Here is a 56343-nt window from a genome sequence, read left to right as displayed (position 1 = left end):
ACCCCCAAATCGCTGCAGACCGCCGTCTACGACAAACTCAACGGCAGCAGCTTCAGCGGCAACAGCTACACCGACCACGGCCGCGCCCGCGAACCGGAGATCGCCGCCTGGGTGCAGAACCGCTACGGCATCGAACCCAGCACCGCCCTGTTCCACGCCGCGGACCACCGACGGCACCTGGCCACCCCCGACGGTGTGGGCCTCGGCACGGGCTCGAGCACCGGCGGCCTCGAGCTGGCCGAGATCAAGACCACGAGCAAGGCGTGGCGCAGCATCCCGCGCTCGTACCTGCGGCAGGTGTGGTGGCAGCAGTACGTGCTCGGAGCCGAACGCACCCTGCTCGTCTGGGAACAGCACCGGGATTTCGTGCCCGTGAACGCCGAGCCCGAGTGCCGGTGGATCGAACGTGACGAAGACCAGATCGCGATCCTGGTGGGCTACGCGAACAACCTGATCGCCCTCCTCAACCAGCAGACCACGTCGGGGCCGCCGGTCGGTCACGGCTGACCACTGCCGGAGCGAGGGCAACCGCCTGGGTGGCCGCATGCCGGGTAGTGCATGCGGCCATCCATCGACGTTGCACCCTGGCGCCGGGGCGAGTTCGTGCCGCTTCGGGTGCGGTACGACTCATTCGTGACAGACCCGGGCCGGGCTCAGCGAACGGTCTCGGTGCACATGACACCGAGTCCTGGGGAGACCGGGTGGCCGGCAACCAGGGGTCTCGTGCCGTCCATCGGGGTCGGTCCCCCTTTGAGAGGACAGACTATGCGCCGGAGGCCCCTCCCGGCCAGCCTGAATATGGTGCCGCCGCCCCGATCGCCACCCCCAAATCGAGGGGGCACGCGCCCGAAGCCCCCACCGCGGCAGGGGAGAATAGGCAGATGGGAAACGTCACGAATCTGCCACCGACCATGCGAGCCCTCGTCATCGACCGCCCCGGAACCCCCGACGAACTGCACCTGGCCGAGGTCACCGCGCCGACGGTGGTGTTCGACGAACTCCTCGTGCGCGTCGTCGCCGCAGGCGTCAACCCGATCGACGCGAAGACGCGGGCGGGCGGCGGCGTCTCGGCGGGCATCCCGGCCTACCCGGCCGTGCTCGGCCTGGACTTCAGCGGTGTTGTGGTCAGCACGCCGTATGCGGCGTTCCCCCTGCAGCCCGGCGACGAGGTCTTCGGCGTGGCCCGGGTGCCCCGCACCCCCGGCAGCTACGCCGAGCTGGTGACCGTGTCGAGCCTGAACGTGGCACGCAAACCGGCACGCCTCAGCCACGTCGAAGCGGCGGCCGTGCCGGTCGCCGCTCTCACCGCCTGGGGCATGGTCGTAGACGTGGCCGAGGCGGCGCCCGGAATACGGATGCTCATCCACGCCGGCAGCGGCGGCGTCGGCCACTTCGCCGTGCAGTTCGCCAAGGCCTTCGGCGCCCACGTCACCGCCACCGGGTCCACCCGCAACATCGACTTCCTGCGCGAACTCGGCGCGGACGAGGTCATCGACTACACCGAGGTCCGGTTCGAGGACGTGCTCTCCGGTCTGGACGCGGTCATCGACCTCGTCGGCAACGTGCACGACAACACCGGCACGCGGTCCCTCGCGGTGCTGCGGCCCGGCGGCATCCTGGTGAACGCGCCCACCGGAAGCTGGCCGACCATGGCGGAGGAAGCGGCGGCCCGGGGTATCCGTGCGACCGGCTTCAAGGTGGCCGCCGATGCCGGCGTGCTCGACTACATCACGGAGTTGATCGACGACGGGAGCGTGCGCGTGCACGTGGACCGGGTGTTCGATCTGGCCGACGGCGCTGCCGCGCACCGCCTGATCGAGGAGGGTCACACGCGCGGGAAGATCGTGCTGCGGGTGACGGCTGACCCGGGCGCCTCGGGCGTCGGTGACGCTGCTGCTGCTGCTGCTGTTGACGCTGCTGCTGGAGCCGCGGGGGCACTTTCATGAGCGGCGACGGTCCCTCGCTGGTCTGGTTCCGCGACGACCTGCGCCTCGCGGACAACCCGGCCCTCACGGCCGCGCTCGACCGAGGCAAGCCGATCGTGGCCGTGTACGTGCTGGACGAGGAGTCCCCGGCGGTCCGGCCGCTCGGCGGCGCGGCCCGGTGGTGGCTTCACGGGAGCCTGACCTCGCTGGCCGAGTCGCTGGAACGCCGCGGCGGCCGTTTGACGCTCCGCCGGGGCCCGGCGGACGGCGTGATCCGGGAGCTCGCGGCATCCGTGGGCGCGGACGCCGTGTTCTGGAACCGCCGCTACGGCCAGGCCGAGCGTGAGGTGGACACCCGGATCAAGTCGGCGCTGACCGCGAGTGGCACCGAGACCCGCAGCTTCGCCGCGTCGCTCCTGTTCGAGCCGTGGACGATCCAGACCGGTCAGGGTGGCACCTACTCGGTGTTCACCCCCTTCTGGCGGGCCTGCACGGCCGGCCCGCCACCGCGCGCGCCCTTCGACCCGCCCGCGTCGATCCCCGGCTTCACCGGCGCGATCGCCTCCGACCTGCTCGACGACTGGGCGCTGCTGCCGACCCGGCCGGACTGGGCCGCGGGCCTGCGGGAGGCGTGGCAGCCCGGCGAGGCATCCGCTCACCGACTGCTCGACCTGTTCCTGCACGAATCGCTCGCCCGCTACGCCGACGAGCGGGACGAGCCGGCCCAGGCCGTCACCTCGCGGCTGTCACCGCACCTGCGCTGGGGCGAGATCAGTCCATTCCAGATCTGGCAGGCGACCGAGCAGGCCCGGATCGGCCTCACCGGCACCGCGCAGGCCAGTGCGACCCGGTTCCTCACCGAAATCGGCTGGCGGGAGTTCAGCTACCACGTGCTGTTCAACAACCCGACCCTCGCGACCGTCAACCTGCGGCCGGAGTTCGACGCGTTCCCCTGGCCGAAACTCGACCAGCAGGTGCTCGAGGCCTGGCAGCAGGGCCGCACCGGAATCTCCCTCGTCGACGCCGGCATGCGCGAACTCTGGCGCACCGGCAGCATGCACAACCGGGTGCGCATGGTGACGGCGTCGTTCCTGATCAAGAACCTCCTGATCGACTGGCGGCTCGGCGAGCAGTGGTTCTGGGACACCCTCGTCGACGCCGACGCGGCCAGCAACCCGTTCGGCTGGCAGTGGGTGGCCGGTTCCGGCGCCGACGCCGCGCCCTACTTCCGGGTCTTCAACCCGGAGCTGCAGGCGAAGAAGTTCGATCCGCACTCGGAGTACATCCGTCAGAACGTGCCCGAATACGGCACGGATGCCTACCCGGCCCCGATCGTCGACCTCGGCGAGACGAGACGCGCGGCCCTCGCCGCCTACGAGCAGATCAAGGGCATGAAAGAGCACGCGATCGCGGCCCGCGCGGCCGGGGACACGGCGTACGGCACCGTTTAGAGCGCCCGCTCCATCACGAAGTCGTCCTCGTACCGTTCACCGACGAGGAAGCGCTTCTCGCCGACCGTGACGAACCCGTTCTTCTCGTAGAAACGGATGGCGCGCACGTTCTCCTGGTTCACGCCGAGCCAGCTGCCGGCCGCCCCGCGCGCCCGGGCGGCATCGAGCGTCGCGGTCATCAGCGCCGCGGCCACCCCGCGGCCGTGGGTCTCGGCGCGCAGATAGCACTTGCTCAGCTCCACGGTAGGGCGGATCGTGGCCGCCGCCCGCGCATCGGCGTCGGCAGGCTCGGCGAAGACGAGCATCGTGTAGCCGAGAATGACCCCGGCGCCCTCGGCGTCCCCGGCGCCCTCGGCGTCCCCGGCGTCCTCGGCGTCCCCGGCGTCCTCGGCGTCCTCGGCGTCCTCGGCCACGAGGATCAGCCGGTCAGGGTCGGCCAGGTAGGCGTCGAAGTTGCGCTCAGCGAGCACGTCGCGCAGGAACGACGCAATGGCCTCGGCCGAGGTGTGCGGCGGGCAGGCGAGCGCGAAGGTGGCGGCGGCCAGCTCGGCCAGCGCCGCGGCATCCGTCGCCCCCGCCCTGCGAATCTCGATCATCGCCCCAGCCTATCGACGCCCCCCACCACCCCCACCCCACGCGAGAGCGCACAATATGCCCCCTCAGCAGCGCCGAAAGGGCATATTGTGCGCTCTCGCGGCCCGGTCGGAGCGCCGCGGGCCGCAGCAGAGTGGTCGGAGCAGCTACAGGTAGCGGGCGTAGGCGCCGACCGTGAGGAACGTCGGGAACTCGGGTTCGAGCGCGGATGCCCGGAACACCTCGAGCGCGTCGTCGAACCGGTCTCCGGGCGTGCGTTCGAGGGCCTCGTAGACCTCGATGAGCTGCTCCTCGACCCAGGTCTCATCGATCCGGATGCCCTCGGCCGTGACCGAGCCCAGGTGGATCCACTGCCAGAGCTGTGAGCGGGAGATCTCCGCGGTCGCGGCGTCCTCCATCAGGTTGTCGATCGCGGCGGCGCCGACCCCGCGCAGCCAGGACTCCATGTAGCGCAGCCCGATGTTGATGTTGTCGTGCACGCCGGCCGCGGTGATCTGCCCGCCGATGGACTCCACATCGAGCAACTCCGCGGCCGTGACGCTCACCTCGGAGCGGGTGCGGTGCAGCTGGTTCGGCTTGTCGCCGAGCACCGCGTCGAATTCGGCCTGCGCCGTCGCGATCAGGTCCGGGTGCGCCACCCAGGTGCCGTCGAAGCCATCCGTTGCCTCGCGTTTCTTGTCGGCGGCGACTGCCTCGAGGGCCCGCCGGGTGATCTCCGGGTCGCGCCGGTTCGGGATGAACGCGCTCATGCCGCCGATGGCATATGCGCCGCGCCGGTGGCAGGTCGACACCAGCAGCTCGGTGTACGCGCGCATGAAGGGAACGGTCATCGTGATCTGCTTGCGGTCAGGGAAGACGAACCGGCTGCCGCGGGCGCGGAAGGTCTTGATGATGCTGAAAATGTAGTCCCAGCGGCCGGCGTTCAGCCCGGCGCAGTGGTCGCGCAGCTCGTAGAGGATCTCCTCCATCTCGAACGCAGCCTGGATGGTCTCGATCAGCACGGTGGCGCGGATGGTGCCGTACTCGATGCCGAGGCAGTCCTCCGAGTGGCTGAAGATGTCATCCCAGAGGCGGGCCTCGAGGTGGCTCTCGAGCTTCGGCAGGTAGAAGTAGGGACCCACGCCGCTGTCGATCAGGCGCTGGGCGTTGTGGAAGAAGTACAGCCCGAAGTCGACCAGGCTGCCGGACGCGTTGGTTCGGCGGTTCGCCCGGTCGACGAAGGTCAGGTTCTTCTCCACCAGCTGCCAGCCGCGCGGGCGCATCACGATGGTGGGGGTGGCGCCGGTGGCGTCGCCGGTGACGGCGTACTCCTTGCCCTCCGGGCTGGTGAAGCTGAGCTGTCCGCGCACCTGATCGAACAGGGTGAGCTGTCCCTCGATGACGTTCGCCCAGGTCGGGCTGGTCGCGTCTTCCTGGTCGGCGAGCCACACCTTCGCCCCCGAGTTCAGCGCGTTGATGGCCATTTTGCGGTCGGTCGGCCCGGTGATCTCCACCCGGCGGTCGACCAGCCCGGGGCCGGCCCCCGCGACACTCCAGGTGAGGTCACGACGGATGTGCGCGGTCTCGGTGAGGAATCCCGGGTCGCGCCCGTTGGCGGCATCCACCCGCTTCCGCAGCCTCGTCGCCAGCAGGTCCTGCCGCGTTCCGGCGAACCGGTCGTGCAGCTCGGCCAGGAAGACCAGCGCCTCGGGGGTGAGGATTTCCTCGTAGCGCGGTCCGAGATCGCCGGTGATCTCGAGGTGCGGCTGGATGGTGGCGAAGCTGCCGGTGTTCGTGGTGGTCGTGACGGACTGGACCTGGTCGGATGTCGCCACGGGCGGGGTGTTCATGGGCTGATCTCCTTCGAAACGTTTGTGGGAGTGCTGCTGGCCTGGCGCCGCCTGGGAGAGCGTCTGTGCTTGCCTGCGTCCAACTCTGGACCGGACGACCATCCCGCACCGCTCCCCCGACAACAGAAGAACAACATTTCTTCTGCCTGTGAGAAGTTTTCGCCGGGGTGTGTGAGCATGGGGGCATGGTCATCGTCGATCCCACCCTTCGCCCGTCCCTGTCCGCGGATCCCGCCGAGGAGGCCGGACTCGATGCGCTCACCCTGGGGCGGCGCATCCGGGAACTGCGCACGAAGAAGCGCATGACGTTGGACGCCCTGGCCGCGGCCATCGACCGGGCGCCGTCGCAGGTCTCGATGATCGAGAACGGCAAACGCGAGCCACGACTGTCGATGTTGCTCACCATCGCGGCAGCGCTCGGCACCACCGTCGACGACCTGCTGAAAACGGATGCCCCGTCCGAGCGGGCAGCGCTGGAAATCGCCGTGGAGCGGGCCCAGCGGGGCCCCGTGTTCACGGCGCTCGGACTGGCGCACTTCCGCGTGGGCCGCGGAACCAGCGACGAAACCCTGCAGACCATGCTCAGCCTGCACAACGAAATCCTGCGCCTGCACCGGGAGCGGGCGGCCACCCCGGAGGAGGCCCGGCGCGCGAACGTGGAGCTCCGGGCCACCATGCGCGCCCGGGACAACTACTTTCCGGAACTCGAGGCCGAGGCGCAGCGGCTGCTCGCCGCGGTCGGGCACACCGGCGGGCCGGTCTCCCACCAGGTGGTCGCCGACATGGCCACCCACCTCGGCTACTCGCTGCACTATGTGGGCGACCTGCCGAACTCGACCCGGTCAGTGACCGACAAACGCAACCGACGGATCTACCTGCCCACGGAGCAGTCGGCCTCCCGCGACTCCCGCTCGCCCATCCTGCAGGCGTTCGCCACCCTGCTCTGCGAGCACGAGGAACCCGGAAACTATGCGGAATTTCTGTCGCAGCGGGTGGAGACCAACTACCTGACCGCGGCCATCCTGTTGCCCGAAAAAGACACCGTGAAACTGCTCACCGAGGCGAAGGCCCTGCGCCGCATCTCGATGGAGGACCTGCGCGACGCGTTCGCGGTGTCCTACGAGACCGCCGCACACCGGTTCACGAACCTGGCCACCGCCCGGCTCGACATCCCGGTTCACTTCATGAAGGTGCACGAGTCGGGCACCATGATCAAGGCCTACGAGAACGATTCGGTGCGCTTCCCGAGCGATGCCCTCGGCGCGGTGGAGGGCTCGACGGTCTGCCGCAACTGGACCGCGCGCACGGTTTTCAACGTGGCCGACCGGTTCAGCCCCTGGTACCAGTACACCGACACCCCCAGCGGAACCTTCTGGTGCACCTCCCGGATCGAGAAGGCGAAGGAGGGCGACTACTCCGTCAGCGTGGGCGTGCCGTTCACCCACGTGAAGTGGTTCCGCGGGCGCGAGACCACCAACCGGGCCGTGTCCACCTGCCCCGACGAGTCCTGCTGCCGCCGCGCACCCGACGAGCTGTCGGAGCGCTGGTCCGGGCAATCCTGGCCGGCCGCGCGCACGCCCACCAGCCTGCTCGCCGCCCTGCCCACGGGGACCTTCCCCGGTGTCGACCAGACCGAGGTGTTCCAGTTCCTGGAGGCGCACGCGCCGGCGAGCTGATGGCGGCGGCGCTGGCAGGCGCGGACTCCGGCCGTCGCGGCGCACCCTGTGGAAGCAGGCGCAGGGTAGAACGTGCGCCCGCTTCCACAGGGTGCGCCCCGGGTGCGCTCGCGAGACCTACGGGCCTGGCCACCGACCGGCTCCGGCTGTCATGATGAACGGGTAGCAGCGCCGCGACGAACAAAGGACGATCCGTGGGCACGACCATTTTCGAGCGGGCACGACCTGCCGCATCCGTCGTCGCCGGCGCTCTCGCCGGTACGCGTTCGGCCCCCTTCTGGCTGGACGACGTGGCGCCGCAGACCGGTTACCCGGCGCTCACGGCCGACGTCGACTGCGACCTCGCCATCGTCGGCGGTGGCTACCTCGGCCTCTGGACCGCCGTGATCGCCAAGCAGCGAGACCCGGGCGCCCGCGTGGTGCTGCTCGAGGCGCGCACCATCGGCTGGGCCGCGTCGGGCCGCAACGGCGGCTTCTGCGAGGCCAGCCTGACCCATGGCGAGGAGAACGGCCGTCGCCGCTGGCCGAAGGAGATCGACCGGCTCACCGAGCTGGGCCTGGCGAACCTCGACGAGATCGAGCGGGCTGTGGCCGAGCTGGGGCTGGACTGTGACTTCGAGCGCACGGGCGCCATCGACCTGGCCGTCGAGGAGCACCAGGTCGACTGGCTCCGTGAGGAACCGACCGGCGAGAACAGCGTGTTCCTGGATGCCGCGGCCCTCCGCGCGGAGGTCGACTCGCCTACCTACCTGGCCGGCGTCTGGCACAAGCGCACGAACGCGCTCGTGCACCCCGGCAAGCTCGCGACCGAACTCGCCCGCGTCGCCACCGAGCTCGGTGTCGAGATCTTCGAGCACACCTCGGTCAAGAACCTGGACACGCAGGGGCTCTCCCCGGCGCAGGGCACGCGGCTGCGCACCGCCTCCGGCGTCGTGCGCGCGCAGAAGACGGCGCTGGCGACCAACGTCTTCCCCTCCCTGCTCGCCCGCAACCGGCTGTCCACGGTGCCCGTCTACGACTACGTGCTGATGACCGAACCACTGTCACCCGACCAGCTCACCGCGATCAATTGGCAGAACCGGCAGGGGCTGAGCGACCTGGCCAACCAGTTCCACTACTACCGGCTGAGCGCCGACAACCGCATCCTCTTCGGCGGCTACGACGCGATCTACCACTACGGCGCCCGGGTGCGGAGCGGCTACGAGAACCGGCCGGAGAGCTTCCAACGTCTGGCCAGTCACTTCTTCACCACGTTCCCGCAGCTGGAGGGGCTGCGCTTCAGCCACCAGTGGGCCGGCGCGATCGACACATCGACGCAGTTCTGTGCCTTCTTCGGCACCGCCCGCGGCGGGCGGATCAGCTACGCCGCCGGGTTCACCGGACTCGGCGTGGCCGCCACGCACTTCGCTGCGGAGGTCGTGCTCGACCAGCTGGCCGGTCTGCAGACCGAGCGCACCCAGCTGGAGATGGTGCGCGGCCGGCCGCTCCCGTTCCCGCCCGAGCCTCTCGCCTCACTGGGCATCCAGACCACGCGCTGGTCCCTCGACCGTGCCGACCACAACCGGGGCCGGCGCAATATCATCCTGAAGTCGCTCGACGCTCTGGGCCTGGGCTTCGACTCGTAGGGACCGGCGCCCGGCATCCGTGAGCTCCGTGTAGATGCCCGTCCCGGCGCAGGTTGTGGAAGCGGGCGCACGATAGAACGTGCGCCCGCTTCCACAGGGTGCGCCGCGGCATCCGTGGGTGCGAGACAACGGATGCCGCCGCGCGACTCAGGCCTCCCGGGTGATCTCCACCGTGACGAAGAGTTCCGACCCGCTCGTGCCCGCGAACACGCCGCGCAGTGGGGGCACGTCGTTGTAGTCGCGGCCGCGGCCGACCGACACGTGCCGGTCGCCGATGTCGATCGAGTTGGTCGGGTCGAAGCCGCGCCAGTCGCCGCAGAACCACTCCACCCAGGCGTGGGATTCGCCCCGGATCGTCTCCCCGATCCCGGCGTCGGGGCGCGGGTGCAGGTAGCCGGACACGTACCGGGCAGGGATGCCCACCGACCGCAGCGCGCCGAGGGCGATGTGGGTGATGTCCTGGCAGACGCCGCGTCCGTCGCCCCACGCCTCCCGGGCGGTGGAGTGCACCCCGGTGACGCCCTGCACGTACTGCATCCGGTCGCCGATGGCCGCGCAGATCTCGAGCGCCGCCTCGCACGGGCTCTGGTGGCGGGCCACGATCTCGGCCGCCAGCGCCGCCACGTCCTCGGGCGGCTCGGTGAGCCGGGTCTGCCGCATGTGCTCCACCGTGGCGGTGCTGCGCACGGTGACGCCGGCCAGTTCGGGCCAGCCCATCGGATGCGCCAGGTGGGTGCGCGGCCGCACCTCCACGAGGCTGGTGGCGGTGAGCGTGAGCTCGGTGTGCGGGGTCAGCACCTCGAAGCTCGATACCTGCGTGCCCCAGTAGTCGACGTACGCGTGATTGCTTGAGACCGGCGAGATATCGAGGCTCGAGTACAGCACGAACTGGTCGGCCGAGCTGACCGGCAACATCCGTGCCTCGTTGTAGGACGCTTCGACCTCGCCCTGGTAGCGGTAGCCGGTCACGTGGCGGATCCTGAGCCGGTTCACGAGGCCTCCCCCGTCCAGGTGGGCACGGCGCTGGTCGGGAAGTACCGGTCCCCGATGGCCTCGGAGGCCGTGCTGACGGCCTCCTGGACAATGTCCATCTGAGTCGACAGATCGTTCAGGATGTCCATGATCGGCCGGTATTCCAGCTGGCTGCGGATCTGGCCCAGCACCCGTTGCGCCTGGTCGGTCACGCCGACCCGGTCGGTGCGCGGTTCCATCTCACGCAGGCACTGCTCCGCCCGGGAGATGGAGAAGACCACCGATCGCGGGAACAGCCGGTCCAGCAGCAGGAATTCGGCCGCGTTCCGGGCGGACGGCACACCGCGGTAGGTGCGCAGGTAGGACTCGTAGGCGCCGCAGGAGCGCAGGATCGTGGTCCAGGAGGGCCCGCTGGCCACGGTCAGCGACCGGGTGGCCAACAGCCGGGCGGTCATGTCCGCCTGCTCCAGGCTGCGCCCCAGGTTGAAGAAGTGCCAGGCGTCGTCGCGGCTGACACCGGACTCGACGATGCCCACCGCGAGCGCGGAGCGTTCCCGAACCCAGCCGAAGAAGTCGTGCGTCTTCTCCGACGCGACCTTCCGCGGCATCCGCGCGCTCGTCGTGTTGAGGCACTCCCACAGCTCGGTGGGCACGATCTCCCGCGCCCGGCGCGCGTTCTCCCGCGCGGCCTTGACCGAATAGGCGATCGAGGCCGGATGCTGCCGGTCCACGGCCAGCGTGGCGAGCACATCCTTGCGGGTCAGCAGCCGATCGGCGGGAGCATCGCTGCCCATCAGGTGCAGCAGCGACTGGCAGGCGAGGCTCTCCTCGATCCAGGGGTCTTCCAGCAGCAGCTGGAGGTGCACGTCGAGAATGCGGGCGGTGCCGTCGCTGCGCTCGATGTACCGTCCGATCCAGAACAGGCTTTCTGCAATGCGGCTCAACATTCTCCGGCCTTTCTCTGCGGTGCGGGCGCTGCCGACGCCTGCTGTTGCTGTTGCTGCTGCTGTTCCGTGTTGTCGCCCAACGGTTTGTCCTGCGGCGAGTGGTCCACGGCGTGGGTGCCGGCCGAGCGGGTGTTGGCTGCCTGGTCGGCGACCAGACCCTGGATGTTGCGGGCCGACGATTCGGAGAAGAAGTCGGGCTCCGTGCCGATCACCCAGGTGTCCTTCGACCCGCCGCCCTGGCTGGAGTTGACGACGAGCTCCCCCTCGGGCAGCGCCACGCGGGTGAGTCCGCCCGGCAGCACCCAGACGTCAGTGCCGTCGTTCACCGCGAACGGCCGCAGGTCGGCGTGCCGGGGGCGCATGCCCTCGTCGACGAGAGTGGGGATGGTGGAGAGCTGCACGACCGGCTGGGCGATCCAGCCCCGGGGATCCTTCAGCAGCTGCGTGCGCAGCGTCGCCAGCTCGGCGGCCGAGGCGGCCGGCCCCACCACGAGGCCCTTCCCCCCGGACCCGTCGACGGGTTTGACCACGAGCTCGTCGAGCCGGTCGAGCACCTCCTCGAGGGCGAGCGGGTCTTCCAGGCGCCAGGTGTCGACGTTGGGGATGATCGCGTCCTCGCCGAGGTAGTACCGGATCAGGTCGGGCAGGTAGGTGTAGACGAGCTTGTCGTCGGCGACGCCGTTGCCGACGGCGTTGGCGATGGTGACGTTGCCGAGGCGCGCGGCCATCAGGATGCCGGGCGAGCCGAGCTGCGAGTCGGCGCGGAACTGCAGCGGGTCGAGGAACTCGTCGTCGACGCGGCGGTAGATGACGTCCACCCGGGTGGGTCCGGCGGTCGTGCGCATCCAGACCCGCCCGCCGGAGCAGAACAGGTCACGTCCCTCGACGAGTTCGACACCCATCAGCCGGGCCAGCAGGGTGTGCTCGAAGTAGGCGGAGTTGAAGACCCCCGGGGTGAGCACCACGACGTTCGGGTCGTCGACGCTGGCCGGGGCGGAGGCGCGCAGGGCCTGCAGCAGCTTGTTCGGATAGTCGCCGACCGGGCGCACCCGCATCGACACGAACAGTTCGGGCAGGGTCTGCGCCATCACGCGGCGATTGGAGATCACGTAGCTGACCCCGCTGGGCACCCGCACGTTGTCCTCGAGCACCCGCCATGCGCCCACCTCGTCGCGGATCAGGTCGATCCCGGAAACCTGGATGCGCACATTGTTCGCCGAGACGATGCCGGCCGCCTGGCGGTGGAAGTGGTTCGACGAGCTGATCAGTCCGGCCGGGATCACGCCGTCGTGCACGGCCGCCTGGGGGCCGTAGATGTCGGCGAGGAACGCTTCGAGCGCCCGCACCCGCTGCTTGATCCCGGATTCGACCGTGATCCATTCCTCCTGCTCGATCACCCGCGGAACGGCGTCGAGCGGGAAGGGCCGCTCCTCGCCGGCGAAGTCGAACGTGACGCCCTGGGCGAGATACGAACTCGCCAGCGCAGCCGTTCGGCCCCGGAGTTCCTCCTGGGTCATTTTCGCCAGGGCGGCGAAGACATCCTTGTAGGCCGCCCTCGCTTCCACCGGCGTGAGGGAGGTGAGATCGGGGAACATTTCATCCCAGGCGCTGGGCGCGCCCCGTTCGGCCCGCAGTGCTGCGTTCGCGCCATAGCCCGTGAAGAGGTCAACCATGGTGGGAGCGTAGCGGCACGATATTGCAGGAATGTTACGACCACGAGTCGCCTAAGTTGTATGCAAATCTGCCCCCAGTACAGGTGCCAATCGCCAAATTAGAGCATTCTGACCAGGTAAATCTGTCCAGATTGCATACAGTAAAACTCACCAGGCAACATGCAGGAGGGAAGAGGACCCATGGACGAGTTCCTTCCGCCGTGGGAACTCTCGACAGCACCGGCGGCGGCCGGAGACGAACCGATTCCCTCCGACCGCTTCCGCGCCTCGGCACTGCTCGACGTGCGGGGTCTGCAGATATCCGCCGGCAACCATCCGGATGCCCCGTCCCTGGTCCCAGGCATCTCCCTCTCCGTCTCGCGGGGCGAGGTTCTCGGGCTGGTCGGTGTCGCCGGTTCCGGAGCGACCGAGATCGCCCTGGCCATCGCGGGCCGGTTGCCTGTCCCGGCGTTGATCACGGCAGGCTCGATCCTTCTCGACGGACGGGAACTCGTCGGGGTCTCGCCGCGCGCACTCGGCCGGTTGCGCGGCCGCGCCCCGTCTTTCGTACCCGCGGACGCAAACACGGGCCTGGTGCCCGACCGGCCGATCGGCCGCCAGCTCGCCCGCCCACTGCGCACGGAGCGAGGCCTGTCCCGCACGGCCGCCGCCCGGCGCGTGCTGGAACTGCTCGACCGGGTGGGCCTCCCCGATCCGCGCCGGACGTCACTCGAGCTGCCGACCCAGCTCGCACCGGTCGCGCTGCGGCGGGTGCTGATCGCCGCCGCGGTCTCCTGCCACCCCGACCTTCTGATTCTCGACGAACCCACCGGCCCACGCCCGGCCGAGGCCGATTCCGCCGTCTTCGAGCTCTACCGGGGATTACGCCAGGAGTTCGGCTTCTCGATCATCATGGCTTCCCGGGATCTCGGCGTCGTGGCAGCGGAATGCGGCCGCGTGGCCGTGCTGGAGGCAGGCCGGATCGTCGAGCAGGCGTCGGCGGCCGAGATCGTCAGCACGCCGCAGCATCCGCACACCCGACAGCTGCTCGAGGCCGCGCGGAACGCCGGCTTCCACTAGAGCGGCGGCGCGTCCGCCGCGTCATGAGGCCCTGAACCCACAATCGCGCCCGCGCCCTGAACCGCGACCGCATTGCGCGCAGCGAGGATGTGGCAGCGCATGGCCACCTCGGCCCAGAGCGCGTCGCCCGATCGGAGCGCGGTCAGGATGTCGCGATGCTGGTGGTTGCTGCCCGCCCGGAACGCGGCCGCATCCCGGCGAAAGAGCCGGGCCATCATCGGCGCCCGGCCGACCGACCCGGTCAGGATCAACAGCTGGCTGCTGCCTGAGGCAGCCACGATGATGCGGTGGAATTCGGCGTTGAGCACCGCCAGCCGGTCGATGCCGGCGTCGTCGGTGGCGCACACGAATTCCTCCATGGCCTCGATCAGCACGGCGAGCCGGTCGAGGTCGGCAGGCTCGATCCGAGCCGCCGCGAGGCCCGCCGCGCGGCTCTCCAGGGCCGCGCGCAGAAAATAGGTCTCCCGGATCTGCTCGGAAGTCCACTCCACGACGGTGGCGCCCCGATTGGGCACGAACTCCACCAGGCCGGCCTCATCAAGCCGGCGCAGGGCCTCCCGCACGGGGGTGCGACTGACGCCGAGCTCCTGGGCGAGAGCCGTTTCCCGCAGCGTGGCTCTGGCGGGCAACTCCCCCGAAAGGATGCGCGCGCGCAGGTTCGCGAATACGGTCTGGCCGCCTGTCACCGGCATTGTGCCCTCCCCCGGTTGATTCTCCCCCGCCGATCGGCCTGCCGGGCCCATCGATGTGCTTGCACACTCTCTCACAAATCGGCTCAGCCGAACGCGTTCAGGTCGGTCAGGGCGCGGCCCAGCACAAGCTGGTGGATCTCGTCGGTGCCCTCATAGGTGCGCACCGATTCCAGGTTCGCCATGTGCCGCATCACCGGGAACTCACTGGTGATGCCATCGCCGCCGAGGATCGCGCGGGCCTCGCGGGCGATCTGGATCGCCTCACGCACACTGTTGAGCTTGCCCACGCTGATCTGGGCCGGGGTGAGTGTTCCCCTCTCCTTGAGCCGGCCGAGGTGCAGGGCGAGCAGAACACCCTTCTCGTACTCCACGAGCATGTCGGCGAGCTTGGCCTGGATCAGCTGGGTCGCCCCGATCGGCTTGCCGAACACCTCCCGGGTCTTGGAGCGGCCGATGGCGGCGTCGAGGCAGCTGCGGGCGGCGCCCATGGCCCCCCAGACGATGCCGAAACGCGCCTCGTTGAGGCAGCCGAACGGCCCGGACAGCCCCGCGGCACCGGGCAGGATCGCGTCGAACGGCACCCGCACGCTGTCCAGGAGCACGTCGCACTGGATCGACGCGCGCATCGACAGCTTGCCGTCGATGGGGGTGGCGGTGAAGCCCGCGGTGTCGGTGGGCACCAGGAATCCGCGCACACCGGCATCCGTCTGCGCCCACACGACGGCGACGTCGGCGATGCTGGCCAACCCGATCCAGCGCTTGGTGCCCTCGATCACCCAGCCATCGGCATCGCGGCGGGCGGTGGTCGCCATGGCGGCCGGGTCGCTGCCGCCGGTCGGTTCGGTCAGCGCGAAGCAGCCCACGAGCTCTCCGGCGGCCATCCCCGGCAGCCAGCGCTGCTTCTGCTCCTCGGAGCCGTACTTGTGGATCGCCGACATCGCCAGGGAACCCTGCACCGAGACGAAGGTGCGCCAGCCGCTGTCCGCGGCCTCCAGCTCGAGGCAGACCAGCCCGTAGCTGACCGCGCCGGCACCGGCACAGCCGTACCCGGTGAGGTGCATGCCGAGAAATCCGGCCCGGCCGAGCTCGGGGATCAGTTCGGCCCGGAAGTGCTTCGCCTCGAAATCTGCCTCGACAGTGGGCAAGATGCGATTGGTCGCGAACGCACGCGCCGCACGAGACCAGATGATCTCCTCCGGTTCGAGCAGGGCGTCGAGGTCGAACACGGCGTCGACGAGGGGGGCGTGCACAAGCGGGGTGGGGCGGGCTGCGGCGGTCACGAGAGTCCTTCGGGGGTCGGCGGAACACGAGCGGGATCGAGCCAGTCGGCACCGGCGTGCTCGCCCAGCCGCGGAGGGCACAGGCGGTACGCGGGCGGTCGGCCGGCGAGGTGGATGGGGTTGGCAACCTGCCGGCTGCTACGGCCGGCCTGATCGAGTTCGACCACCGGGTCCAGCCCCAGCGCGGAGGCGAAGGCGAAGGCCTCGTCGAGGGAGTTGACCAGGCCGGCCGGCACGCCGGCATCCGTCAGAATGCCCACCCAGTGCGCGGCAGGCTCGGGCCGGAGCAGGTCTTCGAGCACGGTCTTGAGCAGCGCCCGGTGCCGCACCCGGTCGCCGTTGCCGCGAAACCGGTCGTCGTCGGCGAGTCCGGGCGCCCCGAGCAGGCGCACCAGGGTGCGGAACTGGCGGTCGTTGCCCACCGCGATCACCAGCGGCCGGTCGGCGGCGTCGAAGAGTTCGTAGGGGGCGATGCTCGGGTGGGCGTTGCCCAACCGGACCGGCGACTGCCCGGTCGCGAGCGTGCCGGCGGCCTGGTTGGTCAGCGCGGAGAGCAGGGTGGTCAGCAGGTCCACCTCCACCCGGTGGCCGGCGGCGGTGACGACGTCGGCGTCGGCCGCGTCGCGCGCACGCAGCGCGAGCAGGATGCCGCTCAGCGCGTTGAGCCCGGTGAGCACGTCCACGAGGGCCACCCCCACTTTGCTCGGCTCCTCGTCCGGGCGCCCGGTGACGCTCATCAGCCCGCCGACCGCCTGCACCAGCAGGTCGTATCCGGGCAGGCGCGCGCCGGTGCCCGCGCCGAAACCGGTGATCGAGCAGTACACGACCCGCGGGTTGGCGGCCGCCACCTGCTCGAAGCCCAGCCCGAAGCGGTCCATCACTCCCGGCCGGAAGTTCTCCACCACGACGTCGGCGGTCTCCGCGAGGTGCCGGGCCTCGGCCAGACCGGCGTCGGTGCCGAGGTCGCAGACGACGCTCCGCTTGTTGCGGTTCACCGATCCGAAGTAGGTCGAGTCTCCCTGCGCGGTGACCGGGGGCCGCCACTGGCGGGTGTCGTCGCCGGTTGGACTCTCGATCTTGATCACGTCGGCGCCGAAGTCGGCCAGCATCATGGTGGCGTAGGGCCCGGCCAGCACCCGCGAGAAATCGGCGACGCGCAGGCCCGCCAGCGGCTGCGCGGTTCTGTCCTGCGGCACGACCCACCCCTGTCCCCGTCGACTCGACCACGGGCTCCGCCAGTGGTCGCTGTGAATTGATCCTATAGCGAATGATTGGCTCCGTCACCTCGACGCCGTTCCGCTAGATTGGGCCCATGGAGCCTCAGCTGCGACCCGGAGCCCGGGAGGCGATCTTCGCGCAGCTGGACGAAGCCGGGCGCGCCGAACAGGTCGCGCGGCGCCTCACCGACGCCATCATTCTCGGTGTGCTCACCCCGGGCGAGCGTCTGCCGAGCGAGCAGGAACTGGCGCGGCGCTTCGGAGTGGCCCTGATCACCGTGCGCGACGCCCTCGTCATGCTGCGTGACGCAGCCCTGGTCGAGACCCGTCGCGGCCGCGAGGGCGGCAGCTTCGTGATTCAGACGGATGCCCCGCACGGCACGCTGCTGCAGTCCCGGCTCCGCGGCCTGGCCCAGGTGGAGCTGTCCGACCTGTTCGTGTATTTCTCCACGATCCTCGAGGGCTGCGCAGAACGCGCTGCCCTGCGCGCCTCCCCCGCCGACGCCGACCGGCTCCGCGGGTGGCTGCACACCGCGCCGGGAAGCGGGGCCGCCGGAGCCCGCGCCACCGCGGGCGGGTTCCTCCTCGAGCTCGCGGTCCTCAGCCAGTCGCCGCGGCTGGTGCGCGAGCACATCCGTTTGCAGGCGGAATTCGGTCCGCTGCTGCTGCTCGCCCTCGGCGATCCGCAGGCTCGCGACCGGGTGGCGGCGGGCAACAGGGAGATCGCCGCCGCCATCGCCCGCGGCGAGCCGCTGGCGGCGCGCACCCTGGTCGCCGACCAGGCGCGGGAGCTGAGCGAGTGGCTGCTCGCGGCGAAGACGAGAACCGAACGGGGCGGGCCGCTCTATGCAGCCGTCGCTACCGCCTGAGTCCACGGATGCCCCGGTCACCCTGGCCTCCTGCGTCGCCGAGGTCAGCGACATCTTCGCCCGCGCCTTTCACATCCTCGGCGGTTGGCGCGACCTGATCGTCAGCGCGGGACCGGTACAGGCGGCGGAGTTGGATGCCCTGGTGGAACGGCTCGTCGTGCCCGCCCTGCGAGGCACGCCCCGGGCGATGACGCCCGACCCGGCGTCACTGATGACCGGCGCGGGCTTCATCGCTGCGCCGCAGTTCGTGACCGGGCGCGAGTTCCATTTCGCCTGGTGGCTGGGCCCGCTCGCCGGCACCCCGTTGCTCGGCACCACGACGGCGCCGAGCCGGCTGGACCTCGCTGCGCGGGTGAACACCGAATTCCTGCGCGATTTCCGGGAGCTGGAGTGGTACCAGGTCCCCGAAGCGACCGCCCGGACCCATGTCACCGGCCCCTACGTCGACCACCTGTGCACGTTCGACTACGTGATCACGCTGACCATGCCTGTGCGGGTCGGGGAGGAAATGGTCGGCGTCGTCGGAGCGGATGTCTCCGTGAAGAGCCTCGAACAGGTGTTGCTGCCCCATTTCCTCGCCCTGGCGAGCCCGGTTGCGCTGGTCAACGCGTCCGGTCGCGTCGTCACGTCGACCGAGCCCTCGCTACCTCCCGGTGACGTGCTGCCGAACGGGCGGCATCCGCTGGCCGATTACGTGCAGGTGCCGTGCCCGGGCACCCCGTTCCTGCTCGCCATGCGGGTGCGGGCCGCCCCGCACTGACCATCGCGGCCCGTGACAGGAAAGCCGTCGCACCCTCAGGCCCCCGTCAGATAGCACCTTTCCGGTCGAGAGTGCCCGTTCCGCGGGTCACTCTCGACCGGAACGGGAACTGTCGCCGGAAAATCAATCATCCGGTTCTATACCTTTGATGGCGGGCATCCACTATGTTGAGCACACCCACGAGATGCCCGCGGCCACGTCTGGGTGGCCGCGTCCCTCCGGCTCGATCGGAAAGGTCATGATGTCAGCGAACTCATCTCCACAGAAGAAGGGGCTCGGCGACGCCGAGCACCTCAAAGCCCTCGGCTACGAGGACTCGTTCCATCGCTCCATGTCACTCTGGGGCAACTTCGCCCTGGGATTCACCTACCTCTCCCCACTCGTGGGCGTGTACTCGCTCTTCGCCCTCGCCCTGAGCACGGGCGGGCCACCCTCGATCTTCTGGCTCGTCATCGTGGGCACCGGGCAGCTGCTCGTGGCCCTCGTCTTCGGGGAGGTCGTGTCCCAGTATCCGATCGCGGGCGGCATCTACCCGTGGACCCGGCGCCTCTGGGGCAAGCGCTACGCCTGGATGGCCGCCTGGGTCTACGTCTGGGCGATGCTCGTCACGATCACCGCCGTCGCGGAATTCGGCAGCGGCTTCCTCGGCAGCCTGATCAACGCCCCCGTGACCAAGGAGGTGACCCTCGGCCTCTCGGTGCTGTTCCTCGTGGTTGCCTTCCTGTTCAACTTCTCCGGCACGAAGATGCTTGCGCGGGTCGCCCGCATCGGTCTCGCCGCCGAACTGGTCGGCGTGATCGGCCTCGGCCTCTACCTGCTCGTCTTCCAGCGCAAGCAGGAGTTCGGCGTCTTCTTCGACACCATGGGGGTGCAGGGCGACGGCACCTACGCCGCCGCGTTCCTGGGTGCCGCCCTCGCCGGCCTGTTCTTGTTCTACGGATTCGAGGCCTGCGGCGATGTCGCCGAGGAAGTGCCCGACCCGGCCAGGGGCATCCCGCGAGCCATGATCCTCACCATTCTGGTGGGCGGGGTCTCCGCCCTCTTCTCCTTCGGCGGCTACGTGCTGGCCGCACCCGATCTGCAGGCCGTGGTCGACGGCACCGATGTGGACCCGATCCCCGCGATCCTCGACGCCACCCTCGGCACGGTCGGCGCCAACCTGTTCCTGGTCGTCGCGATCACGGCGTTCCTGTCCTGCGTGCTCAGCCTGCAGGCCGCGGCGAGCCGGCTCCTGTTCTCGTTCGCCCGGGACGGCATGATCCCCGGCAGCACCTGGCTGGGCCGCGTGTCCCCCCGCACGGCCGTCCCCGTCAACGCGCTGATCGTGGCCTGCACGATCCCGCTGCTGTTCTGCATCCTGATCTATGTTGGTGGCAGCACGATTCTGACCCAGATCACGGCTTTCGCGGTGCTGGGCATCTACGTCGCGTTCCAAGCCGTGGTGCTGGCTGCGCTCCGCCAGCGCGTCAAGGGCTGGCGGCCGGCCGGGCCGTTCAACCTCGGACCGCTCGGATTCATCGTGAACGTGATCGCCCTGGCGTACGGCATCTTCGCCATGGTCCTGCTGGCCCGGCCCGGCACGTCCGGGGTGTTCCTCGACGACTGGATCGTGCTGATCGGGCTGGGCGTGGTGATGGGAAGCGGGCTGCTCTACCTCTTCATCGCCCAGCCGCACAGCGCGTCGCACCAGCCGGAGGGAGACGCGATCGCCGTCGCGGCCATGCTCCGCGCACATCCGCAGAACACTGAGCGCACGGATGCCCGCCCAACGGCCGCCCACGACTGAGCACCTGCCCGGGCCTCGCGTCCGCCGGCGTTAACGAAGGAAGGGCCCGTCTCGCGACGGGCCCTTCCTGGTGCGGCAGAACCGCAGTGAAACTGACTAGATGCTGTTCACATCGAGCTGGATGCCGGGGCCGAACGTGGTCGAAACGGCACCCTTCATGATGTAGCGGCCCTTGGACGAGCTGGGCTTGAGGCGGACGATCTCCTCGAGAGCGGCGCTGATGTTCTCGTTCAGCTGCTCAGCGGTGAAGGACGCCTTGCCGACGACGAACTGCACGTTGGCGTGCTTGTCGACGCGGAACGCGATCTTTCCACCCTTGATGTCGGACACGGCGCGCGCGACGTCGGGCGTCACGGTTCCGGTCTTCGGGTTCGGCATGAGGCCGCGCGGGCCGAGGACCTTACCCAGACGACCGACTTTGCCCATGAGCTCCGGGGTGGAGACGGCGGAGTCGAACGAGGTGTAGCCGGCGGCAACCTTCTCGATGAGCTCGTCGCCACCGACCTCGTCGGCGCCGGCAGCGATGGCTGCCTCGGCCGCGGGGCCCGTTGCGAAGACGATGACGCGGGCGGTGCGGCCGGTGCCGTGAGGAAGAATCACGGTACCGCGAACCATCTGGTCAGCCTTGCGGGGGTCCACGCCGAGCTTGAGGGCAACCTCAACGGTCGAGTTGAAGTTAGCGGAACCGGTCTCCCGGGCCAGGGTGACGGCCTCGGTCGGGGTGTAGAACTTGTCGGCGTCGATCTTCTCGGCCGCGGCCCGGTAGGCCTTTGACTTCTGTGCCATGTTGAATCTCCTGTAAAACGAAATTGAGAGTGTGGTGCGAGCCTGGCGGGCTCTTCCACGTCGTGCTGGTGGCGGATGCCGGGTGGAGGTGGTTACGCCTCGACCGTGATGCCCATGGAGCGGGCGGTGCCGGCGATGATCTTCGACGCTGCGTCGAGGTCGTTGGCGTTGAGGTCAACCATCTTGGCCTCGGCGATTTCGCGGACCTGAGCCTTGGTGAGCTTGGCAACCTTGACGGTGTGCGGGGTGCCGCTGCCCTTGGCGACGCCGGCCGCCTTCTTGATGAGCTCCGCCGCCGGCGGGGTCTTCAGGATGAACGTGAATGAACGGTCGTCGTAGACGGTGATTTCCACCGGGATGACGTTGCCGCGCTGGGATTCCGTCTGAGCGTTGTACGCCTTGCAGAATTCCATGATGTTGACGCCGTGCTGACCCAGTGCCGGCCCGATGGGCGGTGCGGGGTTGGCGGCGCCGGCCTTGATCTGAAGCTTGATCAGACCAGTTACCTTCTTCTTCGGTGCCATTGTTCTTCCTTACTTTGTAATGACGAGCAGCCAGGGCCGCTCTCCCGGTGGCCCGGACGGGCCCCGGTGAACTTAAATCTGTGGGGTGCGGGCGCGAACCCGTGTGGTGCTGGGCGGTCTAGAGCTTGGTGACCTGGTCGAAGCTGAGCTCCACCGGGGTCTCGCGCTCGAAGAGGGAAACCAGCACGATGAGCTTGCCGCTCTCCGCCTTGATCTCGCTGATCGATCCGGGCAGGCCAGCGAACGAGCCTTCCTTGATCGTGATCGTCTCGCCGATCTCGTAGTCGATCTCGGCCGGGAGGGCGCGGGTCGGAACCTTGCCGCCGTGGCCGCCGGTCTTGGCGGTGGGGACGTCCTGAATCTCGACGAGGCTCTTCAGCATGCCGAAAGCTTCCTCGAAGCGCAGCGGCGTGGGGTTGTGCGCGTTGCCCACGAAGCCGGTGACGCCGGGCGTGTGACGCACCACGGACCAGCTGTCTTCGTTGAGGTCCATGCGCACCAGCACGTAGCCGGGGATGCGCACGCGGGTGACCATCTTGCGCTGGCCATTCTTGATCTCGACGACGTCTTCCATCGGAACCTCGACCTGGTAGATGAAATCTTCCATGGCCATGGACTGCTTGCGGTTCTCGATGTTCGACTTCACACGGCGCTCGAAGCCGGCGTAGGAGTGGATGACGAACCACTTGCCGGGCTGGAAGCGCAGTTCCTTGCGGAATTCTTCGTAGGGGTCTTCGGGGGTCTCGTCTTCGGCGGGCTCGGCCGCGGCATCCGTTGCCTCGGCGGCATCGGCTGCCTCTTCGCCTTCAACGGCTTCGACGGCGGCCTCGGCCTCGTCGGCGGAGTCGATGTCGAGGGCGTCGTCGACGAGTGCGTCAGCGGCCGGGTCAGCGGTCTCGGCCAGCGCGTCGAGCGCGGCGTCGAGGTTGACTTCCACGCCCACGCTCGGATCGAACACGTGCACGGCGACCTGCTCGGCGGCCTCTACGGAGTCTTCGTCGGCGGCGAGGGTGTTGCCCTCCTGCGCCTCGTCCTCGGTGGAGGACTGCTCGGCGGCGGTGGCCCAGTCGACGTCGTCGCGATTCGTGTCAGTCACTAAATTTCAATCCTTTTCTATTGCATGGGCACGAATTCGTGGCCCAGACAGCGTTTGCCATGAATTTTGCAGTGACTCTTCTTCACTGGTGCGTGGCCATGATCGCTCGATGCGACCCGGCTACGGCAGCTGAGTTATCCGCCCGGCGTTCCGAACACATAGGTGACGGCGAGTGCGAACACCCAGTCGAAGGCGGAAACGATGACCATCATGATGATGACGAAAACCAGCACGACTCCCGTGTAGCTCAGGAGCTCCTTGCGGGTGGGAGTGACGACCTTGCGGAGTTCCGCCATGACCTGCTGGATGAACAGGGACATCCGAGCGAAAGGACCGCGCTTGGAATCGCGCGCAATTTTCGCGTTCGCGACGATTTCCTCACTGGGTTCGTCGACAACTTTTCGGGCCACCTGATTACACCTTTCATGTGCCGACGGAATGCCACCGACTTGCAGGGCGGACAGGACTCGAACCTGCAACCTGCGGTTTTGGAGACCGCTGCTCTACCAATTGAGCCACCACCCTATGGAACGAATTCAGACTACCTCGTCGTGCACACTCCCCGAAAATGAACCACAAAGCGGGCGCAAAAAAGCATGGCAGAATTCAATTACCTCATCGAGTCTAGGTCACGGGACGGCCACTGTAAAGCTGGGGCAGCCCCACCAAAGTGAGGATGCCCCGTATGCTCGAAGCGTGGCCCACGAACTGAAGCGAATCTCTACCCGTATCGGCTCCATTGCGGAGTCGGCAACCCTCAAGGTGGACGGCAAGGCCAAGTCCCTGCAGGCCGCTGGCCGGCCGGTCATCAGTTTCGCCGCGGGCGAGCCTGACTTCCCCACCCCTGAGCACATCGTCGAGGCGGCCCTCGTCGCCGTGCGCGACCCGAAGAACCACCGGTACACACCGGCGGCCGGGCTCCCCGACCTGCGCGAGGCCATCGCGGCCAAGACCCTCCGCGACAGCGGCCTCCAGATCTCCCCCAGCCAGGTCGTCGTCACCAACGGAGGCAAGCAGGCCGTCTACCAGGCCTTCGCCACGCTGCTCGACCCAGGCGACGAGGTCCTCGTTCCCACCCCGTACTGGACCACCTACCCGGAGTCCATCCGCCTGGCCGGCGGCGTGCAGGTCGACGTCTTCGCCGGCAGCGACCAGAACTACCTCGTCACCGTCGAGCAGCTCGAGGCTGCTCTCACGCCCCGCACCAAGGTGCTGCTGTTCGTGTCCCCGTCCAACCCCACCGGTTCCGTGTACTCACCCGAGCAGACCAAGGCCATCGGCGACTGGGCCGAGGAGCACGGCCTCTGGATCATCAGCGACGAGATCTACCAGAACCTGACGTATGACGGCGTGCGCGCCACCTCGATCGTGGAGGCCGTGCCCGCACTGGCGGACCGCACCATCCTGGTCAACGGCGTCGCCAAGACCTACGCCATGACCGGCTGGCGCCTGGGCTGGATGGTCGGCCCGCAGGACGCGATGAAGGCCGCCGCCAACCTGCAGTCGCACCTGTCCTCGAATGTGTCGAACATCTCCCAGCGCGCGGGCATCGCCGCCCTGAACGGGCCTCAGGATGCCGCGATCGCCATGCGTGACGCCTTCGACCGTCGCCGCCAGGTCATCGTCGCCGAGCTGAACAAGATCCCCGGCATCGTCGCCCCGACGCCGCAGGGCGCGTTCTACGTCTACCCCGACGTCACCGGCCTGCTCGGACGCACCTGGGGCGGCGTCACCCCGACCACTTCCCTGGAGCTGGCCGACCTCATCCTGGACCAGGCCGAGGTTGCCGTCGTACCCGGCGAGGCGTTCGGCCCCAGCGGCTACCTGCGCTTCTCCTACGCGCTCGGCGACGCCGCCCTGCTCGAGGGTGTGCAGCGCCTGCAGCGCCTCTTCGCCTAGCGGCGCGCGCCGGTGAACCGACAGCTTTGAGGGGTCAGAAGCTCTCTCAACCCCCCACTCTTGGCGGTTCGGCGGTGCCTGTGCACAATCTCCGGCGCCGTCGGCACCGATAGGGCAACCTCGAGGCGTGACCGCGCGCTCGCCTCTACCTCCGCCGCTCGATGCCGGCGCCTTCCGCGTGGGCGACGGCCTGCGCGGGGGCCTCTCGCGGGATCGAATGCGGGCCACGGACCTGGCTCGGCCGTTCTGGGGAATCCGCGTCGTCGCATCCGGTGCCCTGACCACGCTCGAGCGGTGCAACGCAATTCTGCGACGGATGCCTCCCGGCGCCTTCTTCAGCCATCACACAGCCGCGCTGATCATCGGCATCCCCGTGCCGCTCCCGCTGTCGGAGCGGGACGAGGTGCACATCGGCGTCGCCGCTCCAGACCGTTCCCTGCGCAGCAACGGCATCGTCGGGCACTCCCTCCGACTTGACCGCACCGATCTGCGGCTCTGGCACGGCCTGCCGGTCACCAGCCCGGCGCGCACCTGGTGCGATCTGGCGACGGTCCTCACCCTGCGCCAGCTCGTGGCAGCCGGTGACTACCTGATCCACAGGCGGATGCCGCTCGTCACCCTGCAGGAGCTCGCCGGGGCCGTCGAGTGGCACGCCGGTCGACGGGGGCACGCTCTGCTGCGCCAGGCGCTGCCGCTGCTCAGCGACCGGGCCGAATCGCCGCCGGAGTCGGAGGTGCGGGTCATCACCGTCACGCACGGGCTGCCGAAGCCTCTGGTCAACCATCCCATCCATGACCGGCATGGCCGCCTGATCGCACGCGCAGACCTGTATTTCCGGGACTACGGCGAACTGGTCGAGTATGAGGGCGACCATCACCGAACCGACTTGGCCCATTGGCGCCGCGACCTCACCCGAACGGCCGATGTCGAGGCGGAGGGCCTCCACGTCACCCGGGTCAACGCCGACGATCTGCACCACGAGGCCGCCCTGGCCGGGCGCATTGCCGCCAACCTGCGCCGTCGGGGCTGGACCGGTCAGCTCCGGCCGCCGAAACGACGACTTTGAGGGGTGCAGGCGGGCCTGCACCCCTCAAAGTCGTCGTTTCGCGCGCGACGCTTCCTCCGGGGAGCTGGGCATGCGACCCTTCTCTCATGGAACATTCCTCCCCGGTCGTGCGTGTGCGCGACCTGCGCAAGTCCTACGGAAACTTCGAGGCGGTTCGCGGCATCAGCTTCGACATCGAGGCCGGTGAGACCTTCGCCCTGCTCGGCCCGAATGGGGCAGGCAAGAGCACCGCGATCGAGATCCTCGAGGGATACCGCGACCGCAGCTCCGGCGAGGTCAGCGTGCTCGGGGTCGATCCGCAACGCGGCGGCCTGGCCTGGAAGTCGCGCCTCGGCATCGTGCTGCAGTCCACCGGGGAGAGCGGCAACGTCACCGTCACCGAGCAGCTCACCCACTTCGCCGGCCTGTACCCCCGGCCGCGCCGCGTGGCCGAGGTGATCGAGGCCGTAGGGCTGGAGGCGAAGGCGAAGACCCGCATCAGCAAACTCTCCGGCGGGCAGCGCCGCCGCGTCGACGTGGCGCTGGGCATCATCGGCCGCCCGGAACTCCTGTTCCTGGACGAGCCCACCACGGGCTTCGACCCCGAGGCGCGGCACCAGTTCTGGGACCTCGTGCGCCGCCTCAAGGCCGAGGGCACGACCATCCTTCTCACCACGCATTACCTCGACGAGGCCGCCCAGCTCGGTGACCGGGCGGGCGTGATCAACGACGGCCTCCTGATCGACATCGGCGCCATCGGCGAGATCGGCGGCACGGATGCCCGGGTGCCGCTCGTGCGCTGGCGCGACGCCTCCGGCCGGCTCCAGGAAAAGCGCACGCAGGAACCGGCGCGACTCGTGGCGGAGCTCGGGGCGGCATCCGGCGGTGAACCCGCCGATCTCGAGGTGATCCGGCCCAGCCTGGAGGACATCTACCTCGGCCTGGTGCGTGGCAGCCGGCCGTCGAACGACGCGGCAGACTCCCTCGAGGACGACACGGAGGTGCTCGCATGAGCAACGGCATTCCCGGAACAGACTCCCGCACCGCGGCGAGCGCCAGAGCAACCGCCGCGGCGAGCACCGCGGCCAGCGCCGAGAGCCCGCGTCCCCGCACCGGGGGGCTCAGCGTGCTGCGAATCGGCCTCTCCCGGGTCGGCTACGAGACCCGGATGTACTTCCGAACCACGGACAGCGTGTTCTTCACCTTCCTGTTCCCGTTCATCATGCTGGCCATCTTCACGGCCGCGTTCGGCGCCTCCGGCAACATCGGCACCGCACCGGACGGCTCCGGCGGCATCAGTGTGGGTGCCTACTACCTGCCCGGCATGCTCGCCGCGGGGATGCTGCTCTCGGGGGTGCAGAACCTCGCCGTGGACATCGCCGGGGAGAAGGGCGACGGCACACTCAAGCGACTCGGCGGCACCCCGCTCTCACCGCTGAGCTACTTCATGGGCAAGATCGGTCAGGTTCTGGTCACCGGAATCTTCCAGGCAGCCCTGCTGATCCTGGTGGCCCGCGTGCTGCTCGGCATCGACCTGCCGACCGAGCCGGAGAAGTGGCTGACCTTCGCCTGGGTGTTCCTGCTGGGCGTCATCACGAGTGCGTTCCTCGGCATCGCCCTTTCCGCTCTGCCTCGCTCGGGCAAGAGCGCGACCGCCGTGATCATCCCCATCGTGCTGATCCTGCAGTTCATCTCAGGCGTCTACCTGCAGTTCTACGTGCTGCCTGAATGGATGCAGAATCTCGCCAGCGTGTTCCCGCTGAAGTGGATGGCGCAGGGCATGCGCGGCGTGTTCCTGCCCGACAGCTTCGCCAGCCTGGAGCAGACCGGCGCCTGGGAATTTCCGCTGATCGCGCTGAATCTGGCCATCTGGCTGGTGGTGGGACTCGTGCTCAGCCGGGTCACATTCCGCTGGATCCGCAAGGACACCTAGGCGCCCGGCCCGGGGCATCCGTGGCCGGCTCGACCGGGCCCGGCGTCGCCCGGGATTGTCGGTGCGGTGCACCGCGGGCACACTGTCAGGATGACCGACCCTCCCGACAGTCAGACGACGACGCCGCGGTCGGGCCCGGCAGGCCCTGGGCCCGGCCGCGGCAACGACTTCTTCGCGGCCATGCGCACCACGGGGATCGTGCGCGGCACTGACCGCTGGCTGGCCGGGGTCTGCGGCGGCGTGGCGCTGCGGGCCGGGCTGAACCCCACTCTCGTGCGCGTGGTGACGATCGTGCTGGGCGTGCTCGGCGGCCCGGTCCTCTTCGCCTATGCGGTCGGCTGGGCGCTGCTGCCCGACGCGACCGGGCGTATCCATGCCGAGCAGGCCGTGCGCGGCGTCTTCGAGCCCGCCATGATCGGGATCGTCGCGCTGGCGGCCCTCAGCTTCGCCTCGTATACGCGCAACCTGTGGTGGCAGGCCCCGCCGGCAGGGTTGCCCGACTGGCTGGCAACCACCCTCGCGGTCGGCTGGAGCGTGGCTGTGACCATCGGGATCATCTGGCTCGTCGTCTTCCTGGCGCGACGCACGGCGACTCCGGCCGGCGCCGTCCTCAGTGCCGCCGCATCCGGCGCCGGGCGCCCCGTGACCGGCCCGGCCGCCCGCGCCTTCGACCCCACCGGGAGTACGGTCGGCACCGGCGGCTTCGTCGGCTCTCCGGGCCTCGCCGGGACAGCCGGTGCCGCACCCACGGGCCCTCCTCCCGGGCGCGGGTCGTGGCGCGACCGCCGGCCCGGTGCCGGCTTCAGCGCGATCGTGCTCGGCCTGGCACTGCTGTGCGGAGCCGTCGCCGCCGCTCTGTGGTCCGGCGGCGACTGGTCGGATGCCGCGCTGCTGGTGGGCCTGTCCGTCACGCTGGGCGTGCTCGCCCTCGGCGTCATCGTGTCGGGCATCCGCGGCAAACAGAGCGGTGCCGTGGGCGGGTTCGCCTTTCTCACGGCCGTCGCGCTCGTCTTCCTGGGCCTGTTTCCCAGCGGCACCGCGTTCTTCCCGATTGGCGCGCCGGTCTGGACCGTCAGCGCCGACGCCGCCTCCACGCCCCCCGGTTACGCCGTTCTGGCCGGCCGGGCAACCCTCGATCTCACCGCCCTGGATGCCGCCGGCGCCGCAGAACGCACCATTGACGTGTGGATGGGCGTCGGCGTCACCGAGCTGATCCTGCCGAGCGACCGGCCGGTGCAGGTGGAGACGACCGCGCTGATCGGCGGGATCGACTACGTCGGCGACGCCGCCGCTGCCGAGCGGGGCGGCATCTTCTTCCGCGATGTGCACACCTTCAACGACGACGACGCCCGAACCGTGACCCGCATCCGGGTCTGGACGGCCCTCGGCCAGGTCACCGTCATCGCCCCGGCCCGTCTGGAATCCTCATGACCGCGGCCCCCGACCCGACCGAGCAACCGGCTCCGGAACCGGAGTCGGAACCGGAGCAGCCTCCGACCCGGAAACCGATCCTGGAACCGCAGCTTCCGGACGGTGTACCCAACCCCCCGGTCGACGACCGGTTCGCGGACGCCATCACCTCCGTCATCGCCGTGACGGCGGCACCCGGCCCAGCACCCTCAGAAGGCGAGGGGCCGGGCGCTGCAGGTCCCGAGATCGAGGTGGAGACCGCCGACTCCGCCGCGGACCACACGGTCGCCTATCCGAGCCCCATCCCGGAGTATTCCATGGAGGCCACCGGCGGCTCGGACGACCCCGACGACACCGACCCGACGCACGGCGGGCCCGGCGGGCCCACGGTGTCCCACCATGCCGACACCGAGTCGATGGGCTCCCTCACCCCTGAATCGCCGCTGCTCGCGCCCGAACCCCCGGCGTATTTTCCCCCCGAACCGCCGTACCTGGCCCCGGTGACGCCGCCGCCGCTCGCCCCCGCACCGCCGACGTACCTCGCCCCGGAGCCGGCGCTGCCCGCGGCATCCGTCAGACCCCGCAGCCGGCCTCTCTTCGGCACCATCGTCTGGGGTGTCATTCTGCTCTCGCTGGCAGGCTACGTGCTCCTCGGTGTGCTGGTGCCCACGCCCGCCGACCCCACGCTCTGGCTGCTCGGGGGCGTGATCCTGATCGGGCTGCTTCTGATCGTCGTCGGCATCATCGCCGCCCTCCGCCGAGCCCCCTGAAGCCCCGAGGGCTTCCAAGCTCGCGAGAGCGCAAAATGTGCCCTTTCGTCGGCGCCGAAGGGGCACATTTTGCGCTCTCGCGGCCGTGGCTGAGCGGAGGAGGAGGAGGAGGGGTTAGGCGTCTAGGCCGACGAGGATGGGCTCGGGCTGCAGGATGACGCCGAACTCGGACTGAACGCGGGCCTCCACCAGGCGGGCGAGCTGAGCGATCTCGTCGGCGGTGGCACCGCCCGTGTTCGTCAACGCGAGGGAGTGCTTGCTGGAGATCGCGGCGCGGGACCCCGGCAGGCGGAAGCCCCGACCGATCCCGGAGTGCTCGATCAGCCAGGCCGCGCTCAGCTTCACCAGCGGCACGGGCCGCTCCCCGGGGATGGGCCCGACGCCGGCATACTCGTCCAGCGGGATCACCCGGTCGGGCAGGTTCTGCTCCGACAGCGGCCAGCGCGGCACGGCGTCCGGGAGCGTGCGCGAGAACGCCAGCGACACGATCGGGTTCGTGAAGAACGAACCGGCACTGCGGGTATCGGCGTCGTCCGGGTCGAGCACCATGCCCTTGGCGGCGCGCAGGGCCAGCACGGCGGCCCGCAGTTGCGCGAGCGGCACCCGGTCACCCAGTTGCACCCCCAGCGCCGTCGCGAGCTGCGGAAAGGCCACCGGCCGGCTGAGCGCGCTGCCGAGAACGGATGCCTCACTCCGCGTGTCGTGCAGGTTCAGCTCGACCGCGATCACCAGGCCGCGAAGCCCCTGTTTCAGGGCCGAGGTGCGGTAGCCCAGGGCCAGCGCGCCGGCCTCCAGACGTCGCCGTTCGCCGGACTCGTAGTCGAGGAAGTCGATGGCCGACAGGGTGGTGCCGAGCTCCTGACCGTAGGCGCCGATGTTCTGCACCGGGGCCGCCCCGGTGGATCCGGGGATGCCCGAGAGAGCCTCGATGCCGGCCCAGCCCTGCGCCACCGTGTACGCCACCAGCTCGTCCCAGGGCTCGCCGGCCTGCACGCGCAGCACCAGCCGGTTCGGTTCGTCGGGTTCGTCGGACGAAGCAGACGGCGCAGACGACGGCAGCGGCGACGCCCCGGAAGTGGGCGAGACGACGCTCACCCCGCGGGTCAGCACCCGGATCACGGTGCCGTCGAAGCCCTCGTCCGCCACGATCGTGTTGGAGCCGCCGCCGAGCACGAGCCACTCGTCGCCCGACGCCCACACGTCCAGGGCCTGATCGACCAGGTCCTGCTCGGTCGTGGGCGACACCATGCGGGCGGGCGGGCCGCCGACGCCCATCGTGGTCAGCTCGGCGAAGGTCGGCATCGGGGAGGCAGAAGCAGCGGGGCTTGTCATCGGGGTGCCGTTCAGGCCAGCCGCACGCGTGCCTGCGCTTTGCCCAGCACCGTCACCTCGCCCGACGAAACGGTGAGGTCGATGCGGGCCACGCCGGCATCCGCGTCGAGGGCACCGACCTTGGCGACCACGGTCACGACCGCGACATCGTCGGCCGGGACCAGCACCGGGCGGGTGAAGCGCACCTGGTAGTCCACGATGCGGCCGGGGTCGCCGGCCCAGTCGACGACCGGCTGCACGGCGAAGCCCATGGTGAGCATGCCGTGCGCGAGCACGCCGGGCAGCCCCACGGACACGGCCACGTCGTCGCGGTAGTGGATGGGGTTGAAATCTCCGGATGCCCCGGCGTAGTGCACGAGGGAGTCGCGGGTGAGCGGGAAAGTTCCCTCGGCGACGATCTCCCCGACGGTCAGGTCGGCGAGGCGGGGCGTGGCGGGCGTGGCGATGTCGGTCATTCGTCTCCCCTGACGACGAGGGTGGAGGTGGCGGTCACGACGTGCTCGCCGGCGGCGTCGACGATGGTCGACACGGCCGTCACCATGGAGTGGCCGCCGAGGTTCTTCACGCTGGCCACGGTCAGCGTGGCGGTGAGCTCGTCGCCGGCCACGATCGGGCGGCTGAAGCTGAACCGCTGGTCGCCGTGCACGACACGGGTGAAGTCGATGCCGGCATCCGGTTCGGCCAGAAGCTGCGCCAGGGTGGCCTCCTGCACGACCACGGCGAACGTGGGCGGGGCGACGACGTCGGCGTAGCCCGCGGCGCGCGCGGCCTCCGGGTCGAGGTTGATCGGGCTCGTGGCGAAGACCGCGCGGGAGAACTCGCGCACCTTCTCCCGGCCGACGAGATAGGGGGCGACGGGCGGGAAGACCCGGCCCTGCAGTTCGGGGTTGACAGACACAGGGCGAGTTTACCGGCCTCCGCCGGGGGCGGCGCCATCGGGCAGACTGACTGGTGTGAAGATCAAGCGCGTGCGTCTGGGTGACCCTGAGGTGGCCCCGCTCCTGGCCGACCTGGCGCGGGAGTACGACGAGCGCTACGGCGACGGCGACTCCGTGCACGACGTGTCGGCGGTGGCTTTCGACCCGCCGGGCGGCGTCTTCCTCGTGCTGCTCGACGGGGGCGTGACCGTGGCGGGCGGGGGCATCCGTCGCCTGAGCGAGACCACGGGCGAGGTGAAACGGATGTGGACCAACCCGGCGCACCGTCGGCAGGGCCATGCCATGGCCCTGCTTGCCGCCCTCGAGGAGGTGGCGCAGGAACTCGGCTACCGGCACCTGCGCCTGGAGACCGGGCACGCGCAGCCGGAGGCACTCGCCCTCTACCGGCGTCTCGGCTACCGGGAGATCGGCAACTACGGGATCTACGAGAACGCCACCGGCTTCGAGCGCACATTTGCCGCCGGCGAGCGCCTCCCCTGAGCTCAAGCATTGGCCTGCGACACGCCCGCTTGCTACCGTAGACATGCCATGCCTAACAAATTAGAGCCACACCCCGACCTTCCCATCGACCTGCCCACGGCCGAACGCATCCATGCGGCCGTAGCGCACTATGGCGAACAGGCCGTCATCGACAATTCCGTCGCGCTGCTGCGCGGCAAGAACGCCGGCAAGGACTTTCTGCTCTACGCCGGCGGACGCCACGCCCTGGGCATCCTCGAAGGTGCCCCGGCCCTCTACTGGCCCGAGCTGTGGGGCGCCCGCGCGCTGCTCTACGTGTGGGGCGAAACGGCCGCGCCGTACATCGTCGTCGGCATGAACAACCAGGCCTGGCGGGTGCGCGAGATGTGCGCCAAGGTCGTGCTGTTGCGCGGCCTCGAGGTGGCACCCAAGCTGGTGCGCCTGACCACCGACGAGGTTCCGCGCGTGCGCGCCGCGGCCCTGCACGCGCTGGCCGCCCAGGGCACCGCCGACCACCTCGCCACGATCGTGCAGCGTCTGCGCGACCCCGACAAGGAGGTGCGCCGCGCAGCCCAGCAGGCCCGCGACGTGCTCAACGAGCGGTGGAACCTTGTTGTCGAGCAGGGTCAGGGCATCGAGCAGACCCACGGGACCCGGCACACGCACCCGAGCGAGTAGCCGGTCGAGTAGCCGGTCCACGGACCGGAACGCACACACGCAGTACCGAGACGGGGGGTCCGGATGTTCCATCGCTTTGTGGCCATCGGCGACAGCTTCACGGAAGGCGTCGGCGACGACCTTCCGGGCGGCCAGGTGCGCGGCTGGGCCGACCTCGTCGCGCTCGGCCTCGCCGCGGCATCCGACCACCCCGTCTCCTACGCCAACCTCGCCGTGCGCGGCCGGCTGCTCGGCCCGATCGTCACTGAACAGCTGGAGCCCGCGCTCGCGCTCGGCCCCGACCTGCTCAGCATCTGCGGCGGCGGCAACGACGTCATGCGGCCGCGCGTCGAGATTCCCTATGTCGTGAACCTGATGAAGCAGGTCGTCGACCGGGCCGAGGAGCAGGGCGTTCACGTTCTGGTTCTCAGCGGCGGCAATCCTTCCCACCACCTGCCGCTGGGCAATCTGATGCGCCGGCGCGGCGACCAGCTCGCGGACGCCGCGCGCGCCGCATTCGACCGGCCGGGCGTGACGCTCGTAGACAATTGGGTCGACTCCGAGCTGGAGCACAAGCGGTTCTGGTCCGTCGACAAGCTGCACCTCAACGCTCTCGGTCACACCCGGGTGGCCACCAACGTGCTGGCCGACCTCGGCGTGCCGGTGCCCGTGGAATGGCTCGATGCCCCGGCCCCGACCGACGAGCACGTGCAGGGTACGGCGGCGTACTACCGCGAGTTCGTGCTGCCATGGATCGGCCGCCGCATCACCGGGCGCTCCTCCGGCGACGGCCGCCCGCCGAAGCGCCCCATGTTGGAGCCCGTCGACGCCGCCTGATCCCTGTGATCGAGCGTGGATTGACGGTGATCGATCTTCTGCGGTAGATTACATCGATAGTCATCAATGTATTCAGTCGAGGGAGAACGCCATGAGCGAGAACAGCAATCCGGTGCGCGAAGAAGTGCGGGCCCGTTACGCGAGCGCGGCCCTCTCGGTCACGAACGAGGGGCGCCGGTCGCTGCTCGCCGACGCACCCGCCGCCGGCTGCTGCGGCACCGACGCCACGGCCCCGACAGCGGATGCCCCGGCGAACTCCTGCTGCGGCGGCGCCGACTCCACCGAGGCAACGGATGCCGCCAGCTGCTGCGCGCCGGCCGCCATCGACGAGAGCCTGGTCTTCGGTTCCGCGCTGTACGACGCCGCGTCGACCCAGGATCTCCCGGGCGCGGCCCTGCTGGCCAGCCTCGGCTGCGGCAACCCCACAGCGGTCGCCGACCTCCAGGCCGGCGAAACCGTGCTCGACCTCGGCTCGGGCGGGGGCATCGACGTGCTCCTCTCCGCCCGTCGGGTCGGCCCCACCGGCTTCGCCTACGGTCTCGACATGACCGACGAGATGCTCGACCTGGCCCGGCAGAATGCGGCCGCCGCCCAGGCGCGGAACGTGGAGTTCCTGAAGGGCACGATCGAGGAGATCCCGCTGGGCTCCGACAGCGTCGACGTCGTCATCTCCAACTGCGTGATCAACCTGTCGACCGACAAGCCCGCCGTGATCGGGGAGATGTTCCGGGTGCTGCGTCCCGGCGGCCGCGTCGGCGTGTCCGATGTCGTGGCCGAGAACCACCTCGCACCCGCCCAGCGGGCCGAGCGCGGCTCCCATGTGAGCTGCATCGCGGGAGCGCTCTCGATCGCGGAGTACGAGGCGTTCCTCGCCGCCGCGGGCTTCGAGCAGGTCAGCGTCACCCTGACCCACGAGGTGACCGACGGGATGCACGGCGCCATCGTGCGCGCGGTCAAGCCGGCGCGCACCGTCTAGTCGTCAGCCGGCGGTCGGCACGCGCAGCAGGGCACCCTCGCTGCGGCAGGTGGCCGCTGCGATCAGCATGGCGTCGGCCAGCAGACTCTGCCAGCCGGCGGCATCCGTGGGCACGCCCCGCGTCAGCATGGTCTGCACGCTGGAGGCGAGGGTGGCGTCGCCCGCGCCCATGGTGTCGACGACGCTGCCGGCCAGAGTCGCGATCGGTTCGGTCACCAGCACGTCGTCCACGGTGGCGACGGATGCCCCCGCACGCCCGGCCGTGGCCAGCACCGTCTGCGTGCCGCCGGCCAGCAGCCGCGCCCGCAGCTGATCGAGGGTGCTGCGGTAGAGCAGCTCGGCGTCCTCGTCTCCCACCTTCGTGAGGAGGCTCCGGGCAGCGAGGCGTTCGAAGTTGGCCACGAACAGGTCACCGTCGGCGAGCATGCCGGCGCGGGGGTTCGGGTCGATCACGAGGCGTCGCTCCGGGTCCGCGACCGCGGCGATGAAGGCATCCGTCTGGGCTGTGTCATCGAAGGGGAAGCAGCTCACGACCACCAGGCGGGCCTCGTCGAGGGCGGCGCGCTCGGCCGGGCCGAACTCGATGCGGCGCTTCCGGGCGGCCTCGTTGAACGCGTAGGTGGGTTCGCCGTCGGTGCGGTCGGAGGTGGCGCGCGAGCTGCCGAACGGGCCGGGCGTGGCCACCAGGGTCACGTCGTGGGCGGCGAGGAACTCGCGCAGGACGAGACCGTCGGCGTCGTCACCGACCATGGCGATCAGGGTGGTCGGCACCCCGAGCACGGCCAGGCCGACCGCCACGTTGAGGGCGGCGCCGCCGGGGAATTCCAGGTGCGACCCGGGGCTCACCATCTCGTCGATGAGGGCGTCGCCGACCACGACCACGCGGTTCTGCTCCGTCAGGTTCTGCTCCGTCATGCGGTCTCTCCCTTGCGCCTGCCACCAACCCTGTCGCACCAAGCCTAGGGCTCGCGCGCTGCCGGGGTGGCGACAGATGAGAACAGACGCGACCGGGTTTGTCCAGCCCCTTTCGCGGGGTGCAGAGGGGTCGTAGGCTCGCCCTCAGGCGGGGTTGCTCCCCGAGCACCGATCCTTAGTCCCTGATTGCAGGGTCCGTATGAGACCGGAGCGAAAGCACCCCTCGTCGGGGGCAGGACATCATCGGGGTGACCTGCCCCCCTTTACCCCGCCACGTACAGTCGGAGCATGGCTTCCGACGCATCGACCCCGTGGTTCTCCGCCGACGATGTCTTCGCCCGCGTCGGCTTCGGCGCCGCGGTGCGCGCCCTGCAGGCCGCCGTGCGCGGTGGGCTCGACCCGGCGCACGATTTCAGCCGCAGCATCCTGAACGTCGACCAGGGCCAACTGCTGCTGATGCCGTCGAAGTCCGCGGGGTTCGTGGGCGTCAAGGTCGCCACCGTCGCGCCCGGCAACCCGCAGCTCGGTCGGCCACGCATCCAGGGCCTGTACCTGTTGATGGATGCCGGCACGCTCAGCCCGGTCGCCCTGCTCGACGGTGTCGCGCTGACGACCCTGCGCACCCCGGCGGTGTCCGCGGCCGTCGCCGACCTGCTCGCGCCCGCCGTGATCGAGCACCTCGTGGTGTTCGGTTCGGGACCCCAGGCATGGGGCCATGTCGAGGCGATGCGGGCCATCCGTCGGATCGGCCGGCTCACCGTGGTCGGCCGGCACGCGGGCCGGGCCGAGGCGCTGGTCGAGCGGGTGATGGCGAGCGGTCTGCCCGCGCAGACCGGCACCCCCGACGCCGTGGGCGACGCGCAGCTGATCGTCTGCGCCACCACCGCCCGCACGCCGCTGTTCGACGCCTCCCTGGTGCCGATGGACTCCTGCACTGTGGCCGTCGGGTCGCACGAGCCCGATGCCCGCGAGCTTCCCAGCGCGCTGATCGGGCGCGCCCAGGTCGTCGTCGAAGACCGCCAGGTGGCTCTCCGGGAGGGCGGCGACGTGCTGATCCCGCTCCGGGAGGGTGTGATCGACGCCGCCTCCCTGGTGCCGCTGAGGGATATCCTCGTCGGCACGGTCGCGGTCGACCACACCCGCCCCCGCGTGTTCACGAGTTCCGGCATGTCCTGGCAGGACCTGGTGGTCGCCCAGGCCGTCTTCAGCCCGGAGTGCCGCGCGTAGCGTCGAACAGGCCGGTTTCAGTCAACGAGGGCGGGCGACGGATGCGGCGGGGCCGGCACCGCGGGCGCCGGCACCGCGCGCAGGCGGTGCCCCTGCTCCACCCGCTGCCCCCAGGTGGTCCCCGCGATGATCAGCCCGGCCCCGAGCACCGCCACCAGGCCGAGGCTCTCGCTGCCGAGGCTCACCCCCACGAGCACCGCCCAGATCGGCTCGGTGCCCATCAGCAGGCTGGCGCGCGCAGCCGAGGTGTGCCGGATCGCCCAGGTCTGGGCCAGGAACGCGAACACGCTGCAGGCCAGTCCGAGGTAGAGCACGCCGAGCCAGGCGGCAGGGCCGAAGGCGCCGATCGCGCGGAGCGTGCCCGGCGCATCCGCTGCGGTGAAGACGACGGCGCCCACGGCCGCCTGCACCAGCGTGATCGTGAGAATGCCGGGCCGGCGACCGGCCACCGTGCGCCGGGTCAGCCGGCCCACCATGGTGACGTGCAGGGCCCGCACCAGCGCCGCCGCGAGCATGAGCAGGTCACCCGGGTTCGGGGCGCGGAATCCGTTGCCGGACACCAGCAGCGCCACCCCGACGACGGCGAGCACCGCGGCAACGAAGAACGGGCGCGGCAACCAGTTGCGCGCCGCGACCGACTCGAGTATCGGGGTGAGGATGATCGTCAGACTGATGATCAGGCCCGCGTTCGTGGCCGAGGTCACGGCCACGCCCGCCGTTTCCAGCCAGAGGATCGCGGCCTGCGTGAGTCCGAGCAGCCCGCCCACGGCCAGCTCGGTGCGGGTCGGCCGCCGCGGCCGGCTCAGCGCCCAGATCAGCGCCAGGGCCAGCGCAGCAACCAGGAAACGCAGCGCGAGCACGGCACCCACGCTGGCCTGCTCGGTGAGCACCTTGGCGGCGAGGTAGCTGCCACCCCAGACCAGGGCGACCAGCAACAGCACGGCGTCGATGCGGTAGCGGCCGAGCCGGGGAAGATTGGTCATGGGGCCATGCTCCCGGGTCGCATCCGTTAAGTCCAAGTCGACGGATGCGACGGGCGGCGTCAGCGGTCGACGAGCTGCTCCCAGTCGCGCTCCACGGCGCGCGTGAACTGCAGCTGCCTGACCATGAGGGGGATCTCCCAGACCAGCCACATCGGGACCACGAGGAACGGCCACAACCCGGCGGGGGTCTGGAACATCCCGACCACGACGATGAACAATGCCAGCGGAACTTTGACCACGGTGTCGACCCCCTCTGTCGCTCTCGGTGCAGGGAAATGACTACCCTCCATTGAGACTCCGGGCCGCGGAGAACACAACGCCGGCGACCTTGGAAACCGCACAGAAAGTGCCGCCGCCCGGAGCCCGACCGGACACCGAGCGGTCAACGTGCAGACACTGCGCAGCGAGCGGCCTACCCGCGATCCCGGGCCGCGATCCGCTCGAGCTCCTCGCCGATGCCGATGTCGGCCACCGCGATGCGCCCGGCCAGGCTCGCAGCAGGCTCCCGCAGCAGACCGGACTTGCAACCGCCGAAGGTCACCGTCAGGTCCGCGGGCAGCACGACGGGGTCCGGCACGGCGCCGTCGTCGACCCCGATCCCGCTGGGCAGGTCGACGGCCACCACCAGGGGCGCGGCGCGGCCGTGCAGCACCGGCAGAATCGCCGCCACGGTCTGCCGGGCTCGCCCGCGCAGCGCCGGGCTGTCGCTCGTTCCGGTGCCGAGGATTCCGTCCAGGATCACAACGGATGCCCGTGCCGCGCCGGCCAGCACGGCATCCGTTTCGTCCTGCGACAGCAGCGCCGCGCCGGCCGTGAGCGCCGCGGCGAGCCCGGCCGCGTGCATCTGCGACGCCGTGGGCACGATCGTCACCCGTGCGCCCTGCCCGGCGAGCAGCGCCGCCGCGTGCATCGCGTCACCGCCGTTGTTCCCGGCCCCGGCGAGCACCAGCAGCCGCGCGCCCGGCACTCCCCCGCGCATCTCGAGCAGCGCCGCCGTCTCCGCGGCGAGCGCGGCCGACGCCCGCTTCATCAACGGCACGCCCGCCGCCAGAAAAGGAGCCTCGGCCTCGCGCATCTGGGCGGCGGTATACGTTTTCACGTGGTCAGAGTACGCCCGGGGCGGCACGACTCACGTCCCCGGCCCCGATCTGGTCCGGGCAGGCGTTTCGCACCCGTCTCCCATCCGGACCGGGCATGCTGGAGTCCTGATCGTCCGCCATTCCGGCCGGCGCGCGACAAGAGAGCTGAAACAGTGGCCGGCGCACGCGGTATCACCATTCCGAAACTGACCCTGGCCGCCGAGCGGAGCCGTCCGGCCTTGCCTCGGCCGTTCCTGCAGCGCGGGCGGCGCTTCGCCGAGCTCGTGCGCATCGCCCGCAAGAACGGGCTGTTGCCGGTGCGGCGGCTCGACTTCACGACCAACCCGAGTGGGGCATCCGTTCGCGCAGTGCAGGCCGAGGGCCTGCGGGCCGCGCTGGAGGAGGCCGGTGGCGCCTTCGTCAAGATGGGCCAGCTGCTCTCCACCCGCTCCGACTTTCTGCCGCCGGAGTTCGTCACGGCCCTCGCGCAGTTGCAGCAGAGCGTGCAACCGGCCCCCTGGGACGAGGTCGAACGGATGCTGGAGGACGAGTTCGGCGGCCCGCTCGCCGGCGTCTTCGCCGAGTTCGATCCCGACCCGATCGCAGCGGCCTCGATCGGCCAGGTTCACCGCGCCACGCTGCTGAACGGCACGGTCGTGGCGGTCAAGGTGCAGCGGCCCGGCATCGTGCCCGAACTGCGGCGCGACGTGGCCATCGCCCTGCGGGTGACGAACGTGATGAGCCTCACGTCGCCACAGGCCAGGACCCTGGGCATCAAGGCGGCCGCGGAGGACTACGCCGCCGACCTCGTGCGCCAGCTGGACTTCCGTTTGGAGGCCCTGAACCTATCGGCCATGCGCGCCCTCCAGCTGCGCAGCCCGCGGGCCGGCGAGCTGCGCTTCCCCGAGCTGTTCGAGTCGCTGTCCAGCGATCGTGTGCTCGTGATGGAATACCTCGTCGGGGACACGTTCAGCGACCTGAACGAGAAGCCCGGCGCCCCGCGCGCCGATCTCGGCGCCGCGATGCGCACGGTGCTCAGCGCTTTCGTGCGCCAGATCGTCTTCGACGGTGTCTTCCACGCCGACCTGCACCCCGGCAACATCATGCTCCTGGCGGACGGCACACCTGCCCTGGTCGACTTCGGGTCGGTGGGCCGGCTCGACCTGCAGCTGCGGGAGGCGATCCAGGAACTGCTGATCGCCTACCTGCAGTCCGACACCCAGCTCATCGCCGACGGGCTCCTCGCGCTCGCCCCGCTGCGGGCGGGCGCCGACGAGAAGGCGTTCCGCCGCGAACTGAGCGCATTCATCACCTTCGAGCTCGGGCCGGGAGCGCGCGTCAGCGTGCTGACCGTCGACGTACTGGTGGCCATCCTCACCCGCTACGGCGTGGGCATCCCGGCCGAGCTCGTGTCGGCCGCGCGGGCGTTCGCCGTGCTCGAGGGCACCCTGCGCTCCACGATGCCGGAGTTCGACCTGCTCGAGGAGTCCCGCGCACTGGCGAGCGTGCAGATCCGCGACCAGATGGCGCCGGCCAACGTGCGCGAGCTGCTAACCACCGAGCTGCTGGCGCTGCTCCCCAGCGTGCGCCGGCTCCCGCGGCGCTTCGACCAGATCGGGCAGGCCCTCGAGATGGGCACGCTCAACGTCAATGTGCGGCTGCTCGCGGATCCGAGCGATCGACGGCTGCTCACCGGGCTGGTGCGGCAGAGCCTGCTGACCCTGGTCGGCGGGGCAGCCGGCGTGGTGTCGCTGGTCTACCTGACCGCTCCCGCGCCGGCAGACCCCGGCCTGATCAGCACGGTGACGGCCGGGGTCAGCCTGGGAGTCGGCTCTGTCGTGCTGCTGGCCTCGGCGTCCGTCGACGCGCTGGTGACCCGCAGCCGCCGGTGACGCCGGGCATCCGTCGACTGCTGACCGCAACCCGAAACGACGACGACCTCGCGTGAGGCGAGCTGTTCGGCGACTATTTCGGGCCTCGGCGTGACGAACGGTCGCCACGGACCGTCTTAGTTATGGAAGTACTTGTGATCTGCGGCGTGTTTCGTTCTCTCTGGCACCACCGAGCGTCAGCAGACGAGTTCGCCCAGTTCGCTTCGTCCCGGGGCCCGTTGTCCGTTCACGGGCACCCGGAGACGGAGTGTGTCCGCGTGCCGGCGGAACCGGGTTGCATCCGAAAGAAGAAAGGCCCCGTGACCGGTAGAATTCCTGGTCAAAGGGCCTTTATGTGTAGCGGGAGCGGGAATTGAACCCGCGACACCACGATTATGAGCCGTGTGCTCTAACCAACTGAGCTACCCCGCCACGACCTGTCGGCTGCAAGAGCTTCCAAGCCAGAGCCCCCTGTGGGAATCGGACCCACTACCTCTTCCTTACCAAGGAAGTGCTCTACCAATGAGCTAAGGGGGCGAAGCATCCGCGTGAGCGAAAACTAAGCCGCATTTCGGCAACCGGTAAATATTATCACCAAGTTGGGCGGCCCGATGACCGCACGGCTCAATCGGGGACGTCAACCCCCGGCAGCGCCCACGCGGTGAAGCTCGGGCCGGCCGTTTCGACCCGGATGCCGCCGCCCACCATGCTGACGGCGGCGTCACCCAGGAGCCGGGTCGGCTCCCCCACCACGGCCCCGGCAGGCAGGGTCACCGCGCCGGCGGCGCGGGCCGCGACCAGCAGCACGGACTCCTCGGCGCACTCGCGCACGTAGACGAGCACGTCCGCGCCCACGTGCACCCAGCGCATCCCGCCGCCGTTCAGGGCCGCGTGGGCGGTGCGCAGGTGGATCAGCGCCGCGTACAGGTCGATCGTCGCCGCCACCTCGGGTTCGTCCGCCGTGTCCCAGGGCATCGGCGTGCGCGAGCCCTCACCGTCGATGCCGATCAGGCCGAACTCGTCGCCGGCGAAGACCACCGGGATGCCCGGCAGGGTCGCGCTCAACCCGAACGCCACGGGCACTCCCCCGTCGATGGCGTGGGTGCGAAATCTCGGCGTGTCGTGCGTGTCGAGCGCGTTCATGGTGGCCAGCCGGGTGCGCCACGGGTAGCCGGCGGTGAACCGGAGGTGGGCGTCCACGAACTCCCGCCCATCGGTCTGCGGGATGGTGCCGTAGGGCAGCCCGAAGAACGAGGAGGGGCTGCCGGGTTTCGAGAGCCAGCTCCACACCGGGCGGGTGAACGTCGTGTACGTCATCGCGCCGTGCCAGCCGTCACCCTGGAAGTCCGCGGAGGCGTCGTTGGTCGACTCGCCGAGCAGGATCGTGTTTGGGTTCTCCGCGATCATGGTGCGACGGATGGTCTGCCGCACCAGGGCGTTCAGGTCTTCACCCTGCAGGCGGCCGGTCATGTTCGCCACGTCGATGCGCCAGCCATCGAGGTGGAACGGGGCCCGCAGCCACCGTGCGACCACCGAGCCCGGTCCGTCGATGAAGCGGCGGCGCAACTCGGTCGACGACCAGTTGAACTTCGGCAGCTCGGGAACGTCGAGCCAGGAGGCGTAGCGCTCGTTCTGCTCGTCGAGCCAGTAGTAGAAGGCGCTCTCGGCGGCATCCGGGGTATGCAGCGCGGCCCGGAACCACTCGTGCCGGTTGCCGGAGTGGTTCGAGGTGAGGTCGCCGATCACCTTGAAGCCCCGCGCGTGCGCGGCCTCGACCAGCCGCACGAGGGCGGCGTCGCCGCCCAGCGCCGGGTCGACCCGGTCGAAGCTTTCCGCGTCGTAGCGGTGGCTCGAACCGGCCGGGAACACGGGCGTCAGGTAGAGCAGCGTCACGCCGAGCCGTTCGAGATGATCCAGGTGAGCCACGATGCCGTCGAGGTCGCCGCCGTAGAACTGGTGCGAGCGGGCCGGCTGGCCCGTGGCCACCGGGTCCCCCCAGGCCGCAGGAACGGCCCAGGCCGGCGTCTCGCGGAGCGCGGCGGCCGGGGAGCGCCCGAACCGGTCCGGGAAGATCTGGTACATCACCGTCGCGGCGGCCCACTCCGGCGGGGCCGGGTAGCTGAGCAGCGTGAAGTCCTCGGCGTCGAGGGTCTCGAAGGGGAACAGCCCCGCGGCGTTCAGCCACCAGTGGCTGCCGTCGGCCCGGCTGATCAGGAACCGGTAGCCGTTGGCCGGGTTCAGGATCTCGACCTCGGCCTCCCACCACTGCCAGCCGTCCGACGCGCCGAGCGGCCGGGCCTCGTGGAAGCGCGGCTCCCGGTCGGGCGTCGAGCGCACGTGCACGGATGCCGCGGCACCCCACGCCTCCGGCACCCGCACCCGAACCCGAACGGTGTCGCCCGGTCGGGGGGCCTGGTCGGAGACGTAGAGCGGCGACCCGTCGTGGTGCGGGAGCATGCGCGCCCTACTTCACCGATCCGGCGGTCAGCCCGCCCACGATGTACTTCTGCAGCCACAGGAACAGGGCCATCACGGGCAGTGCCGCGAGCACGGCGCCGGCCGCGAAGACCGAGTAGTTGCTGGAGAACTCCTGGGACACGAACTGGTAGAGGCCCACCGCGAGCGTCTGCTTCTCGGGCGTGATGAGCACGATGCTGGCGATCACGAACTCGTTGGTCGTGCCCACGAAGGAGAGCAGCCCCACCACGGCGAGGATCGGCGCGACGAGGCGCAGGATGATCGTGAAGAAGATGCGGGCGTGCCCGGCGCCGTCGATCTTCGCGGCCTCGTCGATCGACGCCGGGATCGTGTTGAAGAAGCCGTACATCAGGTAGGTGTTCACGCCGAGCGCGCCGCCCAGGTAGACCATGATCAGGCCGATCTGCGAGTCGAGCCCGATCAGCGGGAAGATGTCGGAGATGCCGTTCAGCAGCAGGAAGATCGCCACAACCGCGAGCAGCTGCGGAAACATCTGCACCAGCACGAGCATCAGCAGCCCGGCGCGGCGGCCGGAGAAGCGCATGCGCGAGAAGGAATACGCGGCCAGCGCCCCGAGGAACACGGTGCACAGCGAGGTGATGGTGCCGATCAGGAGCGTGTTGCCGTACCAGTCCGCGTACGGCTGCTGCGGCAGGTTGAACAGGGTCTCGTAGCTACCCAGGTTGATCTCACTGAACAGGCCGTTGGCGGTGATCAGGGTGCCACCCGGGTGCAGGGACGCCGACAATACGTAGAGCAGCGGGAAGGAGCAGAAGACGACCATGACGGCGCCGACCAGGTGGCGCCATCCGGTGTCGAAGAACCACTTGCGCAGGTTGAACGGTCGTTTGGTCGGGATGTACCGGTCGCTGGTGTCGGGGGCTGCAATCCGCATCTCAGTTCAACTCCTCTAGCGCCTTGGTCTGTTTGAAGCTGATGATCGACACGATCGCGACCAGCAGGAAGATGATGATCGAGAACGCGCTGGCGAGACCGTAGTCCCGGCTCGCCCCCACGAAGGCCACCTTGTAGACCATCGAGATCAGGATGTCCGTGGCGCCCACGTTCACCCCGGCCGTGACGTCCCGGGGACCACCGTTGGTGAGCATGTAGATCAGGTTGAAGTTGTTGAAGTTGAACGCGAACGACGAGATCAACAGGGGTGCGACGGAGACCAGCAGCAGCGGCAGCTTGATCAGGCGGAAGATCTGACCGCTTCTGGCGCCGTCGACGGTGGCGGCCTCCTGGATTTCCTCCGGGATCGATTGCAGCGCCCCCGTGCAGACCAGGAACATATAGGGGAAGCCCAGCCACAGGTTCACGAAGATGATGCTGAATTTCGCCAGCCACTCGTTGGTCAACCAGGGAATCTCCGCACCGCCGAACAGCACCTGGTTCACGAAGCCGAACTGGGGGTTGAGCATGCCCGCCCAGACCAGCGCCGACAGGAACGCCGGGAACGCATACGGGAGGATCAGGACCACGCGGTAGAAGTTGCGGCCCCGCATCCGCAGGTTGTTGAACACGATCGCCAGGAACAGGCCCAGCGCGAACGTGGTCAGAACCGAAAGGAAGGCGAAGGCGAAGGTCCAGAGGGTCACGCTGATCAGCGGGCCGCGGATCGATTCGGAACCGAAGGCCTCGGCGAAGTTCGCCAGACCCACGTTCACCTTCCAGCCGGGCAGCAGCTCGGTTCCGTCGGCGGCGACGAACGAGCCGGTCTCACCGTTGTCGGTGTAGACGACGTTGGTGGTGGTGTTGGTCATGGTGCCGGCCGCTTCGTCGTAGACGAGGTCGGAGAGGTACAGGTAGGCGCTCGAGCCGTCGGGCGTGCGCAGGGTGCCGTCGTTGGGGTCGTCGGAGAGCGGCACCGAGAGGGCCGCGATGGCTTCCTGGTTGGCGACGATGTCGGAGAACGCGAGGCTGGTGTAGCCGGGAAGTTCCACGGCCTTGCCGCTGTCGTCGACGGTTGCGTCGGTGACCGGGCTGAGCGGGGCATCCGTGCCTCCGACGCTGATCTCGCCGTCGGGGTCGGTGACCAGGAAGCTGTACATGCCGAGCCGTTCGACCACGGTGAGGTCGTAGGTGGGCGAGTCGGGCACGCGCTGCTGGGACGAGACGATCAGGGCGTTGACCGCGTCCGGCTTGTCGCTGTTGTGGCCGGTGCCGTAGTTGGTGAAGGCGATGTAGCCGGTGTACCCGATGACGAAGACCTGGAAGATGAGCAGGAAGATCAGGCCGGGTGCGAGGTATTTGGCGGGCAGCTTGGCCCGGCTGAAGTAGATCCAGTTGACGATCAGGGTCACGACCAGTACCGCGCCGAAGACCAGCCAGTCCTCACGGAGGAACAGCACCATCAGCGCGTAGACGCTGATCGCGTCCACGATGGAGAGCAACGCGATCTTGACCAGGAGAACCTTCACCCCGGCGGATGCCGCCTCCGCCACGCGGGCGGCCCGTCTCGAGCGCGAGGACTGCGGGACCGGCTTCTCGTCCGGGCCCTGGGGGGGGACCGTCGCTTCGCCCTGCTCAGTGCCTGTGCTGGTCATCTTCGTCCGCTCTCTGCCGTTCTGGTCGTGCCGGGTTGCGCGATGGCGCGGGGTGGTGCGTGGTTCTTTCGCAGGAGGCTGCCCCGGACCGAAGAGACCGGGGCAGCCTCAGAACTGCGAAGGTGGAGCGTGTTACTTGATGGCGGCCTGGATGTCGGCCGTCATCTTCTGCCACAGCTGCGTGGAGTCTCCGGCGCCCGTGATGATCGCGGCCTCGGTGACGCCCCAGAACTGCCAGACCTTACCCATCTGCGGGATGCTGGGCATGGGCACGGCCTCGGCCGCGACAGCGCCGAAGCCGGCGGTGATCGGGTCGGAGCTGGCAGCCTCGAATGCGGAGGTCAGGGCCGGTGCGCGGCCGCCGATCTCGTAGAGCTCGGTCTGCACCTTTTCGGAACCGATGTAGTTCACCAGGAACTCGTTCGCCGCGAGGGCGTTCTTGGACTTGGCGCTGACGACGAAGCCCTGCACACCGACGAACGGCTGCGCGGGCGAGCCACCGGCACTCGGGATCGGGTCGATGGCCACGTCGATGCCCGCCTTCTGGGCGTCCGGCACGTTCCACGGGCCGGTGATCAGGAACGGCGACGCACCGGCGTTGAACTTCTCCTTGGCGATGTCGCTGGTGACGTTCACGCTCAGGTGGCCGGCTGCGCCCTCCTTGGCGAGCCAGGCCGCGTAGGCCTCGCCGCCGGCGTTGCCGATGGAGAGGTCCGCGGCGTTGTAGCTGCCGTCGTCGTTGGTGCCGAAGACGGGGGCGCCGAAGGAGGTCTGGAACGGGTACAGGTGGTACGGGTCGGACTCCGGTCCGACCTGCACGAGGAACGGGAACTCCGTACCGGCTGCTGTGCCGGCGGCGATCATGTCGTCGTAGGTGGCGGGGGCGGTCGGCGCGAGGGCCGTGTTGCGCAGGAGGGCGATGCTCTCGACCGAGTACGGCACGCCGTAGGTCTTGCCCTCGACGCTCATGGCCGTGACGGCCACCTGCTGGAAGTCGGTCGCGGTGTCGCCGAGTTCGACCGGCTGCACGACGCCGTTGCTGACGAAGTTACCCAGCCAGTCGTGGGCGGCGATCGTCACATCGGGGCCCTTGTCGGTGGGGACCTGGGCGATGAACTCTTCCTGGATCTTCGCGAAGTCCTTCTGCACGAGCTTGACCGTGACGCCGGACTCCTTCGTGAAGGCGGCTGCCGCCTCCTTGAGGACCGCCGCGCGGTCGGCGTCGACCCAGACGGTCAGCGTTTCGGACCCGGAGGCGGCCTTGGAGTCATCGGAGGTCGAACCACCGGAGCAGCCGGCCAGTGCGAGGGACGCGGCGACCGCGACTGCGCCAGCAGCCAGGAGGCCTTTCTTATTCACCATCATTGGTGTGCCTTTCATAAGGACATGGACAATTGTGCAAGCGTTTACATTATTGCCATTACCCAATTGATTGACAACTCAAGTGCGAAGAGTCATCCAAATTTTGTAGAGTTCGTTTAAGTCAGAAGCCATGCAAACGCTTACATTCTGTGAGGAATGCCGTAAGGTTTTTCCCATGACAGGCACAGAATGGTGGCGCACCGCCGTTATCTACCAGATTTATCCCCGATCCTTCGCGGACGCCAACGGCGACGGCATGGGCGACCTGGCCGGCGTGACGAGCCGTCTGCCAGCCCTGCAGAGCCTCGGCATCGACGCCATCTGGCTGTCACCGTTCTACACCTCGCCGCAGCACGACGCCGGCTATGACGTGGCCGACTACTGCGACGTCGACCCGCGGTTCGGCACTCTCGCCGACTTCGACATCCTGCAGCGCACCGCGCACGACCTGGGCATCCGCGTCATCGTCGACCTCGTCCCGAACCACTCGTCGAGCGACCACCCCTGGTTCCAGGCGGCCCTCGCGTCGCCGGAGGGCAGCGACGAGCGCGCGCACTACATCTTCCGCGACGGGTCGGGCGAAAACGGCGAGCTGCCCCCCAACAACTGGGACTCCGTCTTCGGCGGCAGAGCCTGGACCCGCATCCAGAACCCCGACGGCACGCCCGGCCAGTGGTACCTGCACCTCTTCGACACCACCCAGCCCGACTTCGACTGGGACAACCCCTGGGTACGCGAGCAGTTCCGCGACGTGCTGCGTTTCTGGCTCGACCGCGGCGCCGACGGCTTCCGGGTGGATGTCGCCCACGGCATGATCAAGGAGGCCGGCCTCCCCGACTACACGCCCGTCGAGGGTGGCAGCATGGGCGGCGCCACGGTGCTCGACCTCGGCAGCATCCCGGGAGCGGCCCCGGCCGCGCCGTACTGGGCCCAGGACGGCGTGCACGAGATCTACCGGGACTGGCGCCTCATCCTCGACGAGTACCCGGGCGACCGCATCCTCGCGGCCGAGGCCTGGGTCGACCCGCTCAGCCATGTGGCCGAATGGGTGCGCCCCGACGAGATGCACCAGGCTTTCAACTTCGCCTACCTCGAGACCCCCTGGAACGGCCCTGCGCTCCGGCGCGTCATCGACGACTCCCTCGCCGCGTTCGGCGCGGTCGGAGCCCCGAGCACCTGGGTGCTCTCCAACCACGACGTCGTGCGCCACGCCTCCCGCCTCGCGCTCACCCACGAGAACCTGCAGGGCCACGGCATCGGGCCGAACACGCCCGATCTCCCCGACACCGTGATCGGCCTGCACCGGGCCCGGGCCGCCTCGGCCCTGATGCTCGCGCTGCCGGGCTCCAGCTACCTCTACCAGGGCGAAGAACTGGGCCTGCCCGAGGTCATCCACCTGCCCGACTCCGCCCGCGAGGACCCGACCTGGTTCCGCACCAACGGAGAACGCTACGGCCGTGACGGATGCCGCGTGCCGCTCCCCTGGGAAGCCGCCGCCCCCTCCTACGGTTTCGGCCCCTCGGCGGCAAGCTGGCTCCCGCAGCCGGACGAGTGGGCGGGGCTCGCCCGCGACGCGCAGGCCGGCGTCGCCGGGTCCACCCTCGAGCTGTACACGTCGGCCCTGCGCCTGCGCCGGGAGCACGCCCTCGGACTCGGCTCGGTGGAGTGGCTGGACGGCCACGCTGACGAGATCGTGGCGTTCACCAACGGCGCGGTGACGGTCGTCGCGAACACGGGCAGCGCATCCGTGCCCCTGCCGACCGGCGAGCTCCTCCTGGCCAGCGGCCCGCTGCCCGGTAACACTCTGCCCGGCGACACCACCGTCTGGCTGCGCGCGCAGCCCTGATCGCAGCGGAGCACCCTCGCTGGGGCGCACCCTGCGGAAGCGGGCGCACGTTCTATCGTGCGCCCGCTTCCGCAACGTGCGCCGGGGCCGGCGCACGGGGTCGGACGGGCTCTGCCGATCAGCGGCCGCGCAGCCCCTCATGGGACAATAGGCGGGCGGCGCCCGTCTGGTGTGCGCCCAGAAGGAGCTACGGTGAGCGGCACGGGGATCGACAGCGGGACCGAACCCGGGTCCGGCACCGAATCCGACCCGGCAGCCCCATCGCACCGAGACCTCGCCGACCTCCGCGAGCTCAAGACCGAGCTGGCCCGGTTCATGCTCGCGTACAAGTTCGCGACCGACGAGATGATGACGAAGATCAACATCTTGAAGGAGGAGTTCGCCTCCATCCACGACTACAGCCCGATCGAGCACGTCGCGTCGCGATTGAAGTCACCCGAGGGCATCCTCAGGAAGGCCGTTCGCAAGGGGTGCCCGCTGGTCCTCGACGACATTCGGGACCAGATCCAGGACATCGCCGGCATCCGCATCACGTGCAGCTTCATCTCCGACACGTATCGCATCCTCGACATGCTCACCAGCCAGCTCGATGTCACGGTTCTAGAGATCAAAGACTACATCGCTGCCCCGAAGCCCAACGGCTACAAGAGCCTGCACCTGATCGTCGACATCCCCGTCTTCATGTCCGACCGGGTCGATGAGGTCACGGTCGAGATCCAGATCCGCACCGTCGCGATGGACTTCTGGGCAAGCCTGGAGCACAAGATCTACTACAAGTACCGCGGCGCGGTTCCGGTGCATCTGGTCTCCGACCTGAAACAGGCAGCGGATGTCGCCAACCGGCTCGACCTGAAAATGGAGGGCCTGCACGATCAGGTGCTCGCGATGGAACCCGGCGGCAGCAGCGAGAACGACCTGCTCGAGATCGCCGGCCTGTCGCAGCTGGCGCTGCCCGGCGGGCTCCTCGCGGCCATGGGTCGCACCCGGGCTGAGAAGTCCGAGGACGACACCGCCCGCGAAGCGGAGACCGACGCCACCGGCTAGTCCAGGCTCCGGGCGCCAGGCCCGCGGCTCGAGGCCTAGTTCGTGTTGGCGTACAGCCAGACGAGCGGATCGACCTTCGTGCCGCTCATGCCGCCGATACGAATCTCGAAGTGCAGGTGCGGTCCGGTGGACATGCCGGTATTGCCGACCTTGCCGATCACCTGGCCGACCGTGACCACGTCACCCGCCTTGAAGAGCATCGTGTCGTGGATCATGTGTGCGTAGACACTGGAGACGAGTTTGCCGTCGATCATGTGGTCGATGATCATGTGCACGCCGAGGCTGCCCTCGCCGTCTTCGGCGAAGCGCACGACACCGTCGGCGATCGACTGGATGGGAGCGCCGAGGCCCGGGTTGAAGTCCTGGCCGCCGTGGTTCGAGGAGCACCCCGCGCAGTCGCGGAAGCCGAATTGGTCGCCGATGTGCACGCCCACCGAGAAGGGCCACTGGACGGTCCCGTTGGGATTGTTCGTGAACGTGGCTTCCATCCGGATGCCGCTGGCCGCGGCGACTTCGGCGACGGTCTTCGACTCATAGCCGTCACGTTCGACGGAAATGGTGTCCGCGCCGCCGTTCATGGCCAGAATCTGAGCCGGTTCGTTCTTCGTGCTCTGCTGGGCAGCCTGGGCGGCGGCCTGCACATCGGCGGAGGACAGCAGCGCCTCGGCCGGCAGGGACGTTGCGACGGCCATCAGTGCGACGAAGGCCATGGCGACCATCGTCACGCTGGTGGCGGCGAATTTGCGCATCCGGCCGGACGGGGCAGCGCTTTTCGTGCCGGGGCGGGTCGGAGGTGCGGCAGCGACCTTCGGGCGGACCGAGGGGGCCAGACGCTCACGGGCGGAAGCGCGACGGGGGCGTGCTGAGCTCGGGGTCGACTCCTCGGCGCGGCGGCGGGCCCGGGTGGGGAACGGGATCTCGGTGGACGTCGTGACGGCGGAGACAGCCGCCTGCGACCGCTCGAGGTCGGCATCGGTCGTGTCCGGCGCTGTCGGCGCCGGCAGGAACAGGTCGGGCTCGTGCAGGCCGGCAGCGATCAGACGCTCGGCGGCCGGCGTGAGCGGCGCCACGGACTCCGACTCTGACCCGAGCGCAGACGCAAGCACGCTCTCGGGCGCTGCGCCGTTCGCATCCGCAGACTCGGCGAGCTCCAGGGGCGACAGCTCCATCCGCTCGCGCTCGCGCAATTCGCGACGCGTCAGGGGACGTTCCAGAGGGTCACTCACGCCCAGCGCCGAGGCAGCCGGTGATGCGGAGTGAGGGAGCACGGGAATAGTTTCTTTCGGCGCGTCGGACAGGGTGACGAACGGTCATCTTGGCCACAGCCAAAGTAACGAATCACTACACGTTACCGTCTCGCGGCACCGGATCGCGCACCCGGGCCCCGAATGACACCCGAAAAAGGGGCACCCGCCTCCGTTGCCGAGAGGCCCGTTCCGCGGGCGTTCGACCCACGGATACCAGTGGTTCAGGGCCATCCGCCGCCGCGGGTGACCGTCCGCGGACGTTCGAGAACCCAGCCCGGGAAACTGTCGAAAAAAACGTCGTTCGGGAGGGCGCCGATGGGGAGGGGACACCCGGTTTCCGCGGGCGCCCCGCTGACAGCGGTAGCGCCCGGCAGCCTGCGACGAAGTCGACGCTGCGATTCACAGTGGCAAGTGAGGGATTCGAACCCCCGAAGTCTAAGACGGCTGATTTACAGTCAGATCCCTTTGGCCACTTGGGTAACTTGCCAATACGCACCCGACCATATGCAGAACACGTGACCGGAGACGCTCAGACAGAATACAAGGTTTTGGGCCCCAGTGAGAAATCGGCGCACGTCCGGCGCGTATCGGCCGGTGGATATGATCGAAGAGGGCTCATTATTAATACTTAGAAGGAACTCAATGGTCGGCATCGATGAGGTCGCACGCCACGCAGGGGTTTCCACGGCCACGGTATCGCGCGCGCTGAGCGGCAACGGCCATGTGTCGCCGGCCACCCGGCTGAAGGTCGAGGCGTCGGCCGGGGAGCTCGGCTACGTCGTTTCCTCGACGGCCTCCAGTCTTGCCTCGGGCCGCATGAAGAACATCGGTGTCGTCGTCCCGTTCCTCGATCGCTGGTTCTTCTCCAGCGTCGTCGAAGGTGCCCAGCGGGCTCTTCTCCGCAATGGTTACGACCTCACCCTCTACAGCCTCACCGGCGGCGGGGCCGAGCGGCGCAGCGTGTTCGAGCATTTCCTGCTGCGGCAGCGAGTGGATGCCGTCATCGCCATTTCACTGGAACTCACGGAAGACGAGGTGGCCCGGCTGCATGCCCTGAAGAAGCCGCTCGTGGGCGTCGGCGGTCCCATCTCGGGCGTGCGCACGCTCACGGTTGATGACGTCGCCATCGCCCAGCACGCCACCGAGCATCTCCTCGCCCTCGGCCACACCCGCATCGCGCACCTCGGCGGCAACAAGGACCTCGACCTGGACTTCCACCTGCCCACGAACCGGAGGGTCGGCTACGAACGCGCTCTCGAGGCGGCCGGGATCGCTCCCGATCCGGCCCTGTTCATGGCCGCCGACTTCACCATGCGCGGCGGCTACCAGGCCGCGAAGCAGCTCCTCGGCAGCCCGCACAACCGGCCGACTGCCGTCTTCGCGGCGTCCGATGAGATGGCGATCGGCACCATCCTCGCCGCACGCGACCTGGGGCTCGTCGTGCCGCGGGACGTCTCGGTGGTCGGCGTCGACGATTACGATCTGGCCGATTTCTTCGGGCTGACCACCATCGCGCAGTTCCCGCGGGGGCAGGGCGAGAGTGCCGTCGAGATCCTGCTCGATCAGTTGCGGCCTGGGCTGAACCAGCTCACCGACCTCAATACGCCTATGCCGTTCGAGCTGCTGGTGCGCTCCAGCACGGCCCGGCCCGGCGAATAGCCCGCCCACTGGGTAGCATTGCAGGCATGGCAGACTCAACGTTCGACATCGTCAGCAAGGTCGACCCGATGGAGGTCGACAACGCCCTCAACCAGGCCCACAAAGAGGTCGCGCAACGCTACGACTTCAAAAACGTGGGTGCCTCGATCGAAATGAGCGGCGAGAAGGTGCTCATGAAGGCCAACTCCGAGGAGCGCGTGAAGGCGATCCTCGAGGTGTTCGAGTCGAAGCTGATCAAGCGCGGCATCTCCCTGCGCAGCCTCGACGCCGGCGACCCGTTCGCCTCCGGCAAGGAATTCCGGATCGAAGCCTCGATGAAGGCCGGGATCGACCAGGAGAACGCAAAGAAGATCAACAAGATCATCCGCGACGAGGGCCCCAAGGGCGTCAAGAGCCAGATTCAGGGCGACGAGCTCCGGGTCAGCTCGAAGAGCCGCGACGACCTGCAGGCCACCATGTCGCTGCTCAAGGGCAAGGACCTCGACGTCGCCCTGCAGTTCGTCAACTTCCGCTAGTCGCACTTCCGCCCGGCTGGGTTTCCAGCCGGTGAACCGACACGTTTGAGGGGTTGGGCACTCTCTGCACCCCTCAAACGTGTCGGTTCAGCGTCGGCCGACGCTCAGCTTTCGGCGCGGGAGACCTGCACCATTTCGTCGCGGGGCACGACCTTGATCCGGGTACGCCCCTCGGCAGCACCCAGCGCGAGCTCGTGCTGATCGAGCCTGTGCCAGCCGTCGAGGTTCGTGTACTCGACCCCTCGCTCGTCGAGCAGGTCGACGATGCTCTGCTCCGACGGTGACTCGGGGCGCCACCAGTTGCCCAGGTCATTGATCAGGTGCCGCACGGTCTCCATGGCGTCGGACTTGGTGTGGCCGATCAGTCCCACCGGTCCGCGCTTGATCCAGCCCGTCGCGTAGACGCCGTACATCTGCGTGTTGGCCGCCTTCGAGCCGAACGTCGGGTCGCCCTTCCACAGCACCTGTCCCTCGCGGTTGGGGATCACGCCGCGCTTCTTGTCGAACGGCACGCCCGGCAGCGGCGAACCGAAATAGCCCACCGCACGGTAGACCGCCTGGATCGGCAGTTCTCGGATCTCTCCGGTGCCGACAACGCCGCCCTGGCCGTCCGGTGCGGTGCGTTCGTAACGGATGCCGCCGACCCGGCCGGTTCCGTCGTCGACGATTTCGAGGGGCTTGGCGAAGAAGTGCAGGTGCAAACGCCGGCTGGCCGTGCCCGCCGGGCGCTCCCGCCACTTGTTCAGCACCTTGTCGATCACGAAGACCTGCTTGTTGCTGGCCACAGCGTCCCGCGCGGCGTCGTCATAGTCGAAGTCCTCGTCGTAGACGACGATGTCCACATCGGGCAGGTCACCGAGCTCCCGCAGTTCCAGCGGGGTGAACTTGACCGAGGTGGGCCCGCGACGGCCGAATACGTGCACATCCGTCACCGCCGAGGCCTTGAGGCCCGCGTAGACGTTCGCCGGGATCTCGGTGCTGAGCAGGTCGTCGGCGTGTTTGGCCAGGATGCGCGAGACATCCAGGGCCACGTTGCCGTTGCCGATCACGGCGACCTCCCGGGCCTCCAGCGGCCAGGTACGCGGAAAATCGGGGTGGCCGTCGAACCAGCTGACGAACCGGGCTGCCCCGTAGGACCCCTCGAGATCGATACCGGGGATGTTCAGGTCGGCGTCGCGCACGGCCCCGGTCGCGAAGATGACGGCGTTGTAGTGCTTCTTCAGATCATCGAGGGTCACGTCCCGGCCGAACAGGACGTTGCCGAACACCCGGATGTCGCCGCGGTCGAGCACATCGCGCAGGGCCGTGATGATGCCCTTGATCCGGGGGTGGTCCGGGGCGACGCCGTAGCGCACGAGCCCGTACGGTGCCGGCAGGTGGTCGAACAGGTCGATGGAGACATCGAAGTTCCGTTCCGCCTTGAGCAGGATGTCAGCGGCATAGATCCCCGCAGGTCCCGCACCGACAATGGCCAATCGCAACTTGGTCATGGGAGCCTTTCTAACTGGATCGCTCAACGATCGTGTCGGCGAAACGGGTGAGCGCCTTCTTGACCGACCCGTGCGGCAGCGCGACCAGAGCCTCGACCGCCTCCCGGGCCCAGCTGTGCGCCTCGGCCAGGGTCTGGGCTGTCACGTCGTGCTCGCGCAGTGCGGTGATCGCCGAGTCGGCTTCCGGGGTCGCGACACCATTGCTGGCCATCACGTCGCGCTCGAGGCGTTCGAGCAGGGCGGCCGCGATCGCGTCGTGCGGGGCCCGCTCGCGCAGGCGCAGCAAAGGCAGGGTGGCCACTCCGGCGCGCAGGTCGGTGCCGGGGACCTTGCCGGTCTCCTCCGGCTGCGGCGAGAGGTCGAGCACGTCGTCGATGAGCTGGAAGGCCACGCCGATCTTCTCGCCGAACGCGATCACCGGCTGTTCGAACTCGGGCGGCGCGTCGGAAAAGATGATGCCGGCCTGGGCGGCCGCGGCGATCAGCGAGCCGGTCTTATCGGCGAGCACCTGGATGTAGTGATCCACCGGGTCCTGGCCGGGCTGCGCGCCGACGGTCTCGTGCAGCTGACCGAGCACGAGACGCTCGAAGGTGTCGGCCTGCAAACGGATGGCCCGTTCACCCAGCCGGGCCATCAGCTGGTTCGCGCGGGCGAAGAGCAGGTCCCCGGTCAGAATCGCCACCGAGTTGCCCCACACGGTCTGGGCGCTCGGCACGCCGCGGCGCTTGTCCGAGTCGTCCATCACGTCGTCGTGGTAGAGCGAGGCCAGGTGGGTGATCTCGATCGCGGTGGCCGCGGTGATGACATCGGCGTGGTTGCCGCTGCCGAGGTGCGCGGTGAGCAGCGCCAGCATGGGACGCACGCGCTTGCCGCCGGCCTTGAGCAGGTAACGGCTGGTGACGTTCGCGATCTCGTCGGCGAAGGTGACCTCGGCGAGCAGGCTTGCCTCGACCTGGTCGATGCCGGCGTCGATTCCGGCGGCGAGGCCACGGTCCTCAGCGGTGGAGAAAATGCGATCGCTGAGACCGAGCTGACTCGTCACGGACGTACCGCGACGGAAC

The 56343-nt window shown here is 69.2% G+C and carries 51 protein-coding genes and 4 tRNA genes (2 of these 55 running past the window's edge); 25 read left to right on the top strand and 30 right to left on the bottom strand.

The annotated features are described in order from the left end of the window. From E3T49_RS09745 to E3T49_RS09735, 3 genes are all read left to right on the top strand, one after another. Nucleotides 1–507 carry the 3' portion of a YqaJ viral recombinase family protein gene (locus tag E3T49_RS09745; protein ID WP_134424763.1) on the top strand. Its footprint begins 174 nt before the window's first position, so the window shows 507 of its 681 coding nt (coding positions 175–681); the start codon falls outside the window, past its left edge; the stop codon is at nt 505–507. A 374-nt stretch (nt 508–881) separates the two neighbouring features. Beyond that, nucleotides 882–1946: an NADP-dependent oxidoreductase gene (locus tag E3T49_RS09740; protein ID WP_241972739.1), complete on the top strand. Its 1065-nt coding sequence runs from the start codon at nt 882–884 to the stop codon at nt 1944–1946. Next, nucleotides 1943–3376, top strand: a complete 1434-nt coding sequence (locus E3T49_RS09735; protein WP_134424714.1) for a cryptochrome/photolyase family protein — start codon at nt 1943–1945, stop codon at nt 3374–3376. The genes E3T49_RS09740 and E3T49_RS09735 overlap by 4 nt, the downstream gene beginning before the upstream one ends. On the opposite strand, the gene E3T49_RS09730 is transcribed toward E3T49_RS09735, so the two are convergent. Both E3T49_RS09730 and aceB read right to left on the bottom strand, forming a co-directional pair. Continuing rightward, nucleotides 3373–3972: a GNAT family N-acetyltransferase gene (locus E3T49_RS09730; protein WP_134424713.1), complete on the bottom strand. Its 600-nt coding sequence runs from the start codon at nt 3970–3972 to the stop codon at nt 3373–3375. The two genes, E3T49_RS09735 and E3T49_RS09730, sit on opposite strands and share 4 nt — an antisense overlap. Nucleotides 3973–4116: 144 nt before the next feature. Continuing rightward, entirely contained in the window at nt 4117–5799 is a 1683-nt protein-coding gene (gene aceB, locus E3T49_RS09725) for a malate synthase A (RefSeq protein WP_134424712.1), read from the bottom strand. 185 nt (nt 5800–5984) lie between these two features. Between aceB and E3T49_RS09720 the strand changes: the two genes are divergently transcribed. Together E3T49_RS09720 and E3T49_RS09715 are read left to right on the top strand one after the other, a co-directional pair. Then, the gene (locus tag E3T49_RS09720) at nt 5985–7475 is read left to right on the top strand and encodes a helix-turn-helix transcriptional regulator (protein ID WP_134424711.1); all 1491 of its coding nucleotides are present in this window, start codon (nt 5985–5987) and stop codon (nt 7473–7475) included. Nucleotides 7476–7669: 194 nt separating this feature from the next. Then, nucleotides 7670–9100 carry an NAD(P)/FAD-dependent oxidoreductase gene (locus E3T49_RS09715; protein WP_134424710.1) on the top strand — a complete coding sequence of 477 codons (1431 nt, stop codon included), beginning with the start codon at nt 7670–7672 and terminating at the stop codon, nt 9098–9100. 147 nt (nt 9101–9247) lie between these two features. Here the strand turns inward: E3T49_RS09715 and E3T49_RS09710 are convergent, their stop codons facing one another. From E3T49_RS09710 to E3T49_RS09700, 3 genes are read right to left on the bottom strand one after another with little or no spacing between them, the layout of a single operon-like run. After that, nucleotides 9248–10093, bottom strand: a complete 846-nt coding sequence (locus E3T49_RS09710; protein ID WP_134424709.1) for a transglutaminase family protein — start codon at nt 10091–10093, stop codon at nt 9248–9250. Next, on the bottom strand, nt 10090–11019 hold the full coding sequence (locus E3T49_RS09705) for an alpha-E domain-containing protein (RefSeq protein ID WP_134424708.1): 930 nt from the start codon (nt 11017–11019) through the stop codon (nt 10090–10092). Before E3T49_RS09705 ends, E3T49_RS09710 begins: the two co-directional genes overlap by 4 nt. Further along, nucleotides 11013–12692 (bottom strand): circularly permuted type 2 ATP-grasp protein, encoded by a 1680-nt coding sequence (locus E3T49_RS09700; protein ID WP_134424707.1) that lies wholly within the window; start codon nt 12690–12692, stop codon nt 11013–11015. Before E3T49_RS09700 ends, E3T49_RS09705 begins: the two co-directional genes overlap by 7 nt. A gap of 180 nt (nt 12693–12872) precedes the next feature. Between E3T49_RS09700 and E3T49_RS09695 the strand changes: the two genes are divergently transcribed. After that, nucleotides 12873–13751: an ATP-binding cassette domain-containing protein gene (locus E3T49_RS09695; RefSeq protein ID WP_166785515.1), complete on the top strand. Its 879-nt coding sequence runs from the start codon at nt 12873–12875 to the stop codon at nt 13749–13751. Here E3T49_RS09695 and E3T49_RS09690 read toward each other — a convergent pair. The 3 genes from E3T49_RS09690 to E3T49_RS09680 form a co-directional block, all read right to left on the bottom strand. Continuing rightward, nucleotides 13748–14443, bottom strand: a complete 696-nt coding sequence (locus E3T49_RS09690; protein ID WP_166785514.1) for a GntR family transcriptional regulator — start codon at nt 14441–14443, stop codon at nt 13748–13750. The two genes, E3T49_RS09695 and E3T49_RS09690, sit on opposite strands and share 4 nt — an antisense overlap. An 83-nt stretch (nt 14444–14526) precedes the next feature. Further along, nucleotides 14527–15693, bottom strand: a complete 1167-nt coding sequence (locus tag E3T49_RS09685; RefSeq protein ID WP_134424761.1) for an acyl-CoA dehydrogenase family protein — start codon at nt 15691–15693, stop codon at nt 14527–14529. Between the two features lie 26 nt (nt 15694–15719). Then, entirely contained in the window at nt 15720–16919 is a 1200-nt protein-coding gene (locus E3T49_RS09680; protein ID WP_174722411.1) for a CaiB/BaiF CoA transferase family protein, read from the bottom strand. Between the two features lie 116 nt (nt 16920–17035). Between E3T49_RS09680 and E3T49_RS09675 the strand changes: the two genes are divergently transcribed. From E3T49_RS09675 to E3T49_RS09665, 3 genes are all read left to right on the top strand, one after another. Then, a complete protein-coding gene (locus E3T49_RS09675; RefSeq protein WP_134424704.1) occupies nt 17036–17809 on the top strand; it encodes a FadR/GntR family transcriptional regulator in 774 nt (257 codons plus the stop codon). Continuing rightward, nucleotides 17787–18569, top strand: a complete 783-nt coding sequence (locus tag E3T49_RS09670) for a cache domain-containing protein (protein ID WP_174722410.1) — start codon at nt 17787–17789, stop codon at nt 18567–18569. The genes E3T49_RS09675 and E3T49_RS09670 overlap by 23 nt, the downstream gene beginning before the upstream one ends. A gap of 238 nt (nt 18570–18807) precedes the next feature. Continuing rightward, the gene (locus E3T49_RS09665; protein WP_198414243.1) at nt 18808–20355 is read left to right on the top strand and encodes an APC family permease; all 1548 of its coding nucleotides are present in this window, start codon (nt 18808–18810) and stop codon (nt 20353–20355) included. A 96-nt stretch (nt 20356–20451) separates the two neighbouring features. Here the strand turns inward: E3T49_RS09665 and rplA are convergent, their stop codons facing one another. The 5 genes from rplA to E3T49_RS09640 form a co-directional block, all read right to left on the bottom strand. After that, nucleotides 20452–21141, bottom strand: a complete 690-nt coding sequence (rplA, locus tag E3T49_RS09660) for a 50S ribosomal protein L1 (protein WP_134363506.1) — start codon at nt 21139–21141, stop codon at nt 20452–20454. Between the two features lie 92 nt (nt 21142–21233). Continuing rightward, on the bottom strand, nt 21234–21665 hold the full coding sequence (gene rplK / locus E3T49_RS09655) for a 50S ribosomal protein L11 (protein ID WP_134424703.1): 432 nt from the start codon (nt 21663–21665) through the stop codon (nt 21234–21236). A 118-nt stretch (nt 21666–21783) separates the two neighbouring features. Then, nucleotides 21784–22761, bottom strand: a complete 978-nt coding sequence (nusG, locus tag E3T49_RS09650) for a transcription termination/antitermination protein NusG (protein WP_134424702.1) — start codon at nt 22759–22761, stop codon at nt 21784–21786. Nucleotides 22762–22895: 134 nt separating this feature from the next. Then, nucleotides 22896–23171, bottom strand: a complete 276-nt coding sequence (secE, locus tag E3T49_RS09645; protein WP_134424701.1) for a preprotein translocase subunit SecE — start codon at nt 23169–23171, stop codon at nt 22896–22898. Between the two features lie 42 nt (nt 23172–23213). Then, a tRNA-Trp gene (locus E3T49_RS09640) sits at nt 23214–23286 on the bottom strand. Nucleotides 23287–23457: 171 nt separating this feature from the next. Here E3T49_RS09640 and E3T49_RS09635 point away from each other — a divergent pair. The 6 genes from E3T49_RS09635 (at nt 23458) to E3T49_RS09610 (ending at nt 29818) form a co-directional block, all read left to right on the top strand. Then, a complete protein-coding gene (locus E3T49_RS09635) occupies nt 23458–24660 on the top strand; it encodes a pyridoxal phosphate-dependent aminotransferase (RefSeq protein WP_166785513.1) in 1203 nt (400 codons plus the stop codon). Nucleotides 24661–24787: 127 nt separating this feature from the next. Continuing rightward, nucleotides 24788–25726 (top strand): hypothetical protein, encoded by a 939-nt coding sequence (locus E3T49_RS09630; RefSeq protein WP_134424699.1) that lies wholly within the window; start codon nt 24788–24790, stop codon nt 25724–25726. A gap of 86 nt (nt 25727–25812) precedes the next feature. Further along, a complete protein-coding gene (locus tag E3T49_RS09625; protein ID WP_134424698.1) occupies nt 25813–26718 on the top strand; it encodes an ABC transporter ATP-binding protein in 906 nt (301 codons plus the stop codon). Further along, nucleotides 26715–27638, top strand: coding sequence for an ABC transporter permease (locus E3T49_RS09620; protein WP_134424697.1), 924 nt, complete (start codon nt 26715–26717; stop codon nt 27636–27638). Before E3T49_RS09625 ends, E3T49_RS09620 begins: the two co-directional genes overlap by 4 nt. Nucleotides 27639–27728: 90 nt before the next feature. After that, on the top strand, nt 27729–29069 hold the full coding sequence (locus E3T49_RS09615) for a PspC domain-containing protein (protein WP_134424696.1): 1341 nt from the start codon (nt 27729–27731) through the stop codon (nt 29067–29069). Next, nucleotides 29066–29818, top strand: a complete 753-nt coding sequence (locus E3T49_RS09610) for a hypothetical protein (protein WP_134424695.1) — start codon at nt 29066–29068, stop codon at nt 29816–29818. The genes E3T49_RS09615 and E3T49_RS09610 overlap by 4 nt, the downstream gene beginning before the upstream one ends. Before the next feature lie 114 nt (nt 29819–29932). On the opposite strand, the gene E3T49_RS09605 is transcribed toward E3T49_RS09610, so the two are convergent. From E3T49_RS09605 to E3T49_RS09595, 3 genes are read right to left on the bottom strand one after another with little or no spacing between them, the layout of a single operon-like run. Beyond that, nucleotides 29933–31150, bottom strand: coding sequence for a UDP-N-acetylmuramate dehydrogenase (locus tag E3T49_RS09605; RefSeq protein ID WP_134424694.1), 1218 nt, complete (start codon nt 31148–31150; stop codon nt 29933–29935). An 11-nt stretch (nt 31151–31161) separates the two neighbouring features. Then, on the bottom strand, nt 31162–31605 hold the full coding sequence (locus E3T49_RS09600; protein ID WP_134424693.1) for a MaoC family dehydratase: 444 nt from the start codon (nt 31603–31605) through the stop codon (nt 31162–31164). Beyond that, nucleotides 31602–32048 (bottom strand): FAS1-like dehydratase domain-containing protein, encoded by a 447-nt coding sequence (locus E3T49_RS09595; protein WP_134424692.1) that lies wholly within the window; start codon nt 32046–32048, stop codon nt 31602–31604. Before E3T49_RS09595 ends, E3T49_RS09600 begins: the two co-directional genes overlap by 4 nt. Before the next feature lie 55 nt (nt 32049–32103). Between E3T49_RS09595 and E3T49_RS09590 the strand changes: the two genes are divergently transcribed. The 4 genes from E3T49_RS09590 (at nt 32104) to arsM (ending at nt 35017) form a co-directional block, all read left to right on the top strand. Then, a complete protein-coding gene (locus E3T49_RS09590; protein ID WP_166785512.1) occupies nt 32104–32568 on the top strand; it encodes a GNAT family N-acetyltransferase in 465 nt (154 codons plus the stop codon). A gap of 48 nt (nt 32569–32616) precedes the next feature. Beyond that, the gene (locus E3T49_RS09585) at nt 32617–33225 is read left to right on the top strand and encodes a HEAT repeat domain-containing protein (RefSeq protein WP_134424690.1); all 609 of its coding nucleotides are present in this window, start codon (nt 32617–32619) and stop codon (nt 33223–33225) included. A 63-nt stretch (nt 33226–33288) separates the two neighbouring features. Then, a complete protein-coding gene (locus E3T49_RS09580) occupies nt 33289–34041 on the top strand; it encodes an SGNH/GDSL hydrolase family protein (protein WP_134424689.1) in 753 nt (250 codons plus the stop codon). Between the two features lie 91 nt (nt 34042–34132). Beyond that, nucleotides 34133–35017, top strand: coding sequence for an arsenite methyltransferase (gene arsM, locus E3T49_RS09575; RefSeq protein ID WP_134424688.1), 885 nt, complete (start codon nt 34133–34135; stop codon nt 35015–35017). A gap of 3 nt (nt 35018–35020) precedes the next feature. Here arsM and E3T49_RS09570 read toward each other — a convergent pair whose 3' ends face one another. Then, the gene (locus E3T49_RS09570) at nt 35021–35932 is read right to left on the bottom strand and encodes a PfkB family carbohydrate kinase (protein ID WP_134424687.1); all 912 of its coding nucleotides are present in this window, start codon (nt 35930–35932) and stop codon (nt 35021–35023) included. Between the two features lie 288 nt (nt 35933–36220). On the opposite strand from E3T49_RS09570, the gene E3T49_RS09565 reads away from it, so the two are divergent. Then, nucleotides 36221–37159 carry an ornithine cyclodeaminase family protein gene (locus E3T49_RS09565; protein ID WP_134424686.1) on the top strand — a complete coding sequence of 313 codons (939 nt, stop codon included), beginning with the start codon at nt 36221–36223 and terminating at the stop codon, nt 37157–37159. A 17-nt stretch (nt 37160–37176) separates the two neighbouring features. Here E3T49_RS09565 and E3T49_RS09560 read toward each other — a convergent pair whose 3' ends face one another. The 3 genes from E3T49_RS09560 to E3T49_RS09550 all read right to left on the bottom strand — a co-directional run bounded on the left by E3T49_RS09560 (nt 37177) and on the right by E3T49_RS09550 (nt 39241). Further along, complete coding sequence (locus E3T49_RS09560) at nt 37177–38142, bottom strand: DMT family transporter (protein WP_134424685.1); 966 nt, start codon at nt 38140–38142, stop codon at nt 37177–37179. Between the two features lie 59 nt (nt 38143–38201). Then, a complete protein-coding gene (locus tag E3T49_RS09555; protein WP_134424684.1) occupies nt 38202–38381 on the bottom strand; it encodes a hypothetical protein in 180 nt (59 codons plus the stop codon). Between the two features lie 173 nt (nt 38382–38554). Then, complete coding sequence (locus E3T49_RS09550; RefSeq protein WP_241972738.1) at nt 38555–39241, bottom strand: NAD(P)H-hydrate epimerase; 687 nt, start codon at nt 39239–39241, stop codon at nt 38555–38557. Nucleotides 39242–39394: 153 nt separating this feature from the next. Between E3T49_RS09550 and E3T49_RS09545 the strand changes: the two genes are divergently transcribed. Next, nucleotides 39395–41113, top strand: coding sequence for an ABC1 kinase family protein (locus E3T49_RS09545; RefSeq protein ID WP_134424683.1), 1719 nt, complete (start codon nt 39395–39397; stop codon nt 41111–41113). Between the two features lie 337 nt (nt 41114–41450). Here the strand turns inward: E3T49_RS09545 and E3T49_RS09540 are convergent. The 6 genes from E3T49_RS09540 to E3T49_RS09515 all read right to left on the bottom strand — a co-directional run bounded on the left by E3T49_RS09540 (nt 41451) and on the right by E3T49_RS09515 (nt 47484). Further along, nucleotides 41451–41524: transfer RNA gene (locus tag E3T49_RS09540), tRNA-Met, on the bottom strand. A gap of 33 nt (nt 41525–41557) precedes the next feature. Next, nucleotides 41558–41629: transfer RNA gene (locus tag E3T49_RS09535), tRNA-Thr, on the bottom strand. A gap of 87 nt (nt 41630–41716) precedes the next feature. Further along, entirely contained in the window at nt 41717–43549 is a 1833-nt protein-coding gene (locus E3T49_RS09530; protein WP_134424682.1) for a glycoside hydrolase family 13 protein, read from the bottom strand. Nucleotides 43550–43556: 7 nt separating this feature from the next. Further along, complete coding sequence (locus tag E3T49_RS09525; protein WP_134424681.1) at nt 43557–44465, bottom strand: sugar ABC transporter permease; 909 nt, start codon at nt 44463–44465, stop codon at nt 43557–43559. Between the two features lies 1 nt (nt 44466). Beyond that, the gene (locus tag E3T49_RS09520; RefSeq protein WP_134424680.1) at nt 44467–46119 is read right to left on the bottom strand and encodes an ABC transporter permease subunit; all 1653 of its coding nucleotides are present in this window, start codon (nt 46117–46119) and stop codon (nt 44467–44469) included. Nucleotides 46120–46251: 132 nt separating this feature from the next. Further along, complete coding sequence (locus E3T49_RS09515) at nt 46252–47484, bottom strand: sugar ABC transporter substrate-binding protein (RefSeq protein WP_134424679.1); 1233 nt, start codon at nt 47482–47484, stop codon at nt 46252–46254. A 172-nt stretch (nt 47485–47656) separates the two neighbouring features. Here E3T49_RS09515 and E3T49_RS09510 point away from each other — a divergent pair, with 172 nt between their 5' ends. Both E3T49_RS09510 and E3T49_RS09505 read left to right on the top strand, forming a co-directional pair. Then, the gene (locus E3T49_RS09510) at nt 47657–49327 is read left to right on the top strand and encodes a glycoside hydrolase family 13 protein (RefSeq protein WP_241972737.1); all 1671 of its coding nucleotides are present in this window, start codon (nt 47657–47659) and stop codon (nt 49325–49327) included. A gap of 192 nt (nt 49328–49519) precedes the next feature. Continuing rightward, nucleotides 49520–50371 carry a GTP pyrophosphokinase gene (locus E3T49_RS09505; protein WP_338145423.1) on the top strand — a complete coding sequence of 284 codons (852 nt, stop codon included), beginning with the start codon at nt 49520–49522 and terminating at the stop codon, nt 50369–50371. A gap of 35 nt (nt 50372–50406) precedes the next feature. Here the strand turns inward: E3T49_RS09505 and E3T49_RS09500 are convergent, their stop codons facing one another. After that, nucleotides 50407–51597: a peptidoglycan DD-metalloendopeptidase family protein gene (locus tag E3T49_RS09500; protein WP_134424677.1), complete on the bottom strand. Its 1191-nt coding sequence runs from the start codon at nt 51595–51597 to the stop codon at nt 50407–50409. Nucleotides 51598–52023: 426 nt separating this feature from the next. Further along, nucleotides 52024–52105 (bottom strand) — tRNA-Tyr (locus E3T49_RS09495). Nucleotides 52106–52260: 155 nt separating this feature from the next. Between E3T49_RS09495 and E3T49_RS09490 the strand changes: the two genes are divergently transcribed. Both E3T49_RS09490 and E3T49_RS09485 read left to right on the top strand, forming a co-directional pair. Beyond that, nucleotides 52261–53277, top strand: coding sequence for a LacI family DNA-binding transcriptional regulator (locus E3T49_RS09490; RefSeq protein ID WP_134424676.1), 1017 nt, complete (start codon nt 52261–52263; stop codon nt 53275–53277). A 26-nt stretch (nt 53278–53303) separates the two neighbouring features. Continuing rightward, nucleotides 53304–53792, top strand: a complete 489-nt coding sequence (locus E3T49_RS09485; protein ID WP_134363544.1) for a YajQ family cyclic di-GMP-binding protein — start codon at nt 53304–53306, stop codon at nt 53790–53792. A gap of 104 nt (nt 53793–53896) precedes the next feature. On the opposite strand, the gene E3T49_RS09480 is transcribed toward E3T49_RS09485, so the two are convergent. Together E3T49_RS09480 and E3T49_RS09475 are read right to left on the bottom strand one after the other, a co-directional pair. Next, nucleotides 53897–55282, bottom strand: a complete 1386-nt coding sequence (locus E3T49_RS09480; protein WP_134424675.1) for an FAD-dependent oxidoreductase — start codon at nt 55280–55282, stop codon at nt 53897–53899. A gap of 10 nt (nt 55283–55292) precedes the next feature. After that, on the bottom strand, nt 55293–56343 hold the 3' portion of the coding sequence (locus E3T49_RS09475; protein WP_420898538.1) for a polyprenyl synthetase family protein. Its footprint extends 20 nt past the window's final position; only the last 1051 of its 1071 coding nucleotides appear in the window; its start codon lies off the right edge, out of view — the gene reads right to left on this strand; its stop codon occupies nt 55293–55295.

Origin of the sequence: Cryobacterium cryoconiti (assembly GCF_004403065.1) — a bacterium.
GTDB classification, from domain to species: Bacteria; Actinomycetota; Actinomycetes; order Actinomycetales; family Microbacteriaceae; genus Cryobacterium; species Cryobacterium cryoconiti.
The sequence above is the reverse complement of the archived record's forward strand: the minus strand, read 5'-3'. Positions and strand labels throughout refer to the sequence as shown.

What these genes read in the sequence shown, in the direction of transcription:
- E3T49_RS09570 (WP_134424687.1), bottom strand. Translation starts at nt 35,932, where the DNA reads ATGACGGAGCAGAACCTGACGGAGCAGAACCGCGTGGTCGTGGTCGGC.
- E3T49_RS09525 (WP_134424681.1), bottom strand. Translation starts at nt 44,465, where the DNA reads ATGCGGATTGCAGCCCCCGACACCAGCGACCGGTACATCCCGACCAAA.
- E3T49_RS09675 (WP_134424704.1), top strand. Translation starts at nt 17,036, where the DNA reads ATGGAGCCTCAGCTGCGACCCGGAGCCCGGGAGGCGATCTTCGCGCAG.
- E3T49_RS09625 (WP_134424698.1), top strand. Translation starts at nt 25,813, where the DNA reads ATGGAACATTCCTCCCCGGTCGTGCGTGTGCGCGACCTGCGCAAGTCC.
- rplK (WP_134424703.1), bottom strand. Translation starts at nt 21,665, where the DNA reads ATGGCACCGAAGAAGAAGGTAACTGGTCTGATCAAGCTTCAGATCAAG.
- E3T49_RS09560 (WP_134424685.1), bottom strand. Translation starts at nt 38,142, where the DNA reads ATGACCAATCTTCCCCGGCTCGGCCGCTACCGCATCGACGCCGTGCTG.
- E3T49_RS09670 (WP_174722410.1), top strand. Translation starts at nt 17,787, where the DNA reads ATGCAGCCGTCGCTACCGCCTGAGTCCACGGATGCCCCGGTCACCCTG.
- E3T49_RS09610 (WP_134424695.1), top strand. Translation starts at nt 29,066, where the DNA reads ATGACCGCGGCCCCCGACCCGACCGAGCAACCGGCTCCGGAACCGGAG.
- E3T49_RS09580 (WP_134424689.1), top strand. Translation starts at nt 33,289, where the DNA reads ATGTTCCATCGCTTTGTGGCCATCGGCGACAGCTTCACGGAAGGCGTC.
- E3T49_RS09565 (WP_134424686.1), top strand. Translation starts at nt 36,221, where the DNA reads ATGGCTTCCGACGCATCGACCCCGTGGTTCTCCGCCGACGATGTCTTC.
- E3T49_RS09605 (WP_134424694.1), bottom strand. Translation starts at nt 31,150, where the DNA reads ATGACAAGCCCCGCTGCTTCTGCCTCCCCGATGCCGACCTTCGCCGAG.
- E3T49_RS09615 (WP_134424696.1), top strand. Translation starts at nt 27,729, where the DNA reads ATGACCGACCCTCCCGACAGTCAGACGACGACGCCGCGGTCGGGCCCG.
- E3T49_RS09690 (WP_166785514.1), bottom strand. Translation starts at nt 14,443, where the DNA reads ATGCCGGTGACAGGCGGCCAGACCGTATTCGCGAACCTGCGCGCGCGC.
- E3T49_RS09485 (WP_134363544.1), top strand. Translation starts at nt 53,304, where the DNA reads ATGGCAGACTCAACGTTCGACATCGTCAGCAAGGTCGACCCGATGGAG.
- rplA (WP_134363506.1), bottom strand. Translation starts at nt 21,141, where the DNA reads ATGGCACAGAAGTCAAAGGCCTACCGGGCCGCGGCCGAGAAGATCGAC.
- E3T49_RS09490 (WP_134424676.1), top strand. Translation starts at nt 52,261, where the DNA reads ATGGTCGGCATCGATGAGGTCGCACGCCACGCAGGGGTTTCCACGGCC.
- E3T49_RS09600 (WP_134424693.1), bottom strand. Translation starts at nt 31,605, where the DNA reads ATGACCGACATCGCCACGCCCGCCACGCCCCGCCTCGCCGACCTGACC.
- arsM (WP_134424688.1), top strand. Translation starts at nt 34,133, where the DNA reads ATGAGCGAGAACAGCAATCCGGTGCGCGAAGAAGTGCGGGCCCGTTAC.
- E3T49_RS09510 (WP_241972737.1), top strand. Translation starts at nt 47,657, where the DNA reads ATGACAGGCACAGAATGGTGGCGCACCGCCGTTATCTACCAGATTTAT.
- E3T49_RS09520 (WP_134424680.1), bottom strand. Translation starts at nt 46,119, where the DNA reads ATGACCAGCACAGGCACTGAGCAGGGCGAAGCGACGGTCCCCCCCCAG.
- E3T49_RS09665 (WP_198414243.1), top strand. Translation starts at nt 18,808, where the DNA reads ATGATGTCAGCGAACTCATCTCCACAGAAGAAGGGGCTCGGCGACGCC.
- E3T49_RS09700 (WP_134424707.1), bottom strand. Translation starts at nt 12,692, where the DNA reads ATGGTTGACCTCTTCACGGGCTATGGCGCGAACGCAGCACTGCGGGCC.
- E3T49_RS09530 (WP_134424682.1), bottom strand. Translation starts at nt 43,549, where the DNA reads ATGCTCCCGCACCACGACGGGTCGCCGCTCTACGTCTCCGACCAGGCC.
- E3T49_RS09735 (WP_134424714.1), top strand. Translation starts at nt 1,943, where the DNA reads ATGAGCGGCGACGGTCCCTCGCTGGTCTGGTTCCGCGACGACCTGCGC.
- E3T49_RS09480 (WP_134424675.1), bottom strand. Translation starts at nt 55,282, where the DNA reads ATGACCAAGTTGCGATTGGCCATTGTCGGTGCGGGACCTGCGGGGATC.
- E3T49_RS09740 (WP_241972739.1), top strand. Translation starts at nt 882, where the DNA reads ATGGGAAACGTCACGAATCTGCCACCGACCATGCGAGCCCTCGTCATC.
- E3T49_RS09705 (WP_134424708.1), bottom strand. Translation starts at nt 11,019, where the DNA reads ATGTTGAGCCGCATTGCAGAAAGCCTGTTCTGGATCGGACGGTACATC.
- E3T49_RS09695 (WP_166785515.1), top strand. Translation starts at nt 12,873, where the DNA reads ATGGACGAGTTCCTTCCGCCGTGGGAACTCTCGACAGCACCGGCGGCG.
- E3T49_RS09515 (WP_134424679.1), bottom strand. Translation starts at nt 47,484, where the DNA reads ATGATGGTGAATAAGAAAGGCCTCCTGGCTGCTGGCGCAGTCGCGGTC.
- E3T49_RS09620 (WP_134424697.1), top strand. Translation starts at nt 26,715, where the DNA reads ATGAGCAACGGCATTCCCGGAACAGACTCCCGCACCGCGGCGAGCGCC.
- E3T49_RS09585 (WP_134424690.1), top strand. Translation starts at nt 32,617, where the DNA reads ATGCCTAACAAATTAGAGCCACACCCCGACCTTCCCATCGACCTGCCC.
- aceB (WP_134424712.1), bottom strand. Translation starts at nt 5,799, where the DNA reads ATGAACACCCCGCCCGTGGCGACATCCGACCAGGTCCAGTCCGTCACG.
- E3T49_RS09730 (WP_134424713.1), bottom strand. Translation starts at nt 3,972, where the DNA reads ATGATCGAGATTCGCAGGGCGGGGGCGACGGATGCCGCGGCGCTGGCC.
- E3T49_RS09720 (WP_134424711.1), top strand. Translation starts at nt 5,985, where the DNA reads ATGGTCATCGTCGATCCCACCCTTCGCCCGTCCCTGTCCGCGGATCCC.